The 57,208-nt window shown below is 60.5% G+C and carries 53 protein-coding genes, 3 tRNA genes and 1 riboswitch (2 of these 57 cut by a window edge); of the genes, 47 read left to right on the top strand and 9 right to left on the bottom strand.

Annotated features, from left to right (window positions below):
- The 3 genes from GGR20_RS01385 to GGR20_RS01375 all read left to right on the top strand — a co-directional run.
- Nucleotides 1-189, top strand: partial view of an SUF system Fe-S cluster assembly protein gene (locus GGR20_RS01385; RefSeq protein WP_183309445.1) — the end only. The gene continues 207 nt to the left of window position 1, outside the view; 189 of the gene's 396 nt are visible here — the last part of the coding sequence; its start codon lies off the left edge, out of view; its stop codon occupies nt 187-189.
- A 51-nt stretch (nt 190-240) separates the two neighbouring features.
- Complete coding sequence (locus GGR20_RS01380) at nt 241-621, top strand: HesB/IscA family protein (protein ID WP_183309444.1); 381 nt, start codon at nt 241-243, stop codon at nt 619-621.
- Between the two features lie 109 nt (nt 622-730).
- Nucleotides 731-2,041: a 3-phosphoshikimate 1-carboxyvinyltransferase gene (locus GGR20_RS01375; RefSeq protein ID WP_183309443.1), complete on the top strand. Its 1,311-nt coding sequence runs from the start codon at nt 731-733 to the stop codon at nt 2,039-2,041.
- On the opposite strand, the gene GGR20_RS19050 is transcribed toward GGR20_RS01375, so the two are convergent.
- From GGR20_RS19050 to parE, 3 genes are all read right to left on the bottom strand, one after another.
- Nucleotides 2,015-3,082, bottom strand: coding sequence for a diguanylate cyclase (locus GGR20_RS19050; protein ID WP_183309442.1), 1,068 nt, complete (start codon nt 3,080-3,082; stop codon nt 2,015-2,017). The two genes, GGR20_RS01375 and GGR20_RS19050, sit on opposite strands and share 27 nt — an antisense overlap.
- A gap of 143 nt (nt 3,083-3,225) precedes the next feature.
- On the bottom strand, nt 3,226-4,638 hold the full coding sequence (locus GGR20_RS01365; RefSeq protein ID WP_183309441.1) for a DEAD/DEAH box helicase: 1,413 nt from the start codon (nt 4,636-4,638) through the stop codon (nt 3,226-3,228).
- A 332-nt stretch (nt 4,639-4,970) separates the two neighbouring features.
- A complete protein-coding gene (parE, locus tag GGR20_RS01360; protein WP_183309440.1) occupies nt 4,971-6,989 on the bottom strand; it encodes a DNA topoisomerase IV subunit B in 2,019 nt (672 codons plus the stop codon).
- Between the two features lie 275 nt (nt 6,990-7,264).
- On the opposite strand from parE, the gene GGR20_RS01355 reads away from it, so the two are divergent.
- Entirely contained in the window at nt 7,265-7,435 is a 171-nt protein-coding gene (locus GGR20_RS01355) for a hypothetical protein (RefSeq protein ID WP_183309439.1), read from the top strand.
- A gap of 273 nt (nt 7,436-7,708) precedes the next feature.
- Entirely contained in the window at nt 7,709-9,220 is a 1,512-nt protein-coding gene (locus GGR20_RS01350) for an ABC-F family ATP-binding cassette domain-containing protein (protein WP_183309438.1), read from the top strand.
- A 44-nt stretch (nt 9,221-9,264) separates the two neighbouring features.
- Here the strand turns inward: GGR20_RS01350 and GGR20_RS18540 are convergent, their stop codons facing one another.
- The 3 genes from GGR20_RS18540 to GGR20_RS01335 form a co-directional block, all read right to left on the bottom strand.
- Complete coding sequence (locus GGR20_RS18540; protein ID WP_183310029.1) at nt 9,265-9,567, bottom strand: PRC-barrel domain-containing protein; 303 nt, start codon at nt 9,565-9,567, stop codon at nt 9,265-9,267.
- Between the two features lie 402 nt (nt 9,568-9,969).
- On the bottom strand, nt 9,970-11,349 hold the full coding sequence (tig, locus tag GGR20_RS01340; protein WP_183309437.1) for a trigger factor: 1,380 nt from the start codon (nt 11,347-11,349) through the stop codon (nt 9,970-9,972).
- 46 nt (nt 11,350-11,395) lie between these two features.
- A tRNA-Leu gene (locus GGR20_RS01335) sits at nt 11,396-11,480 on the bottom strand.
- 316 nt (nt 11,481-11,796) lie between these two features.
- On the opposite strand from GGR20_RS01335, the gene GGR20_RS01330 reads away from it, so the two are divergent.
- The gene (locus tag GGR20_RS01330; RefSeq protein ID WP_067452386.1) at nt 11,797-12,135 is read left to right on the top strand and encodes a P-II family nitrogen regulator; all 339 of its coding nucleotides are present in this window, start codon (nt 11,797-11,799) and stop codon (nt 12,133-12,135) included.
- Between the two features lie 70 nt (nt 12,136-12,205).
- Entirely contained in the window at nt 12,206-13,615 is a 1,410-nt protein-coding gene (gene glnA / locus GGR20_RS01325) for a type I glutamate--ammonia ligase (protein ID WP_183309436.1), read from the top strand.
- 85 nt (nt 13,616-13,700) lie between these two features.
- Here glnA and GGR20_RS01320 read toward each other — a convergent pair whose 3' ends face one another.
- Nucleotides 13,701-14,351 carry a PilZ domain-containing protein gene (locus tag GGR20_RS01320; protein ID WP_183309435.1) on the bottom strand — a complete coding sequence of 217 codons (651 nt, stop codon included), beginning with the start codon at nt 14,349-14,351 and terminating at the stop codon, nt 13,701-13,703.
- 344 nt (nt 14,352-14,695) lie between these two features.
- On the opposite strand from GGR20_RS01320, the gene GGR20_RS01315 reads away from it, so the two are divergent.
- From GGR20_RS01315 to GGR20_RS01160, 32 genes are all read left to right on the top strand, one after another.
- Nucleotides 14,696-16,171 carry an NAD(P)H-hydrate dehydratase gene (locus GGR20_RS01315; protein ID WP_246349354.1) on the top strand — a complete coding sequence of 492 codons (1,476 nt, stop codon included), beginning with the start codon at nt 14,696-14,698 and terminating at the stop codon, nt 16,169-16,171.
- Between the two features lie 156 nt (nt 16,172-16,327).
- Nucleotides 16,328-17,527 (top strand): Tet(A)/Tet(B)/Tet(C) family tetracycline efflux MFS transporter, encoded by a 1,200-nt coding sequence (gene tet, locus GGR20_RS01310; protein WP_183309434.1) that lies wholly within the window; start codon nt 16,328-16,330, stop codon nt 17,525-17,527.
- A 201-nt stretch (nt 17,528-17,728) separates the two neighbouring features.
- Nucleotides 17,729-18,001, top strand: a complete 273-nt coding sequence (locus GGR20_RS01305; protein WP_046104301.1) for an HU family DNA-binding protein — start codon at nt 17,729-17,731, stop codon at nt 17,999-18,001.
- Nucleotides 18,002-18,136: 135 nt separating this feature from the next.
- Nucleotides 18,137-18,212 (top strand) — tRNA-Val (locus GGR20_RS01300).
- Between the two features lie 271 nt (nt 18,213-18,483).
- A tRNA-Asp gene (locus GGR20_RS01295) sits at nt 18,484-18,560 on the top strand.
- A 399-nt stretch (nt 18,561-18,959) separates the two neighbouring features.
- Nucleotides 18,960-19,172, top strand: coding sequence for a hypervirulence associated TUDOR domain-containing protein (locus GGR20_RS01290; protein ID WP_183309433.1), 213 nt, complete (start codon nt 18,960-18,962; stop codon nt 19,170-19,172).
- Complete coding sequence (locus GGR20_RS01285; protein ID WP_183309432.1) at nt 19,169-19,702, top strand: DUF488 domain-containing protein; 534 nt, start codon at nt 19,169-19,171, stop codon at nt 19,700-19,702. The genes GGR20_RS01290 and GGR20_RS01285 overlap by 4 nt, the downstream gene beginning before the upstream one ends.
- Nucleotides 19,703-19,839: 137 nt before the next feature.
- A riboswitch (TPP riboswitch) is annotated at nt 19,840-19,952 on the top strand.
- On the top strand, nt 19,943-20,551 hold the full coding sequence (locus GGR20_RS01280; protein WP_183309431.1) for a YkoF family thiamine/hydroxymethylpyrimidine-binding protein: 609 nt from the start codon (nt 19,943-19,945) through the stop codon (nt 20,549-20,551). Its footprint overlaps the riboswitch before it by 10 nt.
- A gap of 15 nt (nt 20,552-20,566) precedes the next feature.
- Nucleotides 20,567-21,364 carry an ABC transporter permease gene (locus tag GGR20_RS01275; protein WP_183309430.1) on the top strand — a complete coding sequence of 266 codons (798 nt, stop codon included), beginning with the start codon at nt 20,567-20,569 and terminating at the stop codon, nt 21,362-21,364.
- Nucleotides 21,361-22,110 (top strand): ABC transporter ATP-binding protein, encoded by a 750-nt coding sequence (locus GGR20_RS01270; RefSeq protein WP_183309429.1) that lies wholly within the window; start codon nt 21,361-21,363, stop codon nt 22,108-22,110. Before GGR20_RS01275 ends, GGR20_RS01270 begins: the two co-directional genes overlap by 4 nt.
- A 4-nt stretch (nt 22,111-22,114) precedes the next feature.
- Complete coding sequence (locus GGR20_RS01265; protein ID WP_183309428.1) at nt 22,115-23,122, top strand: ABC transporter substrate-binding protein; 1,008 nt, start codon at nt 22,115-22,117, stop codon at nt 23,120-23,122.
- Complete coding sequence (locus GGR20_RS01260; RefSeq protein ID WP_183309427.1) at nt 23,119-24,450, top strand: LLM class flavin-dependent oxidoreductase; 1,332 nt, start codon at nt 23,119-23,121, stop codon at nt 24,448-24,450. The genes GGR20_RS01265 and GGR20_RS01260 overlap by 4 nt, the downstream gene beginning before the upstream one ends.
- Nucleotides 24,451-24,582: 132 nt before the next feature.
- Nucleotides 24,583-25,329 (top strand): peptide-methionine (S)-S-oxide reductase MsrA, encoded by a 747-nt coding sequence (gene msrA / locus GGR20_RS01255; protein WP_183309426.1) that lies wholly within the window; start codon nt 24,583-24,585, stop codon nt 25,327-25,329.
- 224 nt (nt 25,330-25,553) lie between these two features.
- Entirely contained in the window at nt 25,554-26,105 is a 552-nt protein-coding gene (locus GGR20_RS01250; protein ID WP_183309425.1) for an outer membrane protein, read from the top strand.
- A gap of 316 nt (nt 26,106-26,421) precedes the next feature.
- Nucleotides 26,422-27,018: an outer membrane protein gene (locus tag GGR20_RS01245; protein WP_183309424.1), complete on the top strand. Its 597-nt coding sequence runs from the start codon at nt 26,422-26,424 to the stop codon at nt 27,016-27,018.
- Between the two features lie 418 nt (nt 27,019-27,436).
- Complete coding sequence (locus GGR20_RS01240; RefSeq protein WP_183309423.1) at nt 27,437-27,802, top strand: NADH-quinone oxidoreductase subunit A; 366 nt, start codon at nt 27,437-27,439, stop codon at nt 27,800-27,802.
- Nucleotides 27,793-28,374, top strand: coding sequence for a NuoB/complex I 20 kDa subunit family protein (locus GGR20_RS01235; RefSeq protein WP_183309422.1), 582 nt, complete (start codon nt 27,793-27,795; stop codon nt 28,372-28,374). Before GGR20_RS01240 ends, GGR20_RS01235 begins: the two co-directional genes overlap by 10 nt.
- Nucleotides 28,375-28,383: 9 nt before the next feature.
- Nucleotides 28,384-29,013: an NADH-quinone oxidoreductase subunit C gene (locus tag GGR20_RS01230; protein WP_183309421.1), complete on the top strand. Its 630-nt coding sequence runs from the start codon at nt 28,384-28,386 to the stop codon at nt 29,011-29,013.
- Nucleotides 29,013-30,203, top strand: coding sequence for an NADH-quinone oxidoreductase subunit D (locus GGR20_RS01225; protein WP_183309420.1), 1,191 nt, complete (start codon nt 29,013-29,015; stop codon nt 30,201-30,203). Before GGR20_RS01230 ends, GGR20_RS01225 begins: the two co-directional genes overlap by 1 nt.
- On the top strand, nt 30,203-31,519 hold the full coding sequence (gene nuoE / locus GGR20_RS01220) for an NADH-quinone oxidoreductase subunit NuoE (protein ID WP_183309419.1): 1,317 nt from the start codon (nt 30,203-30,205) through the stop codon (nt 31,517-31,519). The genes GGR20_RS01225 and nuoE overlap by 1 nt, the downstream gene beginning before the upstream one ends.
- Nucleotides 31,520-31,723 (top strand): hypothetical protein, encoded by a 204-nt coding sequence (locus tag GGR20_RS01215; RefSeq protein ID WP_183309418.1) that lies wholly within the window; start codon nt 31,520-31,522, stop codon nt 31,721-31,723. It begins immediately after the preceding gene.
- A gap of 2 nt (nt 31,724-31,725) precedes the next feature.
- Complete coding sequence (gene nuoF / locus GGR20_RS01210) at nt 31,726-33,033, top strand: NADH-quinone oxidoreductase subunit NuoF (protein WP_183309417.1); 1,308 nt, start codon at nt 31,726-31,728, stop codon at nt 33,031-33,033.
- A gap of 4 nt (nt 33,034-33,037) precedes the next feature.
- A complete protein-coding gene (gene nuoG, locus GGR20_RS01205; protein WP_183309416.1) occupies nt 33,038-35,140 on the top strand; it encodes an NADH-quinone oxidoreductase subunit NuoG in 2,103 nt (700 codons plus the stop codon).
- A 9-nt stretch (nt 35,141-35,149) separates the two neighbouring features.
- Nucleotides 35,150-36,247, top strand: a complete 1,098-nt coding sequence (gene nuoH, locus GGR20_RS01200; protein WP_183309415.1) for an NADH-quinone oxidoreductase subunit NuoH — start codon at nt 35,150-35,152, stop codon at nt 36,245-36,247.
- On the top strand, nt 36,247-36,735 hold the full coding sequence (gene nuoI, locus GGR20_RS01195) for an NADH-quinone oxidoreductase subunit NuoI (RefSeq protein ID WP_183309414.1): 489 nt from the start codon (nt 36,247-36,249) through the stop codon (nt 36,733-36,735). Before nuoH ends, nuoI begins: the two co-directional genes overlap by 1 nt.
- Before the next feature lie 11 nt (nt 36,736-36,746).
- Entirely contained in the window at nt 36,747-37,355 is a 609-nt protein-coding gene (locus tag GGR20_RS01190; RefSeq protein ID WP_183309413.1) for an NADH-quinone oxidoreductase subunit J, read from the top strand.
- Nucleotides 37,356-37,370: 15 nt separating this feature from the next.
- The gene (gene nuoK / locus GGR20_RS01185; protein ID WP_183310027.1) at nt 37,371-37,679 is read left to right on the top strand and encodes an NADH-quinone oxidoreductase subunit NuoK; all 309 of its coding nucleotides are present in this window, start codon (nt 37,371-37,373) and stop codon (nt 37,677-37,679) included.
- A gap of 10 nt (nt 37,680-37,689) precedes the next feature.
- The gene (gene nuoL / locus GGR20_RS01180) at nt 37,690-39,798 is read left to right on the top strand and encodes an NADH-quinone oxidoreductase subunit L (protein ID WP_183309412.1); all 2,109 of its coding nucleotides are present in this window, start codon (nt 37,690-37,692) and stop codon (nt 39,796-39,798) included.
- Nucleotides 39,798-41,381 carry an NADH-quinone oxidoreductase subunit M gene (locus GGR20_RS01175; protein ID WP_183309411.1) on the top strand — a complete coding sequence of 528 codons (1,584 nt, stop codon included), beginning with the start codon at nt 39,798-39,800 and terminating at the stop codon, nt 41,379-41,381. Before nuoL ends, GGR20_RS01175 begins: the two co-directional genes overlap by 1 nt.
- A gap of 9 nt (nt 41,382-41,390) precedes the next feature.
- Nucleotides 41,391-42,836, top strand: coding sequence for an NADH-quinone oxidoreductase subunit NuoN (gene nuoN, locus GGR20_RS01170; RefSeq protein WP_183309410.1), 1,446 nt, complete (start codon nt 41,391-41,393; stop codon nt 42,834-42,836).
- Nucleotides 42,837-43,667: a biotin--[acetyl-CoA-carboxylase] ligase gene (locus GGR20_RS01165; RefSeq protein WP_183309409.1), complete on the top strand. Its 831-nt coding sequence runs from the start codon at nt 42,837-42,839 to the stop codon at nt 43,665-43,667.
- A gap of 73 nt (nt 43,668-43,740) precedes the next feature.
- Nucleotides 43,741-45,414: a ribonuclease J gene (locus tag GGR20_RS01160; RefSeq protein ID WP_183309408.1), complete on the top strand. Its 1,674-nt coding sequence runs from the start codon at nt 43,741-43,743 to the stop codon at nt 45,412-45,414.
- A gap of 7 nt (nt 45,415-45,421) precedes the next feature.
- On the opposite strand, the gene GGR20_RS18890 is transcribed toward GGR20_RS01160, so the two are convergent.
- Nucleotides 45,422-45,550, bottom strand: a complete 129-nt coding sequence (locus GGR20_RS18890; protein WP_276511858.1) for a hypothetical protein — start codon at nt 45,548-45,550, stop codon at nt 45,422-45,424.
- Between the two features lie 219 nt (nt 45,551-45,769).
- Between GGR20_RS18890 and GGR20_RS01155 the strand changes: the two genes are divergently transcribed.
- Nucleotides 45,770-46,021, top strand: coding sequence for a DUF1467 family protein (locus tag GGR20_RS01155; protein ID WP_183309407.1), 252 nt, complete (start codon nt 45,770-45,772; stop codon nt 46,019-46,021).
- 73 nt (nt 46,022-46,094) lie between these two features.
- On the opposite strand, the gene GGR20_RS01150 is transcribed toward GGR20_RS01155, so the two are convergent.
- Entirely contained in the window at nt 46,095-46,412 is a 318-nt protein-coding gene (locus GGR20_RS01150) for an MmcQ/YjbR family DNA-binding protein (protein WP_183309406.1), read from the bottom strand.
- A 350-nt stretch (nt 46,413-46,762) separates the two neighbouring features.
- Here GGR20_RS01150 and proS point away from each other — a divergent pair, with 350 nt between their 5' ends.
- From proS to pyrH, 7 genes are all read left to right on the top strand, one after another.
- Nucleotides 46,763-48,112, top strand: coding sequence for a proline--tRNA ligase (proS, locus tag GGR20_RS01145; RefSeq protein WP_183309405.1), 1,350 nt, complete (start codon nt 46,763-46,765; stop codon nt 48,110-48,112).
- Between the two features lie 14 nt (nt 48,113-48,126).
- Nucleotides 48,127-49,482, top strand: coding sequence for an ABC transporter permease (locus GGR20_RS01140; protein ID WP_183310026.1), 1,356 nt, complete (start codon nt 48,127-48,129; stop codon nt 49,480-49,482).
- Entirely contained in the window at nt 49,475-50,161 is a 687-nt protein-coding gene (locus tag GGR20_RS01135; RefSeq protein ID WP_183309404.1) for an ABC transporter ATP-binding protein, read from the top strand. Before GGR20_RS01140 ends, GGR20_RS01135 begins: the two co-directional genes overlap by 8 nt.
- Before the next feature lie 784 nt (nt 50,162-50,945).
- A complete protein-coding gene (dnaE, locus tag GGR20_RS01130) occupies nt 50,946-54,401 on the top strand; it encodes a DNA polymerase III subunit alpha (RefSeq protein WP_183309403.1) in 3,456 nt (1,151 codons plus the stop codon).
- Nucleotides 54,402-54,736: 335 nt separating this feature from the next.
- On the top strand, nt 54,737-55,510 hold the full coding sequence (gene rpsB / locus GGR20_RS01125) for a 30S ribosomal protein S2 (protein ID WP_183309402.1): 774 nt from the start codon (nt 54,737-54,739) through the stop codon (nt 55,508-55,510).
- A 106-nt stretch (nt 55,511-55,616) separates the two neighbouring features.
- On the top strand, nt 55,617-56,543 hold the full coding sequence (tsf, locus tag GGR20_RS01120) for a translation elongation factor Ts (RefSeq protein ID WP_183309401.1): 927 nt from the start codon (nt 55,617-55,619) through the stop codon (nt 56,541-56,543).
- A 198-nt stretch (nt 56,544-56,741) separates the two neighbouring features.
- A protein-coding gene (gene pyrH / locus GGR20_RS01115) for a UMP kinase (protein WP_183309400.1) crosses the window boundary here: on the top strand, nt 56,742-57,208 show its 5' portion. 253 nt of this gene lie beyond the right edge of the window; 467 of the gene's 720 nt are visible here — the first part of the coding sequence; it begins with the start codon at nt 56,742-56,744; its stop codon lies beyond the right edge, outside the window.

Raw genomic sequence — 57,208 nt, 5'->3', positions numbered from 1 at the left:
AATTTGACGATCGATATGACGCTGACGGCACCCGGTTGTCCCGTGGCCGGTGAAATGCCAGGCTGGGTTGAAAATGCCGCTCGCGGTGTCGAAGGGATCCAGGATGTCACCGTGAACATGGTGTTCGATCCGCCTTGGGACGCCTCACGTATGAGCGAGGAAGCGCAAGTAGCGTTGAACTGGTGGTAATTTCCCGCGTTTCGTCCTATATATCGTGAAACGCCGATGAAAGTTTAGGCCATGTCATTCCAGATCATGTCGCTGACAGATGCAGCCGCCGAGCGCATCACCGAGATCATCGAAGATTCCGATAGGCCGGTCGTTGGCTTGCGTGTCGGCATCAAGAATGCTGGCTGCGCCGGTGTCTCCTATACCATGGAATATGTCGAGACCCCGATTGCCGGCGACGACCATGTGCAGGATAAAGGCGTCAATGTCTGGGTCGACCCCAAGGCGACCATGTACCTTCTCGGCACTGTGATGGATTTTGAAGCGGGCAAGATGGGCTCGAGCTTCACCTTCAACAATCCCAACCAGACCGGCGCCTGCGGCTGCGGTGAGAGCGTTACCCTGGCCCCGGCCGACCTGAAAGCGCTCGCCGAGGCACGAACGAGCGTCTGATTTTCTGGCAGAGCCCAAGTGCAACGATGGGCTGACTCAAGGGCGCGGTGCAGCGAACCGCATCTCTCCAGTTGCACATGCCTCTCATGTGAGGCATTGATCCGGCATCATGCAAAACGCTCTTCCGCCTGCTCTGGCCATCACTCCTCCCAACCGTTCACTGTCCGGTCGTGTTTCCCCTCCCGGCAGCAAATCGATCACCAATCGGGTGCTGTTGCTGGCCGCTCTGGCTGAAGGCACCAGCCGGCTGACAGGGGCGCTCAAAAGCAAGGATACGGAGCTGATGGCCCGCGCCTTGCGCGAGATGGGCGTGCAGGTTGAAGAGCCGGATGCGACCACCTTCCAGGTCACCAGCACGGGCCGGTTGGCAGCCCCCAATGCCCCGCTGTTGTTGGGCAATGCCGGAACCGCGACTCGCTTTCTGGCGGCCGCCGTTGCGACAATTGACGGGACGGTCATTGTGGATGGCGATGAAGACATGCGCCTTCGTCCCATCAAGCCGCTCGTGGATGCCCTCAATACTTTGGGGATCGACGCTGCAAGCCCGACTGGTTGCCCGCCAGTGACCATTCACGGCAAGGGCTCGTTCGGTCATGGCCGTGTGGAAATCGATGCCTCGCTCTCCAGCCAGTATGTGTCGGCGCTGTTGATGGCCGCGCCCCGCGGCGATGGACCTATCGAAGTCGCCCTGGCTGGTAAGGATATCGGCGCCCGAGGCTATGTCGACCTGACATTGAACGCCATGCGAGCCTTTGGAGCTCAGGTTGAGGATCAAGCGGACGGCTCCTGGCTGGTGCAGCCAACCGGCTATCGCGCCACGGACTTCCATATCGAACCTGACGCCTCGGCCGCCACCTATCTCTGGGGCATCGAGGCCCTGACCGGCGGTAAGATCGATCTTGGTATTGCCGCTGACGCGTTCTCGCAGCCCGACGCGGCGGCGCAGGCGATCCTTGCGCAATTCCCGAATATGCCCGACGTTATCGATGGTTCTCAGATGCAGGACGCGGTGCCGACTATCGCCGTCGTTGCCGCATTCAACAACCATCCGGTGCGCTTCGTCGGTATCGCAAATTTGCGGGTCAAGGAAACCGACCGTATCCGCGCCGTCGCCAATGAGCTCAACCGCATTTTACCTGGCCTAGCCACCGAAGACGGCGACGACTTGATAGTCGCCGCAGATCCCGATCTGGCCTCCAAGCTCAGCGGCCGGAACGCGCGGATAAAGATCGAGACCTATCACGACCACCGCATCGCCATGAGCTTCGCGCTGGCCGGGTTGCTCGTGCCCAATATTGTCATTCTGGACCCAGCGTGTACCGGCAAGACCTACCCCGAATACTGGCAAATGCTCGCGGACTTGGGTGTGGAACTGACGCCCGCTGGGGGGCGATCAGGCAGCCGAGGTTTTCCGCTCTGAGGCGTCGTCTATCTCGACCAATTCGGTCTCGCTGACAACTCTGTTACGACCGGCCCGCTTCGCCGCGTAGAGGCACCGATCGGCCCGCTCGATCAGGGACATGGCGTTATCATTGGGCGCGAACACCGCAACGCCAAACGAGGCTGTAATTCGTCCGAGCTTCTCATTGGTCGAACGCTTGAGCAATTCCTTGGCCTGAATGGCCTTGCGGATATTTTCTGCGATGATGACAGCGCCATCAAGATCCGTGGAGGGCAGGACAGCCACGAACTCCTCGCCGCCATAGCGGGCGGCCAGGTCCTTGCCCTTGATATTGGACTTCAAGGTCATCGCTACCAGGCGCAACACCTGGTCTCCGGTCTGATGCCCGTAGGTGTCGTTGAAATTTTTGAAGTGGTCGATATCCAGCAGCATCAGGCAAAGCGGCGTGCCGCCATCCGCAGCCACCGCGATGGCGTCGGCCAATCCCTCATCGAAGCTCTTGCGATTGGCGATCTTGGTCAGCGGATCCAGCATGGATTCGCGCCGCACATCGTCCAGGTCACGCTGCAGCGCCGCGATATCATCTCGCGAAGCCTCCAGCTTGGTCTCAAGCTGCCGGTTCGTATCCTGCATTCGGCGCGTCTCGGATAGCAACCGCAGCGCCAGCGCTTTCATGCTTTCCGCGTCAAGCTCACGCTCGAGATCGCCGCTGGCCGACTGTAGCGAGCCGGAATAGGCGTTGGCGGTGGTCATCGCGCTGTCGATGGCCTCGTGAACAGCCTCAATCCGGGCATGCATGCGCTCGGAGACGCTCGACATGCGATCATTGACGTCGGATTTAAGAAACTCGTTGTAGAGCGTCTCCGCCAGGTCCGAAGATGGAACCATGCCACTGCGGAAGATCGCATTGATGCGATTATTCAGCGAGGGATTCACGCCAGTCGCATAGGTATAGAGCAGCTCATAGAATTGCGGATAAGGCGGAATTCCGCTGCGTTTGAGCAAGTCAAACGCCGCATTGGCATATCCCAGCGTCCGCGTAAATTCTTGATCCGACACTACTCACCCCGCGCACCGTTGCGCCCCGACCGTATCGATCTACTTTAGTTGAGTCGCGGCCAATAAATACAGCCTTGAGTCCCGGTCTAACAAGCTCCAGTGGGCAATATTGCTGCCCATTGAGGTATATATTGCGCTGTTTACTACGAAACTCGCGCTGACCGCAGTAGAAAAGCCGGGATCGGACCCGCGTCGCCGAAGGGTGTATCGTCCGGAGGCGTCTCCATTTTTTTAGGCGCAGCCTTCCTGGCGTTCTTTGGCGCGGGCTTTGCCGTGTCCTTAGGCTCAGCGGGCGCTTCGACCGCAGCAGGGGGCCGGGTCCGGGTCTCTGCCTTTGGCTTGGCAGCGGCCCTTCCGCGTCGGCCACGGCTGGGTTTGTCCGCATCCGGCTTGGACGCATCACTCTCCGCTGCGTCCGGTTTCGGCTTGTCGCCTTCCAGCCAATCGATTGGCTTCTGGATCAGCTTGAGTATGGCATCGAGATGCTTGCTGTCGGATGGGCCAACAAGAGTATAGGCAACGCCGGAACGGCCAGCACGGCCAGTACGGCCGATGCGGTGCACATAGTCTTCGGCATGCACCGGCACATCGAAATTGAACACGTGGCTGACAGCGGGAATATCCAGGCCGCGGGCTGCCACATCGCTGGCCACCAACAAGGTGAGCTTGTTGGTTTTGAACGCATCCAGCGTTTCCGTGCGGCTTTTTTGGTCCATATCCCCGTGCAGTGCCCCGGCGGAATGTCCATGACGCTGCAATGAGCGGGCCAATGTCGCCACGTCACGCTTGCGATTGCAGAAGATGATGGCGTTTGTCAGCCCCACCGATGCATCAATGCGCGCCCTGAGGGCAGCGCGCTTCTCGTCGGGCTTGGACCCCACCCTGACCAGCTTCTGGTCGATGGTGTCTGCAGTGGACGCGGCACGCGACACTTGAACGTGCACCGGATCCTTGAGGAACTTCTTCGTCAACCGCTCAATCTGGTTATCCATCGTGGCCGAGAACAACATCGTTTGGCGACGCGGAGGTAGCCGCGACACAATCTTCTCAATGTCGTCGATGAAACCCATGTCGAGCATGCGATCGGCTTCGTCGATGACCAGGATTTCGACCCCGGTCAGCAGGATTTTACCGCGTTCGAACTGGTCCAGCAGACGCCCGGGCGTTGCGATCAGCACATCCACGCCGCGATCGAGCTTCTTGTTCTGCTCCTCGAAAGATACCCCGCCGATAATCAGCGCCATGTTGAGGCGATGGTTCTTGCCGTACTTTTCGAAATTGTCAGCGACCTGTGCGGCCAGTTCGCGCGTCGGCTCAAGAATGAGCGTCCGTGGCATGCGCGCGCGGGCGCGCCCCTTTTCCAGCAGCGTCAGCATGGGTAGCACAAAAGATGCCGTCTTGCCGGTGCCGGTCTGGGCAATGCCGATCAGATCCTTCTTTTCCAGAAGGTGCGGTATGGCCTGTGCCTGAATTTCGGTTGGCTTGTCATAGCCTGCTACGGCTACCGCATCGGTAACCTTGCTCGAAAGGCCCAGTCCAGAAAAGTCGTCGGTCAAAGTTGGTCGTTCCACTCAGCGGTCTGTCCGATGCCTGTCCGGACCGAAGGGTTCGGGCCGGTGCGCCGGTCATTGGAATTGCGCAAGTTCTGCCCTTGGGGCGCGCGTCCCTTGCATGAGAGCGGATGGGCTATGAAATACTGTTGCGCATCCGCGTAGTGACATTGCAGCGGCAAATCCATCGCGCCGGGGTCAATATCGCGCTGATAGAACACCAATCTGGCCCATATAGTCGGGTCCAATGGAATTGCCCAGCGGCGCGGACCATAGCGCAAACCCCTTGACTGTCAACGGTCATAGGACATTCACACTGCAACGCGGTTAAGGCGGCCTCAGACGTCCAGGTCAGTCACGAAGGCGGCATTCTCCTGGATGAACTCGAAACGAGCCTCGGGCCTGGTCCCCATCAGGCGGTCAACAGTGTTGCGCGTCACGTCACGATCATCGAGAATTTTCACCTGCAGCAGGGTACGTGACTTTGGCGACATTGTTGTTTCGCGCAGATGCGCAAACGGCATTTCGCCCAGACCCTTGAAACGGGTCGTGTCGATCTTGCCTTTGCCGTTGAACTCGCTGGCCAATAATTCGGCCCGATGCGCGTCATCTCGCGCATAGAGGGTCTTACCGCCTTGGCTCATGCGATAGAGCGGGGGCAGGGCGAGATAGACGTGCCCGTTCTCGATCAGGCGCGGCATTTCCTGGAAGAAGAAGGTGATCAGCAGGGACGCAATGTGCGCCCCGTCGACATCCGCGTCGGTCATGATGATGATCTTGTCATAGCGCAGATCATCTTCGGTATAGCGGTCACGCGTGCCACAGCCCAAGGCCTGGACCAGATCGGCAATCAATTGGTTGGCCGCTAGCTTCTCGCGGCTGGCGCCTGCGACGTTCAGGATCTTGCCGCGTAGCGGCAGCACGGCCTGATTGGTCCGATTGCGAGCCTGTTTGGCCGAGCCACCTGCGGAATCGCCTTCGACGATGAACAGTTCCGCGCCCTGCGCTGCGTTTTGAGTACAGTCGGCCAGCTTGCCGGGTAGGCGCAGCTTGCGCGTGGCGCTGGCCCGGTCGATTTCTTTTTCCTTGCGCCGGCGCAGTCGTTCCTCGGCACGCTCCAACGCCCAATCGAGCAGCTTGCCCGCTTGTTGCGGCGAGGCCGCCAGCCAATGATCGAACGCATCACGCAGGGCGTTGTCGACAATCCGAGTCGCTTCGCCCGAGGCCAGCTTGTCCTTGGTCTGGCCCACGAATTCCGGTTCGCGCACAAAAACCGACAGCATGGCCGCGCAACTGGTCAACACGTCCTCGGCAGTCAGATTGGCCGCGCCCTTGTTCTTGGTCAATTCGGCGTAATTCTTGAGGCCACGCAACAGCGCCATTCGCAGGCCCGCCTCATGCGCGCCGCCATCGGGAGTCGGTACGGTGTTGCAGTAGGACTGCACGCCGCCATCGCCAATGGTCCAGGCAATAGCCCATTCCACCGAGCCATGGCTGCCGGGCCTGCCGCTGCGCCCGGCAAAAATATCCTCGGTGATCCGCGTCTCGCCTTCAATGCGCGCGGTCATGTAGTCCTTCAGGCCATCGGGATAGTGGAACACCGATTTGGCCGGCACCTCGTCGCTGGCAAGGGACTCGTCGCAGCTCCAGCGCAGTTCGACCCCGCCGAACAGATAGGCCTTGGCCCGCGTCATGCGGAAAATGCGGCCAGCCGAGAAATGCGCCGTCGGTCCAAAAATCTCCGGATCGGGATGGAACCGCGTGGTCGTGCCGCGCCGGTTCTGTACCCGCCCGACATTGACCACATCCTCCACCACCAGGCCGCGCGAAAACTGGATTCGGTACAATTGCTGGTCGCGCGCCACTTCGACGACCATGTCGTCGGACAGCGCATTGACCACCGAAACACCCACACCATGCAGGCCGCCGGAAGTTTCGTAAGCCTTGCTGTCGAACTTGCCGCCGGCATGCAGGACTGTATGGACGATTTCCAACGTTGAGCGCGCGGGGAATTTGGGGTGTTTCTCCACCGGGATACCGCGGCCATTATCGGTAACCGTGATGTATCCGTCTGCGCCCAAATGCACTTCGATCCGGGTGGCGTGACCGGCAATGGCCTCGTCCATCGAGTTGTCGATCACCTCTGCAAACAGATGGTGATAGGCATTGATATCGGTGCCCCCGATATACATGCCGGGACGGCGGCGGACCGGTTCGAGACCTTCAAGGATTTCGATGTCCGAGGCGCCGTAATCCGCGGGCGGCTCCGCGCCGGAACGAACGGCCGGCTTGGCCGGCTTCGTTTCCTTTGGCGTTTCCGGATTGGGAGCGGCGCTTCCGAAGAGATCTGGCGACATGCACTTTCCGTAAGGTTCGTGCCCGAATCGGGCAAGTCCAACTTCTAGCATATAGCAAGCATTTCCGCGGGTCTGGCCGTCCAGTCAATTCCCACAGCCAAGGTGATCATGAGCCGTCAAGCGGAACGGATGTGAACGTTTGCCCTGCGCGAAATATGAACAGTTTCGTCCCAAGATAGGGCGTCGGGTTTACCCCTCGTTTGCTTCTTGAAAGCACTTTCTTAAGTGCGCGCTGATAGACAAGTGGACATACGGTTTTTGTCTGGAGTTGCCGTATGCGAACCGAACAGCCGGGTATTGCGTATCAATCGGTCAAGGTCGGTTCTGCGTCTCTCGGATATTGGCCGATAGCCGGATTAGATAGTATTGCGTACCGGCTGGCCAGTTTCCGCATTTCGCGCTTCGGCGCCCTGGCGGGCGTCAGCCTGCTCTTCTATCTTGCCTGACCTGACTTGCGTTGCCTCGGCAACGCGGTTAGGTATTTCTTGTTGTTCATTCAAACGGGGGAGGCTGCAGGTGATCTTGTTTCAGACGCATCGCACGCGTGGTCCCGTTTGTGCCCTGTGGCAGACGCTGCAGGGCTGACCAGACTAGGTCCGGACGCGAATACCCGTTCCCATTCCTCTGGTTTGCCCTTTTTGGCGGCCTGGTTGCGACCAGGACACCGATCTAAAGGCATTTGGCGCCTTTTGCTGGCGCCGCACCAGTGAGCGATCTTCATGGGCAATATCAATCTCCGCAATGCCGGCCATAGGGCAGGCGATATTCTTTTCTCAAACTTGACGCTGACGATTGGTGAGCAGGACCGCGTCGGTCTGGTCGCTCCCAATGGCCGAGGCAAGACTACGCTGCTGCGCGCCCTGGCGGGCCAGGCCGAACTCAGCGACGGCGAGGTGACGCGCTCGCGCGGCTTGACCATCGGCTATATGCCCCAGGAAGTGCCCGATACCGCATTGCACCTGACGGCAATGGATTTCGTGGGAACAGCACTCGACCCCGAGACCCTGGCGAGTGAGAGCTGGCGCATTGACGTGGTCATGGAAGAGCTCTCAATTCCCCAGGAACTGCGCGATAGGCCGCTGCAGGAGCTCAGTGGCGGCTGGCAGCGCATGGCTCTGATTGCCCGGGCCTGGGTTACCCAGCCCGACGCCTTGCTGCTGGATGAGCCCACCAACCATCTCGATCTCGGCCGAATTCTCATGCTAGAAGAATGGCTGTCCTACGCGGCCCGCAATATTCCTCTTGTTATCGCCAGCCACGATCGCGCTTTTCTCGACAAGACCACGAACCGCACCCTGTTTCTCAGGCCCAGCGAGCAGGTCTATCTGCCCTTGAGTTATTCTGCGGCGCGCGCCGAGCTCGACCAGATCGACGCGGCGGCGGCCGCCCAGCGCGATCGCAATCTCAAGCAGGCTGCGCAACTGCGCAAGCAGGCGGCCAAGCTCACCAATATCGGCATAAATTCCGGCAGCGATCTGCTCACCGTCAAATCCAGGCAATTGCGGGATCGCGCCGAAAAAATCGAGACACAGGTGCAAGAGGCGCACAAAGACCGTACGGGGCTCGTCAAACTGGGCAATTCGGGCGCTGAGGCGCGCGTAATGATGGCATTCGAAAATGTCGCCATCGCCACGCCCGACGACCAGCCACTCTTTTCCATCGACAAGCTCCACATTTTCCAGGGGGATCGAATTGTCCTGCTCGGGCGCAATGGCACGGGAAAGTCCCAGTTTATGCGGGTTGTCACCGAGGCTCTCTCGGGACAGGTACCGCAGGGGTTACGGATCAGCCCGCAACTGACTCCGGGCTATATGGACCAGGCCCTGGGCTGGCTGCCACTCGACCCGTCGCCGCTCGATTACCTCTTGCATCGTTTTGATGAGGGCGACCGGCGGATCATTGCCTTGCTGGCCGGAGCAGGGTTTCCGCCCGATCGGCAATCCAAACCGATCCGCACCCTGTCACTGGGCCAGCGGGCGCGGTTGGCGCTTCTTGCCCTGCGACTGGAACGTCCCAATTGCTATCTGCTCGACGAGCCGACCAACCACCTCGATATTCCGGGTCAAGAGCAGCTTGAGGCCGACATAACAGAGCAGGGGGCCACCACAATCCTGGTGACCCACGACCGAGCGTTCCTCAAGGCCATCAGCACGCGCTTCCTGCTCATTGACCGGAGAAAACTGGTCGAGGTCAATGATCCCGAGGACTTCTTCGCCCAGATGGAAGTTTAGTAGCATCTGACCGGGTGAGCGCGCGCGCGGCGTCCCACACCCGGTCAATTATCGTGGTGGTGTTCCGGCATTTGCTCGAGATCGTGCTTGGTCCAGGCCGTGATGGCATGCACATGACCGTTGTCATCGCGCATGAAATCGAGTGAGGCCATATTCAGCGAAACATGACGAGCGCCCAATCCGAGAAAGCCACCGACATCGACGATGACCTGCGCGCTCGGGCCGCTGCCATGCAGATGTGAGACCTTGCCGATCTCCTCATTGCCCTGCCCATATACCGTCGCACCTTTCAGATTCTCCTGCACCAGCTCATGCTCTAGCAGGCGAGGGTGGCGCCCGTGGCCGATAACCGGGGCATTGTGCCCGGCGGTGTCACTTCGACCCGTTTGCAGGTTTGGATGATGCCGTTCGAGCCGCTCGAGGGTCGCACCGACCCTTTCCGCCACGCTCGGATCATAGTCATGGTCGGGACTCGTCCGTTCGTAATCCCGCAATTGCTCGGTGGTAATTCCCGCCTCGGCTGCGAACTGGTCAGGGTCCATGCCCAGTGACAATCGGCGGTTGTGGTCACCCTTGGGTTGGCGGTCGGCTTCGGCTGTGTAGTGGTTCATTGTCAATGTCTCCTCTGTTCAAGGAGAAGTGGGCAAGTGCCGATTTGGTTCATGGGCATTGCCGCCGGGCCGATCAAATCGTCGACAAACAAAAAGGCCGCCCGGAGGCGGCCTCTTCAAGTCTTGTAAGCAGAAACCCTAGTGGTGGTGCTCTTCCGGAACCTCGTCCTCATCGGCCTGGATCAGCTTGGCGAGTTCGTCGCGGCTCATCGGCTTGTCGGTGACTTCACCCAACTCGATGATGTGGTCGACGACCTTGTTTTCAAAGATCGGCGCACGCAGGCTGGCGAGGGCCTGCGGGTTCTTGCGGTAGTAGTCGTAAACCTGCTGTTCTTGGCCCGGGAAGCGGCGCACTTCGGCGATCAGCGCCTGCTGGTGCTCCTCGTCGCTCACCTGCACCTCGCTCGTATTGCCGATCTCGGCAACGACCAGGCCCAGGCGCACACGGCGTTCGGCGATCCGGCGGTACTGTTCCTTGGCGGCCTCCTCGGTCGTGCCTTCGTCTTCGAAGGACCGGCCGTGGTGTTCGATCTCATGCACAACGCGCTGCCAGATGGTGTTGAACTCGGCGTCCACAAGCTGGGCCGGAACCTCGAACTTGTGGCCTTCGTCCAGCGCATCCAGAACCTGGCGTTTCATGTGCTGGCGGGCCATCGAATTGAGCGCGTTTTCCATCTGGTCGCGAACGGCCTTGCGCAGCGCGGCCACGTCTTCCAGACCCAGACGCTTGGCGAACTCGTCGTCTAGTTCGCCTTCGTTCGGGCCGTCGACGTGAAGAATGGTGACTGCAAATACCGCTTCTTTACCGGCCAACTCTTCGTTCTGGTAATCCTTCGGGAAGGTCACCTTTACGTCGCCGCTTTGGCCCTTCTTCATGCCCACGAGCTGCTCTTCGAAGCCGGGGATGAATTCGCCAGAACCAACAGTCAGGTGCGCGTGGTCGGACGAGCCACCCTCGAATTCTTCGCCGTCGATCTTGCCCACAAAGCTCAGGCCCAGCCGGTCGCCTTCGGCAACAACGGCATCTTCGCCCTTGTCGGTATAGCCACGGTTCTGCGCAAAAACGCGCTGAACCTCTGCGTCGACTTCCTCCTCGGAAACTTCGACCACGGGCTTGTTGAGCTTGACGCCCTTGATGTCCATCAGCTTGACGGGCGGCAGGACCTCATATTCGACTTCGAATGCGAGGTCGGCCTTGCCATCGAGCACTTCATTGATGACGCTCTGATCGTCGGGCAGGTCGACCTTGGGCTGCGCAGCGGCGCGTTCTTCGCGCTTGTCGAGCGTGTCGGAAACTGTCGCATTGATCGCGTCGGTCATCACTTCGGACATCGCCGAACGGCCATACACCTTCTTGAGGTGTGAGGTGGGCACCTTGCCGGGACGGAAGCCCTTGATATTGGCCTGGCCCTTGAGCTCTTCGAGCTTGACGTCCAGGCGCGAATTGAGATCCGCGGCCGGGATTGTGACGCTCAGCTTGCGCTTCAGGCCTTCGTTGAGGGTTTCTGTTACCTGCATTGGGGTCTGATCCCGTATTGATTAATCGTGTTGGCCGAAGGCCATATGGTGCGGGTGAGAGGACTCGAACCTCCACGCCTTGCGGCGCTGGAACCTAAATCCAGTGCGTCTACCAGTTCCGCCACACCCGCAGGGTCCCCGTCGGCCGGGTTGGCGATGCATCTATATGAAGAGTGTAAGCCAGTCAAAGCTTGATTGGCGCGCGGTCGCGCTACCGGACCGCCCATTTGTGCGGCAATTGCAGATTTGCGTTCTGCAGATAATGAGCAGAAAGTGGTCATTCCGCCCAATCTTTAGGCATGCACACGAGCGCAGTCTGTGGGGTTGGTACGCTCGATGCTGATCAAGGTACTGAATTAATTATGCTTCTTGGTCGATTGATGTGCTGGCACAGCCCATGCATACGATGTGGCCGGTAACCGCCGAAAACGGCCTGTGGAGGCAAGAGTGAAAAAAATCGAGGCTATCGTAAAGCCATTCAAGCTCGACGAAGTCAAAGAAGCGCTGCAGGAAGTTGGTCTGCAGGGCATCACCGTGACCGAGGCCAAGGGTTTCGGGCGCCAGAAAGGGCATACAGAGCTCTATCGAGGCGCTGAATATGTGGTGGATTTTCTGCCCAAGGTGAAAGTCGAAGTCGTTTGTCCCGATGATCTGGCCGAAAAGGCCATTGAGGCGATCCGCGTGGCTGCGCAGACCGGCCGCATCGGTGACGGCAAGATCTTTGTCTATTCCATCGAGCAGGCCATCCGTATTCGTACCGGCGAATTCGGCGACGACGCGCTCTGAGACCCTCCCTCTCAGGCGCTTTGCGCCAAACTCAACAACAAGCATTCCGCATTTGACAGGGGAAGACCTAATGACCACCGGAAGCGATATTGTTCAGCGTATCAAGGACGAGAACATCAAATACCTCGATGTGCGCTTCACCGACCTGCGCGGTAAGCTCCAGCACGTCACCATGGACGCCTCGGTGGTGGACGCCGACATGTTCGAAGAAGGTGTGATGTTTGACGGCTCCTCGATTGCGGGCTGGAAGGCCATCAACGAGTCCGACATGGTGCTGATGCCCGATCCGGACTCCGCCTATATGGATCCGTTCTTTGCCGCGCCGACTCTCGCGGTTAACTGCGACATTCTCGAGCCGGCCACCTACCAGCCCTACAACCGCGACCCGCGCAGCATCGCCAAGAAGGCAGAGGCCCTGGTCAAGTCGTCCGGTATCGGCGACTCTGTGGTGTTCGGTCCCGAGCCAGAGTTCTTTCTGTTCGATGACGTGAAGTACTCCAACTCGACCTATAATGTCGGGTTCTCCGTCGATCACTCGGAACTGCCGATCAACAGCAATGCCGATTATGAAGGCGGCAATAACGGCCACCATATTGGCCTCAAGAAGGGCTATTTTCCGGTGCCGCCGCTGGACAGCGCCCAGGACATGCGCGGCGAGATGCTCGAGGCCATGGGCTCGATGGGCGTCATCATCGAAAAGCACCACCACGAAGTGGCCTCGGCCCAGCATGAACTCGGCCTCAAGTTCAAGCCGATGATCGCCTCCGCCGACGACGTGCTGATCTACAAGTACGCTGTTCAGCAGGTCGCCAATGCCTATGGCAAGACTGCGACCTTCATGCCCAAGCCCGTCTATGGCGATAACGGCTCGGGCATGCACTGCCACCAGTCGATCTGGAAGGACGGCAAGCCGCTCTTCGCCGGTGACCAGTATGCCGGCCTGTCGATGGAATGCCTCTACTACATCGGCGGCGTCATCAAGCACGCCAAGGCCATCAATGCCTTCACCAACCCGACCACCAACTCCTACAAGCGTCTGGTTCCCGGCTTTGAAGCCCCTGTGTTGCTGGCCTACTCGGCCCGCAACCGTTCCGCCTCTTGCCGTATCCCCTTCGGTCAGTCGCCGAAGTCCAAGCGCGTCGAAGTGCGCTTCCCCGATCCGATGGCCAACCCCTATCTGGCGTTCACCGCGTTGCTGATGGCGGGTCTGGACGGTATCAAGAACAAGATCCACCCCGGCGACCCGATGGACAAGGATCTCTATGAGCTGCCCAAGGAAGAGCTCAAGGAAATCCCGACCGTTTCCGGCTCGCTGCGTGAGGCCCTGGAGAGTCTCTCGGCTGACCGCGACTTCCTCAAGGTGGGTGGCGTCATGGATGACGACTTCATCGATAGCTATATCGACCTCAAGATGCAGGAAGTGGTCAAGTTCGAGCACACCCCGCATCCGGTCGAATATGAGATGTACTACTCCGCCTGAGGCGATCAGATATCAATACAGGGAAGGGGCCTTTTGGGGCCCCTTTCTTTTTGGCCTCTGCGAAGCCGCTTGCTGTCGAAACGCGTCAGACCGCCTTGAACGTCCTTCGCATCACCTCGCGCCATTCATCCGGCGCTTCCAGAAGCCCCTCCAGATGATCGGCGTTTTGCGGCTCGAAGAAGCGTACCGCAAAGCCGAAATCGAACTGGCGCACCACTTCGCCGGTGACCTGGCCCACGGTGACGATCTCCCCAACCTCGGGTTGAAAGGCCGCTGACACGGCTGCACCTGAGATTGAGTAGTCGACAATCAGGCAGGGCTGGGACCAATTGTCCGGACGGGCGATTACGGTGCGTGGATTGCTGGGCATGATACGTTGCGCCGCACGTCGATCAGTCTCTGCCGTCCAGATTTTGTCACTGAAACTGGTGATGCGGGCATTGAGGCTCTCTCGGCCTCCGGCATCGTGCTCGATGCTGATTTCGAATCCGTCGTCGAATTGACGGCTCACTCGGCCGGTCAAGGTTCCGAAGGAGTTGAAGCTGGTTGTAACCTGCTCGCTCAGTTGCGGAATGACGGGGGCCGTAATCCGCATATTGTCGCTGCCAATCATGCGCAGTCGGCACGCGAACAGGTTGATCCCGGGAAGGGTTTTCTGCTCCCCGATAACATAGCGCCCTGCCACGCTAGTGATGCCGTGCAGGGCTATTGTCGGGCGTTCCAGAACTTCGGGCAAGTTCAACCTCCGTTTGGTGGTCGAATGAGCATGCATCAGTCGTGTCACCGCAGTATTGCAGTGCTTGATCGCATCTTATCGAACTCGGTGACGATCAGTATACGCTGTTAGGTGGGCGCCTTAGCTGGTTTGATCGGGTGTCCGAGCTCGTCGAACCCCTGGGGCTGGATAAACTGGACGGCGAACACCTGGCAGGGGGCATAGCCACCCGCTAGCGCCCAAATGAACCGGAGGCACTCCTTAAGGAGTTTTCCCCAATCGATGGTCAATCGGCGCATCTGATGTAAATTCGTTCCTGATCTGATGTTTCCGATCGTTCACATTCCCCAGTTTCGGTCATCCGAATGTCCATACAGCACCTCAATTCCCTACTGACGCCCGCAGAAATGGCTCAAGCCGACCGTCTGGCGGTGCAGTCCGGCGTCGCCTCCCTGGACCTGATGGAACAAGCCGGCCGGGCCGTCTGCGATACGATCGTCGCCAATTTTCCGGTCTGCCCGGTGCTGGTGTTGTGCGGGCCTGGCAATAATGGCGGCGATGGCTTTGTCGTCGCACGACTGCTGCAGGAAATGGGTTGGCCGGTGCGTCTCTGGTGTGTCGTGGACCAGAGGCGGCTGCACGGAGATGCTGCAGAGATGGCGGCCCGCTGGACGGGCCCACGCGAAACAGGCCCGCTATCGCTTGAGGGTGCTACCCTTGTCGTGGACGCTTTGCTCGGTGCTGGCGTCGACCGGGACATCACTGGGCCGCTCGGCGCGGTCATAGAGGCCGTGAACCAATCCGCGCTGCCTGTTGTCAGCATCGACGTGCCCAGCGGCGTCGATGGAGCCACGGGGGCAGTCAGGGGCGTCGCAATCAACGCCCGTTCAACCGTAACCTTCTTTCGACGCAAGCCTGGTCACCTCCTGATGCCGGGTCGCGATCTGTGTGGCCATCTCACTCTTGCCGACATCGGCATACCCGCCAGTGTCCTTGATACCATCCGGCCACAGGCCTGGCGCAATTCGGCCGGTCAGTGGGCGCTCCCGAGCCCGGCCAGCGATGGCCACAAGTTTGATCGCGGACATGTTGTGGTCCTGTCTGGCGGTCCCTTGCAGACAGGCGCTGCGCGTCTTGCTGCGATGGGCGCCTTCAGGATCGGTGCGGGGCTTGTTACGCTTTGTGGCACTGAGGAGGCCCTCAGGATCCACGCAGCGAACGTCACGGCCATCATGCTTCGACCGGCGCCAACCGCAGGCGAGCTGGGGGACATACTGGCTGACGAGCGAAATAATGCCTGTGTCATCGGCCCGGCGGCCGGTATCGGACCGGCAACCAGAGAGAATGTTGAGGCTGCACTGGCTGCAACAGCAGCCCTTGTGCTGGATGCTGATGCCCTGACCAGCTTTGCAGATCAGCCCGAGCAGCTATTCAGCCTGATCCGGAAACGAACTGCGCCTGTCGTGTTGACCCCTCATGAGGGCGAATTCGGGCGCCTTTTCCCTGATTTGGCGGGCGACAAGCTCGCTCGGTCGCGCAGCGCGGCCAGTCAGTCGGGCGCCTTTGTCATCCTGAAAGGGCGTGACACCGTCATCGCCGCGCCGGATGGCCGTGCGGCGATCAACGACAATGCGCCATATTGGCTTGGAACCGCCGGGGCAGGGGACGTCCTGGCGGGTATCGTTGCAGGACTGCTCGCTCAGGGTATGGCCGGGTTTGACGCGGCCAGCGCAGCCGTGTGGCTGCACGCCGAATCGGCCAATCAATTTGGCGGTCCGGGCATGTTGAGCGAGGATCTGCCACCTTTGCTGCCCAAGATACTCGCCACACACTCATCATAGAAAGTGGGTCGGCTTCCTGCCATGCCGTGTCACGGCGTCAGGCCATTGCCGTTGCTGCCGACAGCCGGTTTGACTACATCAGCTTGATCAACCGGGCTGGACCTCAACTGGGCTTGCGGTCCTATCCAGTGCGGCGCGTATGTCTGGAGCTGCCCTATGAACAAGGCGCTGATCGTTATCCTCGCCGCAGTCATGCTCGATGCCGTGGGTATCGGGCTGATCTTCCCCATTCTGCCAGCCCTGTTACGCGATGTGGGCCACACCACTGACATCGCCACGCTTTTGGGCGTGATGCTGGCGCTCTATTCGGCCTGCCAGTTCCTGTTCTCGCCCATCCTCGGTGTGTTGAGCGACCGATTCGGTCGACGGCCGGTCCTGTTGGTATCGTTGGCAGGTGCGGCCATCGACTATCTGGTCATGGCCTTTGCTCCGGAGCTCTGGTTGCTGGTGATCGGTCGCGCCATTGCTGGCATCACCAGCGCCAATATGGCGGTAGCGACCGCCTACATCACCGATATTTCGACTGAAGAGCAAAGGGCCCGGCGATTCGGCCTGTTCCACGCCATGTTCGGAATCGGCTTTATTATCGGTCCGGTGCTTGGCGGCATTCTCGGCGACATCTGGCTGCGCTCGCCCTTCCTGACTGCCGCGCTGCTCAACGGCGCCAATTTTGCCCTGGCATTGTTTCTTTTGCCCGAATCCCGCCCCGGCCACAAAGGCACACGCTTCACAAGGGGCACGCTGAACCCGTTCAAGCCCCTGGCCTGGGCGCTGACGTTCAAAGCGCTTATCCCGCTCATGGCGATCTATCTCATCATGAATCTGGTCGGCACAGTCTATGGCACTATCTGGGCCATCTTCGGCGAGGATGTCTTCGCCTGGAACGGCATGATGATCGGCCTCTCACTAGGGGCATATGGTCTGTTACACGCCATCGCGCAGGCCTTCCTCACCGGCCCCGCTGTAGCGCGACTGGGTGAACGATGGGCCTTGTTGCTGGGCATGGCCTGTGAGATCGCCGCCATGCTGGTCATGTCCCTGTCCGGGCAAGGCTGGCTGGTCTTTGTTATCATGCCCATCTTCGCTCTCGGCGGCATCGGCATGCCGGCCCTGCAATCTTTATTGACCCGGCAAGTCGATTCGGAACGGCAGGGCCAGCTACAGGGCGTTCTGGCCAGCCTTGTAAGCCTCGCTTCGGTGTTCGGACCGCTCTTCTTTTCCATGAGCTATCATGGCCTGCGTCCGAGCTGGCCAGGCGCAATTTGGCTGGTCGCAATCTGCGTTTATCTCCTGGCAGTACCGTTGATGACGCGCGTTCGACGCACCCCGACTGTGCAATCGGTACGCCGCAGTTAGGCAAAACGGGGACAATCCCCGGAATACGGGGCTTTTCGCCCATTGCGGGCTTGCGGGGGCGTTTTTTCCGGTTCATTAACAGCTTTGCACCGTCGGGCAGCCGAAAACCCCCGGATTTCCTTGCGCCAAGCGCAGAATCACAAAAGGTTGTCGGCGTTTTCGTTCGCCAGAGACGGCGGGCATTCACTGTGAGGAAACGCTATGAACAAAAACGATCTGGTTGGCGTCGTTGCCGACAAGGCTACGATCACCAAAGCACAGGCCGCCGAAGCGGTTGACGCAGTGTTCGAAGCCATTACCGCTGCTCTCAAGGGCGGCGACGAAGTTCGTCTGGTCGGCTTCGGCACTTTTGCCGTCTCCCAGCGTAAGGCTTCGACCGGCCGCAATCCGGCCACTGGCGCCGAGATTCAGATTCCGGCTTCGAACCAGGCTAAGTTCAAGCCCGGTAAGGGTCTCAAGGACGCCATCAACTAAGATTGCGTTCTGCCGGACTTTGGCAACCGGCCCCGCGCGATTTCGCCGGGGCCGTTTTTATTCCTGCAAATGTTAGTTGACGGGCAGGGACTAGCGCCCTAATCAGGGCGCCACTCAGTCGGCTCAGGCCGCTGCGGGCGATTAGCTCAGTTGGTAGAGCGCTTCGTTTACACCGAAGATGTCGGCGGTTCGAGCCCGTCATCGCCCACCATTTTCCAATCATGTGCAGAGTTAGGCCGGTCAGCTCGGCCCATCCGTGGGGCCCGTGCGTAGGGTACATCCCTGAACATGCCCCCTCGCGGCGCTGTGCTGATCCACTGCATCAGCTTTTTGGCTCTATCCCTTGATCTAAAAAAGTTATCCACAGCCTCTGCAGGCAAATGCGCATTTTGTGCGACAGAATGCGGGCAGGGCGCTTGACTTCACAATGGGCGCCCAGTACATGGACGCCACGTTGCGCGAACGACTTGTTCGCAAGCGCTGCGGGAGTAGCTCAGTTGGTTAGAGCGCCGGCCTGTCACGCCGGAGGTCGCGGGTTCGAGCCCCGTCTCTCGCGCCACCCTTTTCCTAGGGTTTGCGCGTTTCTCTCCTCACAGTTTCGACTTCTGGTTTGACCGAGTTTCAATATTTGAACATCGGCTGTTGATCTGGACTGCGCCGGGACTGCCGGAGGCTCTGGCTCCCGATTGGGATTCGAACCTGGTGAGCTAGGCAACGAACAAGTTTTCTCCCGAGAGTTTAGTTTCTTCCAAAGTGCGAACCCGAGCGGTGCGCGTGGTGCTGGAGCATGGCGGGACGTATCCGTCGCGCTGGGCGCCCGTGGTTTCGGTTTCCCGGCAGATCGCCTGTTCAGCCCCATGCGCTGAACGAGACAAGCCGAACCTTGCTGAGCGGGTATCTAGCAGTGCGTACGGAACCTCTTGTTCAGTCTCATGTTGGCTGAACAAAGGAGCTAATCATGGCAAAATACTCAGTCGGTGATCATGTAAGCTGGAATTCAGAAGCTGGGCGCGTCAGCGGTCATATCGTGAAAATTCACGCGTCAGATTTCGATTTTAAGGGCCATCGTCATCGCGCTTCCGAGCAAGACCCGCAATATTTGATTGAGAGCGATAAGACCGATCATGTTGCGGCGCACAAAGAAGGCGCATTGACCAAGCTCAAGTCATGAGCGCTGGTTTCGCCACCATCGGGCACTCGAACAGGTCGCCGGAGACTGTCATCGACATGTTGCGCGAGGCTGAGATCCGCTTGCTCGTCGACGTGCGCTCATTTCCGAAGTCACGTAGTAATCCTGACTTCAATGTTGACCTGTTCCCGCAGGTGTTGGCCCGGCATCAAATTGACTATAGGCACATGTTGGCACTTGGTGGACGTCGTCCGAAACAGCCAGACGTTGATGAAAGCCTGAACGCGTTTTGGCGGGTGCAGAGCTTTCACAACTATGCAGACTACGCCTTGTGCGCGGATTTTCGCGACGCCTTCCGTCGGCTCGTGGAACTGGGACAAGACCGTTCGCTGGCGATCATGTGCTCAGAGGCCGTTTGGTGGCGCTGCCATCGCAGGATAATCACGGATTACCTGCTTTTACATGGCTACGAGGTGCGCCATTTGATGGCACCGGGCCGCATGGACGACGCACGACCGACTGAGGTTGCTCGCTTGCGAGAAGATGGAGCGGTAGTCTACCCGGCAGCCTAGCATGACCAGGCATGGAAGCCGCTGGAATGGACGGATTACCGAGATCAGATGCGCACTTCTTGCGCCGCGCGTAGAGCGAATTGGCACCCCACAGGTTAAGCGGGCTTGCATTCTGCGGCCGGCGGCGATTATGGTGAACTCATCCACAGGGGTGCTCCGTAGGTCGGGGCTGAGATGAGGGCAGGAAGCCTTCGGACCCTAAAAGCTGATCTGGGTAATTCCAGCGGAGCGAGGCGGGCGATGTTTTCAGGCGCACAGATTTCCCTTTATCCAATGACCGACGATTTCGTCGGCGTCATCACGAGCGCACTGCGCGCGCTCACGCCTTACCGCGACCGATTGCGTGTCGAGACTGATGATGTCTCGACCCTCCTCGTTGGTCCGCCCGAAGTAATGTTCCCCGCCATGCGGGATTTGTTCAGCGCCGCCGCCCGTACCGGTGTGCATTGCACGCTCTCGGCAGCGATATCGCGCGGCTGCCCAGGCGAACCCGATGATGCCATCTGCGCATCATCCCATTTCGAGGGGCCGATGGCGCCGCTCGCGCAACGACAGGCCGCAGCGCTTTCAGCTGTCGCGAATGCCCCGAAGCTGGATGTGCCCTTGGTGGCCCAGCTTTCGCTCTACGTCATGGGCCAGGGCAACCACATGGACGAAATCTACGGCTGCGTCGAATTCCTCAAGCAGTCCGGCACCTTTGAAACGTCCAAGCATTTCGCCACCAAGCTCAGGGGCGACAGCGGCGCCCTGTTCGCGACCCTGGAGCAGGCCTTCTGCAGCTTCGGTCCACCCGAAGGACATGTCACCATCGATTTGACGGTTTCGGCCAACAGTCCCAGCGCCAGCTGAACGGAAGGTCGATCCATGTCCGACGCCTCTGCCCCACGGCGCGTCCTTGCGCGCCTGCTCAACCATGTTGGCCCGCCTGTCGCCGCGGTAGCGGCGCTGTTTGCCGGCTGGGAAGCCTATGTTCAACTCTCGGGCATTTCCGCCACGACCTTGCCCGCCCCATCGCGCATCCTCTTTCAGGCATGGGAGCAGCGCGACGCCTTGGCGCGCCACAGCATGGCCACCGTGCAAGCCACCGCCTTCGGCTTTGCCGCTTCGCTGAGCGCAGCCTTCCTGTTCTCGGTCCTTATCGATTTTTTCCGGCCGCTGCGGCGAGCGCTCTTCCCCGTCTTCATCATCACCCAGACCTTGCCCCTGGTGGCCATCGCCCCGCTGGTCGTGTTGTGGTTCGGTTTCGGGCTGACGCCGAAAATCGTGCTGGTGGCGCTCGTTACCTTTTTTCCCATGCTGGTGGCTCTGGCTCAGGGCTATGAGTCGACCGACCGCAATATCGCGGCCCTGCTGGCTTCCATGGGCGCCTCTCGCGGGCGCATCTTCGTCATGGCCCGCCTGCCTTCGGCTTTGCCCTATTTCTTTGCAGGTCTGCGCATTTCGATCACCTATGCCGTGGTCGGCGCGATCTTTGCCGAATATGCCGGCGCCGCCCGGGGTCTGGGCATCTATATCCTCAATGCCAAGAACAACTTCCGGCCCGATCTGGTGCTCGCGGCGGTGTTTGTCAGCGCGACGCTGACCTTGTTGCTGTTTGGAGCGACCGTGCTGCTGCAACGCGCCGCCATGCCCTGGGCCCGGCTGTCGGAGAGGCGGCCATGAGCCCGCTGCGTCTGGAGTTGGTCAATCTGCGCAAGCGGTTCGGCGCCACCGAAGTTCTCGACGATATCAGCCTCACTGTCCCGCGAGGCGAGTTTGTCTCGATTCTGGGCCCCTCGGGCGCCGGCAAGTCCACCATCTTGCAGCTGCTGACGGGTGCCACGGCGCCTGATGCCGGCGAGATGCTGATGGACGGCCAGCCGCTAGCGCGGGACCGGCACTGCTTTGCCTTCATGCCGCAAGGCGATGCGCTCATGCCATGGCGCCGGATGCTCGACAATGCCACGCTGGGGCTTGAGGTTCAGGGGGTGGGCCGTAAGGCCGCACGCGCCCGCGTTGCGCCGCTCTTCGCCGAATTCGGGCTCGCCGGTTTTGAACACCACTATCCCGCCCAGTTGTCGGGCGGCATGCGTCAGCGCGCCGCCTTGCTGCGCACCGTGGTGCAGCAGCGCCCGATGCTGTTGCTCGATGAGCCCTTTGGAGCGCTCGATGCGCTGACCCGCGCCCAGATGCAGCGTTGGCTCGCGACCATGTGGACCCGACACCGCTGGACGGTCCTCCTCATCACCCATGACGTGCGCGAAGCCGTGCTGCTGTCGGACCGCATCTACGTGCTGACATCCCGCCCGGCCCGTGTCGCCCATCAATTCCATCTCCCGTTCGAACATCCACGCCAAGGCGTGGGATCGCCGGCCCTTGGCGCGATCGAGGCGGACATCCTGCAGACCCTGCTAAACCCGAAGGACTAAACCCATGTCTATTTTCCGCAAGATCCTGGCACTCGGTGTTGCCGCCAGCCTCGCCGTGACGCCCGCTATCGCTCAGGCGGTTCCGGTGACCGTCGCCCTCGACTGGACGCCCAATACCAACCATATCGGCCTGTATGTGGCGCAGGCCAAGGGCTTCTACGAAGAGGCGGGCCTTGCGGTTGAAATCCTGCCCTATACCGATACCTCGGCCGGCGCCCTCGTGGCCAATAGGGTTGCCGATTTCGGCATCCTGGGCTCTATCGGCCTCTTCACCCAGCGTGCGGCGGGTGCCGATCTGGTTGCGACCTATGCTTTGGTACAGACCGAAACCGGACGCCTCGTCTTCCGGGCCGACCGCGACGATATCGAGACCCCAAGCGATCTCGACGGCAAGATCTATGGCGGCTTCGGCAGCGCCTGGGAATCGGCCCTGATCGGCACCATCATCCGCCATGATGGCGGCACGGGTGAATTCGAAACCATCACCCTGGGCACCTCGGCCTATGAAGCGCTCGCCAATGGTGCCGTCGACTTCACTCTGGAGGTCTATACCTGGGAGGGCGTCAAGGCCGAGCGCGACGGCCCGGCGCAGCGCGCTTTCCGCTATGCCGATTTTGGTGTGCCCGACCAGCACACCAACTTCATCGGCACCAGCGCCGCCTATCTCGCCGCCAATGCCGATACGGCCCGGGCCTTCATCACGGCCAGCCAGGCGGGCTATGACTATGCCGTCGCTCATCCCGACGAAGCGACCGATATCCTGGTTGCCGCAAATGCTGACGTTCTGCTCGATCGCGACTTCGTCCGCGCCTCCCTTCAGGCCTTGATCGACGGGCACTATCTCAAGGGCGAAAACGGTGCCGTCGGCACTATCGACCGGGCCAAGATGGAAGCCATGGCCTCATTCCTGTTCGACGCCGGCATCCTAAAAGATGGCGATGGCGTTGCCCTAGCCAGCCCGCCCGATGTCGCCAGCGCATTTACCAACGCCTACCTGGCCACCACGCCATGAGGGCAAGCCGGCAGCGCATGGGGCTCAATGCCGTGATATTCGGCCTGGGCAGCCATGAGGCGGGCTGGCGCATGCCCGAGAGCAATCCTCTTGCCGCGACAGATCCTGGCTATTGGCTGGAACTGGCGCGGCGGGCGGAAGAAGGCGGCTTCGATGCCCTGTTCCTGGGGGACGTGCTCGCCCTCCAGCAGAGTGCCGACCGGCATATGTCCGACGCCATGGACCCACTCGTCATTCTCTCTGCTATGGCGGCGGTCACCAGCCGCATCGGGCTGATCGGAACGGCCTCGACGAGCTTTGACCATCCGTTCCATCTCGCCCGACGCTTTGACTCGCTCGACCACATAAGCAAGGGCCGGGCGGGGTGGAACATCGTCACCTCCTCCAATCCGCTCGAGGCCTACAATTTCGGGCTCGACGCGATGCCTGACCACGCCGAGCGCTACGCCCGAGCCGCGGACGTTACAGATGCCACAATTGCCCTATGGAACTCGTGGGAAGCGGATGCCCGCATTGCCGACAAGCCATCAGGCCGGTATCTCGACCCCGCGAAGGTTCAGCCTATAAACCACGACGGTGCTTTTGTGCGCAGCCGCGGTCCGCTCAACGTACCGCGCTCGCCGCAAGGCCGTCCAATCCTTGCGCAAGCCGGTGCGTCCGAAGCGGGCCGCGACTTCGCCGCCCGCTATGCCGATATGGTTTTTACCGTGCAGTCCGACTTGGCCGACGCCCAGGCCTTCTACCGGGACATGAAGGCGCGCGCCGTCCAGCATGGCCGCCGGCCCGACAGCCCTCTGATCTACCCCGGCATCGTCCCTGTCGCCGCGCCCACTCGGCAGCAGGCCGAGCACCGCCTGGCGCAAATGAATAGCTTTATGGTCATCGAGCATGTCCTGGCCAAGCTCTCTGAATTCCTCGGAACAGATCTCTCCAAGGCAGATCTCGATGCGCTATTGCCCGACACGATCGGCGCCGATGCGGCACAGATCCAATCAAGCCAGAGCCGCGTCGCCGTTCTGGTCAATATCGCCCGCAAAGACGACCTGACACTGCGGCAGCTCCTCATGCGCCTCGCCAGCGGGCGCGGGCATTTGCTCGCGATTGGAACGGGCGCAGATATTGCAGCCACAATGCAGCTATGGTTCGAAAATGGCGCAGCGGACGGCTTCAACGTCATGGCCCCCGTCATGCCAGCCGACCTGCAGAGCTTTGTCGATTTCGTCATCCCCGCGCTCGTCGCAAGGGGACTGTTTGCTGTAGACCATCACCCGACCCTCCGCCAACGCCTTGGCTTGTCCTCGTCCGATGGCTCGGCTGGCTCCATTTGAGCTGAGCAATGCGCCCCGGATCGCTCTTCATGGGGTGCCATTCATCATATAGTCGTGAGCCGGATGATCCGGCGTAACTTCAGGCGCATGATGACCGTACTTGCTGGCAAAGGTTCAGCATGAGGATTCAAGATGCCCGAAAGCCGGTCACCACATTTCGCATTTGCAGATCGCCTGCCGCGCCGCCGCCTGCTGGCTGGCCTGGCCGCATTGTCTGCACTCGCCTTGCCGTTTGCCGGACTGCCGGCGCAAGCGCAGGAAGAGCCCGTCGTGATTCCGGCCCCGGCGCAGGATCTTGAGGAAGCGGGTAATACCGCGATCGCGATCTTCGCCGGTGGCTGCTTCTGGGGCGTCCAGGGCGTGTTCCAGCGGGTCAAGGGCGTCACCAATGCAGTGTCGGGCTATTCCGGGGGCGAGGCGGCCACCGCTACCTATGACAGGACCAATCGCGGTGACACTGGCCATGCCGAAACCGTCGAGATTACCTACGACCCGCAGGTCGTCAGTTTCGGCGAATTGATGCACGTCTATTTCTCGGTCGCGCACAACGCCACACAACTGAACTTTCAGGGTCCGGATCGCGGCACGCAATATCGCTCGACCATCTTCACGATGAACCCCGATCAGCGCCGCGTGGCCGAAGCCTATATCGACCAGCTGGATGCGACCGGTCTGTTCGAGGGGCCGATCGTAACCACCCTTGAACCCTTCGAGGCCTTCTATCCGGCCGAGCAGTACCATCAGGATTTCCTGACGCTCAATCCGGACTGGCCCTATATCGTGGTCCACGATCTACCCAAGATCGCGGCCCTTGAAGAGCTTTTTCCCGACAAGTTCCGCTCCGAACCGGTGCTTGTAGGGATGCTGCCGGCGAGCTGATGGCTGAGTGTGGCCTCGCGGTCACACCGATTAATTGCCTTGCCCTGGCCGTCAGATCGTCGCGTTTGGCCCCAAAAGGCCTGCAAAACTAGGCGTGCGGCGACCCGCGAATGGTTGCAAGGGCAGCCAAAACCGCGGTCGTCGTCGCGGAAAACCATCCCGGAACTCCCATTTAATGGGGGCGTTTCGGCTGCAACAGATGGCTCAGTACAAGGATGACAGCAATGCGGATCGCAGCAACTATTGCCCTCGCGGCCCTCGCCACCACAGTTCCCGCCGGTGCTGCCATGGCTGCCGACCTTATTACCGTGCCGACCTCCACCCAGGCCGAATTGCCTATGGTTGATGCTGCGGGATTCGATTGGAGCGGTTTTTATGCCGGCGTGCATGGCACCGCGCAGAACGGTTCGACTAGCGGCACACAATATGGTCTCGGTATTCAGGCCGGTGTGAACGCCCAGTTCGATTTCTATCTGCTGGGCGCCGAAGTGGCGGTCAGCGGTCTGTTGGAGAACGGAACAGTCGGCGAAACGACCTACGGTCAGGTCCTTGGTCGTGCCGGCCTGGTTGTCTCCGACAACGTGGCTGTCTATGCAGCTGGCGGCTACGGCATCGACATGGGCCCTCCCGGTGAGGAGGACGCCCTCCTTGGTGGTGGCGTTGAACTGGCGGTCACCGATGACATTTCGGTGCGTGCCCAATATCTGCATGGCTTTCCTGTTCAGGGCGGCAATGACAAGAATCAGTTCACTCTGGGCGCCAGCTACCACTTCTAGTGCGCACCTGGCGGTTGCTCGATCGGCCTCGCATGCGTGCATGCGGGGCCGATTGTGTTCTTGGCGAAATTGTGTCAGCTAAATGGCAGGAGAGGTTCCGGCGCCACAATTGCCTGCGCGAAGCGCGCGGGCAGGGGGCAGAACATGGCAATTGTATCAAATTGAACCAATTCCGGTGTGTTCGTGCAACACCTGCCCGGAAATGGTCACCGAATCTTATCCGCGCTAGCAAATTTGCTGTTGCGCTCTCTTGCCAGTCACGCGCCTGTCAGGCATCTATCGGTCGACTACGGTTAACTCTATGGGAGTGCAAGACATGTTTGTACGTTCTTTGGCCATTGGCGTTTCCGCCGCGGCTCTCATGGTTGGTGGCGCTCAGGCTGCTGACCTCATCATCCCGACCACTCCGGAGCCGATCTACGCTCCGGCCGGTTTCGACTGGGAAGGCCTCTATGTCGGTGCCCGTCTCGGCGGTCTCTTCACTGGTGACCAGGCCGGCGCCAATAACTACGCCGGTCTTCCGGACGCCACCACCTATGGTGTCGTTGGTGCTGCCGTCGGTGTGAATTTCATCCCGATGGATCCGGTCCTGCTCGGTGTTGAAGTCACTGCAGACTACCTGTGGAACACCGCTGCTGCTCCGACAAGCTCGGCTGAGTTCTTCGCGAATCTCCGTGCCGGTGCCGTTGTCACCGACAATGCGCTGATCTACGCACTGGGTGGTGTGGGCTTCAACAACACTGCTGGCACCTCGACTGGTGTCTACCAGCTCGGTGGTGGTGTTGAGTTCGCCGTCAATGACGTTGTCACCGTCCGCGGTGAAGTAGTCGGCCAGGGTGACTTTACCGGTGGCGCAAACGACACGTTCTTCGAGTCGGCTAAGGCCACCGTCGGCGTATTCTACCACTTCTAAGTTTGTAGTGCTTCGGGGCGGCATCCGTCCCGGGGCGCGCAATCTTGCAGCCCATCGCGGCGGACCGATTCTTTCGGTCCGCCGTTTTGGTTTTCAGGCGCCTGAATCGTTTCGCCGGTCTGGCAGCTCAATCTACGATGAGCAGATCAGCGCAGAAGCTGACTCGATAGCAGCGTGCTAGTGGACGCGCGTTTAGAGCAATTCCTTTGCTCTGATGGGCTCACGGCGGGGCATGAGGCGCGAAAAATCGCCTCTTAGTTATATGAATGTTTTGATCATATTTTCTTTCCCTTGAAACGATTGGGGGGAAGGTCTAAGCCGTTGCCCATCACCGGCGCTTCGGCCTGTTTGCCCCAATTGCATTGCGGCCCGCGCGCTTCTCGGTCCCCTCTGGCCGGTTTGAACTTTAGGCTGCCGCATGACTGAATTGCTCAGCAATTACCTGCCCATCGTCATCTTCATCGCCTTGTCCGCTCTTATTGGCGGCGCCCTTTTGGTGGCGCCTTTCCTGGTTGCGGTGAAGCGTCCCGATCCGGAGAAGGTTTCGGCCTTCGAAGCTGGCTTCGAAGCCTTCGGCGATGCCCGCATGAAGGTCGATGTTCGATTCTACCTCGTGGCGATTCTCTTCATCATCTTTGATCTTGAAGTGGCTTTCCTCTTTCCGTGGGCAGTCGCATTCCGGGACGTGGGCTGGTTTGGGTTCTGGTCCATGATGATCTTCCTGGCCGTGCTGACCATCGGCTTTATCTATGAATGGCGTAAGGGAGCTCTGGAATGGGATTGAGCCCGTCCAGTTCGACACTGGTTACCCCCCAGCCCACGGGCGCGATCGATCCGGCAACCGGCAAGCCCGTTGGTGCGGATGATCCGTTCTTTGCTGGCGTAAACAATGAGTTGGCCGACAAGGGCTTTCTTGTGACCACTGTGTCGCAACTCATCACCTGGGCCCGTACCGGCTCGCTGATGTGGATGCAGACCGGTCTGGCCTGCTGCGCCGTGGAAATGATGCAGATGTCGATGCCGCGCTACGACATCGAACGATTCGGAACTGCACCGCGTGCTTCGCCGCGTCAGTCCGACGTTTTGATTGTTGCCGGTACACTGACCAACAAGATGGCGCCCGCTCTGCGCAAGGTCTATGACCAGATGCCCGAGCCGCGCTACGTCATCTCCATGGGCAGTTGCGCCAATGGCGGCGGCTACTACCACTATTCCTATTCCGTCGTGCGCGGCTGTGATCGGGTTCTGCCGGTGGACATTTATGTCCCGGGCTGTCCGCCGACGGCAGAAGCACTTCTTTACGGCATTCTCCTTCTGCAGAAGAAGATTCGCCGCGACGGTACGATCGAACGATAGGGCAGGGGCATGGACGAAACTGTTGTCGAGCCGATTGCTGTCGACCCGCTGGTGACGCTTGGCGAGCATGTCGCTTCGTCCCTGGGTGATGCCGTCCAGGGTTTTGAGGTGGCCTTTGGTGACCTGACCGTCACTGTGGCGCGTGATTCCATCGTCAATGTGGCGACGTTCCTGCGCGATGATCCGAAATGCCGCTTCATCAGCTTTGTCGACGTTTGCGGCGCGGACTATCCTGCGCGCGTGTCTCGCTTTGAAGTGGTCTATCACTTCCTGAGCCCGCATCTGAATCACCGCATCCGGGTCAAGCTGGAAGCCGATGATGCGACCCCCGTCCCCTCGATTTGTGGCGTCTTTGCGGGTGCCAACTGGTTCGAGCGCGAGGTCTATGACCTCTATGGCGTCTTGTTCTCCGGCCATCCCGATCTGCGTCGTATCCTCACGGACTACGGCTTTGATGGACACCCGCTGCGCAAGGATTTCCCGCTGACCGGCTTTGTCGAGGTTCGCTACGACGAAGAACGCAAGCGTGTCGTGTATGAGCCGGTGACCCTGGCCCAGGAATTCCGCACGTTCGATTATTTGTCGCCTTGGGAAGGTACGGACTACGTGCTGCCAGGCGACGAGAAGGCGAAGAACTGATGTCTGAAGTCGACGTTCGCAACTTCACGCTGAACTTTGGCCCCGTGCACCCCTCGGCGCACGGCGTGCTGCGCATGATCCTCGAGCTCGATGGCGAGCTGGTGGAGCGCGTTGATCCGCATGTTGGACTGTTGCATCGCGGCACTGAAAAGCTGATCGAGCACAAGACCTATTTGCAGGCTGTGCCCTATTTCGACCGGCTCGATTACGTGGCACCGATGAACCAGGAGCATGCCTTTGCCCTGGCCGTCGAGCGCATGCTCGAGCTTGAAGTGCCGCGTCGTGGCCAGCTCATCCGCGTGCTCTACGCCGAGATCGGCCGCCTCCTGGCACACCTGATGAACGTAACCACCCAGGCCATGGACATTGGGGCGCTGACCCCGCCGCTTTGGGGTTTCGAGCAGCGCGAAAAACTCATGGTCTTCTATGAGCGCGCTTCTGGCGCCCGCATGCATGCGGCCTATTTCCGTCCCGGTGGCGTCCACCAGGATCTGCCGCAGGCGTTGATCGACGACATCGCCGTGTTCTGCGACGAATTCCCGGCCGCTCTCAAAGATATCGACACCCTGCTGACCGGCAATCGCATCTTCAAGCAGCGCAATGTTGATATCGGCGTTGTGCCGCTCGAAGAGGCTTGGGGTCGCGGCTTCTCTGGTGTCATGGTGCGCGCCTCCGGCGCTGCCTGGGATCTGCGCAAGAGCCAGCCCTATGACGCCTATGCCGAAATGGAATTCGACATTCCGGTCGGCTCCAATGGGGATTGCTATGATCGTTACCTGATCCGCATGGAAGAAATGCGTCAGGCCAATGAGATCATGAAGCAGTGCATTGCCAAGTTGAATGCGCCAGACGGCAAGGGCCCCGTTTCTTCGACTGACGGCAAGGTCGTGCCACCCAGCCGCGGTGAAATGAAGCAGTCCATGGAGGCGCTCATCCACCACTTCAAGCTCTACACCGAAGGGTTCAAGGTGCCGGCTGGCGAGATCTACGCCGCCGTCGAAGCCCCCAAGGGTGAGTTTGGCGTCTATCTGGTGTCCGACGGCACCAACAAACCCTACCGCTGCCACATCCGTGCGCCGGGCTTTGCCCATCTCAGTGCCATGGACTATCTCTGCCGCAAGCACATGCTGGCAGACGTGACCGCGATCCTGGGGTCGATTGATATTGTGTTCGGAGAGGTGGATCGCTGATGTCTACGCGACGCCTTGCAGAAGAGTCGGTGCAACCGGCAAATTTTGCGTTCAACGCTGAAAATCAGGCCTGGGCCGAAAAGCGCATTGCGCTTTATCCGGCTGGCCGTCAGCAGTCTGCCGTCATCCCGCTGCTCATGCGTGCGCAGGATCAGGATGGCTGGGTCACCCGTGCGACCATCGAAAAGGTCGCCGAGATGCTGGATATGCCCTATATCCGCGTGCTCGAAGTGGCGACTTTTTACACCCAGTTCCAGCTCCAGCCGGTGGGCAAGAACGCCCACATCCAGGTCTGTGGCACCACCCCCTGCATGCTGCGTGGGGCCGAAGGGCTGATCGAGGTTTGTAAGAGCAAGATCCATCCTGAGCCGCACCATCTCAACGAAGATGGGACCATGAGCTGGGAAGAGGTCGAGTGCCTCGGCGCCTGCGTGAACGCGCCCATGGTGATGATTTATCACGATGTGTACGAAGACCTGACGCCCGAGCGTATGGAAGAAATCGTGGATGCCTTCGCCGCCGGCAAGGGTGACACCATCGCACCCGGGCCGCAGATCGACCGCATGACATCTGCTGCCATCGGCGGCCGCACGACCCTGCTCGAGCAACCTACCGCCGAGCGCGAAAAATTCGTGCCGCCCCCGACGCCCGAGGCTGAAGCCGCTCCGGCTACTGCGCCTGCTGCCAAGACTGAACCTGATACCGCCGCAAAGCCCAAGGACGTTGCCGCTGAAAACGCTCCGGCGATCAAGGGCACGCCGGAAAAGGCCAAGGTCAGCCAGGCCAAGGCAGAAGCCGAGCGTAAATCAGCCGACGCCTCCGCCAAGGCCACCGGCAAGCCGAATACTGCAATGCGCGAAGGCGCCACCGGGGCTGAATCTCACGCCGAAGGCGTTGACGACGGCAAGGCGGTCGGCAAGGCACACGCCACGCCGCCAGGCATTGGCGGCACGTCGGCGCAGGTCGATGAAGATAAGCCAGTGGTCAAAGCACCGGCAGCTAACCCCAAGGAAGTGACGCCGACCGTAGAGAAGGGTGGCGAACTGACGCCCTTGTTCGAACGTCCGGACGGTCCGGCCGACAATCTGAAGCTAATCTCGGGCGTTGGCCCGGTCATCGAGCGCAAGCTCAATGCCCTGGGCATTACCCGCTACGACCAGATTGCCGGGCTCGAGAAGGCCGACATTAGCCGTGTCGACGAACTCCTGAACTTCAAGGGCCGAATTGAGCGGGACGACTGGCTCAGGCAGGCCAAGGCGCTGGCCGAGGGCGGCGCCGAGGAATATCGCAAGGTATTCGGGAAGGACCCGCGCTAAATGACCATTGGTGGTATCGATTTTCGGGCTCTGACCATCGCGGACTACGCTGTAGGCGTGGTCTATGCGGTGCTGGGCACGTTTATCGTCACCGGCTTTGAAATGGTTCTCAATATTTCATTGCCCAGCTTCGTGGCTGCGGCAGTGGGGGCAGCGATCGGTGTCGCTGCCTGGTTTATCTTTTTGTTGAAGCGGAAAAGCTGATCATGCTCGCTGACAAAGATCGCATTTTCACCAATCTCTACGGCCACCACGACTGGCGGCTGGACGGCGCGCGCGAGCGCGGCTCATGGGTTGGGACCAAGGAATTCATCGATTCCGGACGCGACTGGATCACCAATGAAGTGAAATCGTCCGGCCTGCGTGGCCGTGGCGGGGCTGGCTTTCCGACGGGTCTGAAATGGTCGTTCATGCCCAAGCAGTCCGATGGCCGCCCGCATTACCTCCTGGTCAATGCCGACGAGTCTGAACCCGGCACCTGCAAGGACCGTGAAATCCTGCGCCACGATCCGCACCATCTGATCGAAGGTTGCCTCTTGGCCTGCCGCGCCATGGATGCGCACCTGGCCTTTATCTATGTGCGCGGCGAGTTCGTCCGCGAACGCCAGCGCCTGGAAGAAGCGGTTCAGGAAGCCTACGACGCCAAGCTGATCGGCAAGGACAACGTCCATGGCTGGGATTTGGATATTATCATCCATCACGGCGCCGGCGCTTACATCTGCGGCGAAGAAACCGCGCTGATGGAAAGTCTGGAAGGCAAGAAGGGCCAGCCGCGCCTCAAGCCGCCGTTCCCGGCCGGTATGGGCGTCTATGGCAACCCGACCACCGTCAACAATGTCGAGTCCATTGCCGTTGTGCCCGAAATCCTGCGCCGCTCGGGTGCCTGGTTCTCCTCCATCGGCCGCCCCAACAATGTCGGCACCAAGCTGTTCATGGTCTCGGGCCATGTGAATAAGCCGGCCACCTTCGAGGAAGCCCTGGGCGAGAGCTTCAAGGACATCATCGAAAAGCATTGCGGCGGCATTCGCGGCGGTTGGGACAATCTGCTCGCGGTCATCCCGGGCGGCGCCTCGTGCCCGGTCGTGCGCGGTGAGGACATGATGGACGCCGTCATGGATTTTGACGGCATGCGGGAGAAGAAGTCGAGCTTCGGCACCGGCGGCATGATCGTCATGGACAAGTCCACCGATATCATCAAGGCCATCTGGCGCATCTCGGCGTTCTTCAAGCATGAAAGCTGCGGCCAGTGCACGCCGTGCCGCGAAGGCACAGGTTGGATGATGCGCGTCATGGAACGCATGGTTCAAGGTCGCGCCCAGAAGCGCGAGATCGACATGCTGTTCGAGGTGACCAAGCAGATCGAAGGTCACACCATCTGCGCCCTGGGCGATGCGGCCGCCTGGCCGATCCAGGGCCTGATCCGCAATTTCCGCCCCACCATCGAGGCGCGGATCGAGCAATACACCTATTCATCCACCAGCGACGGCGCTGTTCCGTCGATCGCGGCGGAGTAAGATCATGGCAAATCTCAAAGTCGACGGGCAGCTCATCGAGGTTCCCGACCATTACACCCTGATGCAGGCCGCCGAGGCTGCGGGCGCCGAAATTCCGCGCTTCTGCTATCACGAGCGCCTGTCGGTCGCCGGCAATTGCCGCATGTGCCTGGTCGAAGTGAAGGGCGGTCCCCCGAAGCCCCAGGCTTCTTGCGCCATGTCGGTCAAGGATCTTCGTCCCGGCCCGAATGGCGAAGCGCCCGAAATGTTCACCAACACGCCCATGGTCAAGAAGGCCCGTGAAGGCGTGATGGAATTCCTGCTCATCAACCATCCGCTCGATTGCCCGATCTGCGATCAGGGCGGCGAGTGTGATCTGCAGGATCAGGCCATGGCCTATGGCGTCTCTGGCTCGCGTTTCGCTGAGAACAAGCGCGCCGTCGAAGACAAATATATGGGCCCGCTGATCAAGACGGCGATGAACCGCTGCATTCACTGCACGCGCTGCGTCCGCTTTACCACCGAGGTCGCCGGCATCTCCGAACTGGGTCTTTTGGGTCGCGGTGAAGATGCCGAGATCACGCCTTACCTCGAGCGCGCTCTGACCAGCGAGCTGCAGGGCAATGTCATCGACCTCTGCCCGGTTGGTGCTCTGACCTCCAAGCCCTACGCGTTCAACGCCCGTCCCTGGGAACTGACCAAGACCGAATCCATCGACGTTATGGATGCAGTCGGCTCGGCCATCCGCGTCGATAGCCGTGGCCGCGAAGTCATGCGTGTTCTGCCGCGCATCAACGAGGCCATCAACGAAGAATGGATCTCGGACAAGACCCGCTTCGTCTGGGATGGCCTCAAGAGCCAGCGCCTGGACCGTCCCTACGTGCGCAAGTCTGGCAAACTGCAGGCTGCAACCTGGGAAGATGCGCTCGCCGCCGTTGCCAGCAAGGTCAAGAAGGCCGGCAACAAGGTCGGTGCCATCGCCGGTGATCTCGCAGCAGTCGAGGAAATGTATGCCCTCAAGGGCCTGCTGGCCTCGATCGGCTCCGGCATGACCGACGTGCGCCCTGCCATGTCCGGTATCGATCCGTCCATGCCGCGCTCAGCCTATCTGTTTAACCCGACCATCGCCGGGATCGAGCAGGCCGATGCCATCGTCATCATAGGTGCCAACCCGCGCAAGGAAGCGTCGCTGATCAATGCGCGCATCCGCAAGACCTGGCGCGCCACTAATCTGCCGATCGCCGTCATCGGCGAACAGGCCGACCTGACCTATGGCTACGAATATCTGGGTTCGGGCTTTGAAACCCTGGCTGATCTTGCCGCCGGTAACGGCGCCTTTGCCGAGACGCTCAAGAACGCCAAGCGCCCCCTGATCATCGTGGGTGAAGGCGCTGTCTCGCATGCCGATCTCGGCAAGCAGGCTGGTCGTGACACCATTGCACTCGCAGCCAAGCTCGCCACCGGTGCCAATGTCGACGGCGACTGGAACGGCTTTGCGCTTCTGCACAATGCGGCCAGCCGCGTTGGTGGCCTCGATATCGGCTTCGTGCCGCATGACGGCGGCGTCTGCTCGGCCGACCAGATCGGCCTCGCCGGCAAGGGCGAGCTCGATGTGCTGTTCCTGCTTGGCGCCGACGAATACGACATGTCGGCCATGGGCAAGGCCTTCGTGGTCTATATCGGCTCGCATGGCGACAATGGGGCTCACCGCGCCGACGTCATCCTGCCGGCCGCAACCTATACCGAGAAGTCGGGCACCTATGTGAACACTGAGGGCCGCGTGCAGGTTACCACTCGCTCCGTGTTCCCACCGGGCGACGCCAAGGAAGATTGGGCGATCATCCGTGCGCTCTCCGGCGCCATCGGCAAACCGCTGGCTTTCAACTCGTTGGCCCAGCTCCGCGCCGCGCTCTATGCGGAATTCCCGCATCTGGCGCGCATCGACGAAATCGCGCCCGGCTCGGCCGCCGAAGTCGCCAAGCTCGGCAAGGCCACCATCAAGACCAAGTCGGCGCCCTTCGTGTCGCCGGTCACAGACTTCTATCTCAGCAATCCGATTGCCCGCGCCTCGGCGACGATGGCCGAATGCGCCCAGATGGCCGCCGGTCTCAAGCAGGCTGCGGAGTAGGGGAGCACAATGGACTTTTTTCTCTCCGCCCTCGATTACCTGCTGGGCATCCCTTTTCTCGGATGGGGCGAGCACATCGGCTTCGTCTACAAGGCGCTCGCACTGCTGGTTGGCCTGTTGATCTTCACCGCCTTCATTCTGCTGGCTGACCGCAAGGTGTGGGCTGCCGTGCAGATGCGCCGTGGTCCCAACGTTGTCGGCCCCTTCGGTTTGCTGCAATCCTTTGCTGATCTGATCAAGTTTGGCGTCAAGGAAGCGGTCATTCCCGCCGGCGCCGACAAGGTGCTGTTCCTGTTGGCGCCCTTGATTACGGCAACACTGGCGCTTGCTGGCTGGGCCGTGGTGCCGGTGGACAATGGCTGGGCCATGGCCAACATCAATATCGGCATTTTGTACTTGCTCGGCATTTCCTCGCTCGGCGTATATGGCGTTATCATCGGTGGCTGGGCGTCCAACTCGAAATACCCCTTCTTTGGTGCGCTGCGTGCTGCGGCGCAGATGGTGTCCTACGAAGTCTCGATCGGCCTCGTCATCATTACCGTGTTGCTCTGCGTAGGGTCTCTGAACCTCAACGACATCGTCATCGCCCAATCCGAAATGGGCCTTGCACATGCCTTGGGCGTGCCATGGCTCTCGTTCCTCAACTGGTTCTGGCTGCCGCTCTTCCCGATGTTCGTGGTGTTCTACATCTCGGCCCTGGCTGAAACCAACCGCCCGCCTTTCGACATGGTTGAAGGCGAATCCGAGCTGGTTGCCGGGTTTATGACCGAGTACTCCTCGACACCCTACCTGCTGTTCATGCTGGGTGAGTACATCGCCATCCTGCTCATGTGTGCCATGACCACCATCCTGTTCCTGGGTGGCTGGGCCGCACCGATCGAGCTGCCGCCCTTTACCTGGATTCCGGGCGTCATCTGGTTCTTCATCAAGGTAGCTCTCGTCTTCTTAATGTTTGCCATGGCAAAGGCCATCGTGCCCCGCTATCGCTACGACCAACTCATGCGGATCGGTTGGAAGCTGTTCCTTCCGCTCTCCCTGATCATGGTCGTGATCGTCGCTTTCGTTCTCCAGCTTACGGGCTGGGGCTGGCACGGGGGAATTGCCTGATGCGCGCCGGACAACTGATCAACAAGCTGCTCCTCACCGAATTCGTCTCGGCCTTCTTCCTGGCCATGCGCTATTTCTTCGGAGCCAAGCCGACCATCAACTATCCCTTCGAAAAGGGCGCCGTGTCGCCGCGATTCCGGGGTGAACATGCCTTGCGTCGTTACCCCAATGGAGAAGAGCGCTGCATTGCCTGCAAGCTGTGCGAGGCCATCTGCCCGGCCCAGGCCATCACCATCGAGGCCGGCCCGCGCCAGAATGACGGCACCCGCCGCACCGTGCGCTACGACATCGACATGGTGAAGTGCATCTATTGCGGCTTCTGCCAGGAAGCCTGCCCGGTCGATGCCATCGTCGAAGGTCCGAACTTCGAATTCGCCACAGAAACGCGTGAGGAACTCTACTTCTCCAAGGAGAAGCTCCTTGCCAACGGTGACCGGTGGGAGCGCGAGATCGCTGCCAATCTGGCCGCCGACGCGCCTTATCGCTGAGAGGGAAGAGCATGACCCTTCCGCTGTTCTTCTTCTACGTCTTCTCCGCCATTACCGTGGCATCGGCTTTCATGGTCATCTCCGCGCGCAATCCCGTGCATGCGGTGCTGTTCCTGATCCTGGCCTTCTTCAACGCAGCAGGCCTGTTCATGCTGGCCGGGGCCGAGTTCCTCGCTCTGCTGCTGATCGTGGTCTATGTTGGCGCCGTGGCCGTGCTGTTCCTTTTCGTCGTGATGATGATCGACGTGGATTTCGCCGAGCTGAAATCCGGACTGCTGTCTTATGCGCCAATCGGCATGGTGGTTGGCGCCATCCTGTTCCTTGAACTTCTGCTGGTGGCCGGCAGCTTCGTGGTCGCGCCCGAAGTAGTGGGCGCAGGAGGCCTGCCGATCCTGGCCACGGTAGACAATACCAAGGCACTCGGATTGGTACTTTACACACGCTACGTCTTCCTGTTCCAGGGCGCTGCGGCAGTCCTGCTGGTCGCCATGATCGGCGCCATCGTGCTGACGCTGCGGCACCGGACGGGCATCAAGCGGCAGAGCACCGCCTCGCAATTGGGCCGCAATCCCAGCGAGACGGTACGCAATGTCAAAGTCAAAAGCGGTCAGGGGCTATAGGGGGTTACTATGGGTCTGGAAATCGGGCTCGGTCATTACCTGACCGTAGCAGCAATCCTGTTCACGCTCGGCGTGTTCGGCATTTTCATCAACCGCAAGAACGTCATCGTCATCCTGATGTCGGTGGAGCTTATCCTGCTGGCGGTGAATCTCAACCTGGTGGCCTTCAGCGCGCATCTCAATGATCTTCAGGGTCAGGTCTTTGCGCTGATGATCCTCACCGTGGCTGCCGCCGAGGCCGCCATTGGTCTGGCGATCCTCGTTATCTTCTACCGCAACCGCGGCTCCATCGCGGTTGAAGACGTCAATATGATGAAGGGCTAAGAGCACCGCTATGATCATTCAGGCGATTGTTTTCCTGCCCCTCATCGGGGCGCTTGTGGCCGGGTTGCTCGGCCGCTCCATTGGCCATCGGCCTTCCGAATTCATCACCACTGGCCTGCTGCTTATCGCAGCGGTGCTGAGCTGGTTCGTGTTCATCCCTGTTGCCTTTGGTGACGGCTTGGTCGGTGCCGTGGGCGATGGCCACGCGGCCGTGGTCAAGGTCGAAGTGATGCGCTGGATCCAGGTCGGCGACATGGACCTGCGCTGGATCCTGCGTGTCGACACGCTGACCGCCATCATGCTGGTCGTGGTCAATACCGTGTCCGCGCTCGTGCACGTCTATTCCATCGGCTACATGGAAGAAGATCCGCATCGCTCGCGCTTCTTCGCCTATCTCTCGCTCTTCACTTTCGCCATGCTGATGCTGGTGACCGCCGACAACTTCCTGCAGATGTTCTTCGGCTGGGAAGGCGTGGGTCTGGCCTCCTATCTGCTGATCGGCTTCTGGTACACCAAGCCCTCCGCTACGGCGGCGGCGATGAAGGCCTTCATCGTCAACCGCGTTGGCGACTTCGGCTTCGCCCTGGGCATTTTCGGTGCCTTCCTGGTGCTTGGCCATATCGACTTCGACGGTGCCTTCCACGCCGCCGACGAATTCGCTGCCACTGGTCTTCCGGTGATCCAGTTCCTCTCCTGGCAACTCGACGCCATGACCGTGATCTGCCTGCTGCTGTTCATGGGCGCTATGGGCAAGTCGGCGCAGTTCCTGCTGCACACCTGGCTTCCGGACGCCATGGAAGGCCCGACCCCGGTGTCGGCGCTGATCCACGCTGCCACCATGGTGACGGCCGGTGTGTTCATGGTAGCGCGCCTGTCGCCGCTGTTCGAAACCTCTCCGGTTGCGCTGACGGTGGTCATTGTCATCGGTGCCATCACCGCCTTCTTCGCGGCAACTGTTGGCCTCGTGCAGAACGACATCAAGCGCGTCATTGCCTATTCGACCTGTTCGCAGCTCGGCTACATGTTCGTGGCGCTTGGGGTAGGGGCCTATTCGGCTGGTATCTTCCACCTGTTCACCCACGCTTTCTTCAAGGCTCTGCTGTTCCTCGGCGCCGGCTCGGTTATCCATGCCATGCACCATGAGCAGGACATGCGGAACATGGGTGGCCTGCGCAAGAAAATCCCCATCACCTACGCGATGATGATGATCGGCACGCTGGCCCTGACTGGCGTTGGCATCCCGGGCACCAATTTCGGTTTTGCCGGGTTCTTCTCAAAAGACGCCATCATCGAAAGCGCCTATGCCTTTGGCGGCAATGTCGGCTCCTTCGCGTTCTGGCTTCTGGTCGTGGCCGCGCTGTTCACCAGCTTCTATTCCTGGCGCCTGGTGCACCTGACCTTCCACGGCTCGCCGCGCGACGCGCAGCACCATGGCGAAGGTCCGCACCCCGATCCGGCCCATGCTGCCCTTGAAAGCCATGACGAGCCGATCGACGACAGCAATGCCGACGATCACGGCGACCATAGTCACCATGGTTCGGCCTACGATCACGCCCATGAGTCACCCAATGTCATGCTGGTACCACTTTATGTGCTGGCCGTTGGTGCAGTGTTGGCAGGCGTGGTGTTCTACGGCATGTTCTTCCACGAGGTGGAACACATCGAACACTTCTTCGCCGGCTCGATCTATGTCGACCACCAGATCATCGACGACGCCCATCACGTCCCGACCTGGGTCAAGTGGAGCGCCACCATCGCCATGATCATTGGCTTCGTCTCGGCTTGGTATATGTATATCCGCCGCCCGGACGTACCCGGCAGGCTCGCCGCGACCAATCCGGGGCTCTACAAGTTCCTGCTCAACAAGTGGTACTTCGACGAGCTCTACAACACGATCTTCGTCAAGCCTGCGCTCTGGATCGGCAACGCCGTCTGGAAGGGCTTTGATGACTGGCTGGTCGACGGCAAGATTGCCGAGGGCCTTGGCCGTCGCGTCCAGAACGTCACCAGCTGGGTCGTCAAGCTCCAGTCCGGCTATCTCTATCACTATGCCTTCGCCATGCTCATCGGCATTGCGGCGCTGTTGACCTGGGCCATCGCGGCCGGGGGACTGATCTGATGACCTTTGAGAACTCTATCCTCACGCTCCTGACCTGGCTGCCGGTTCTCGGCGCAGTAATCCTGCTGTTCGCGCCCAAGACCGCGCTGAACGCCATTCGCTGGATCGCACTGGGCACCACTCTGGTTGTCTTTGTGTTGTCGCTGGCCCTCTGGCAGGCCTTCGACGCGTCCAGCGCCGGCTTCCAGTTCGTGGTCAACATGCCCTGGATCGGCGATTCCATCGGCTACCGCGTCGGTGTCGACGGTATCTCCGTGCTCTTTGTAGTGCTGACCGCGCTGCTCATGCCCGCCGCCGTGCTGGCGAGCTGGGACGTCGAGACACGCGTTAAGGAATACATGATCGTGTTCCTGGTGCTCGAAACGCTGATGATCGGCGTTTTCACCACGCTCGATCTGGCCATGTTCTACGTCTTCTTCGAAGGCACCTTGCTGCCGATGTTCCTCATCATCGGCATCTGGGGTGGCGCGGCCCGCATTCAGGCGGCCTACAAGTTCTTCTTCTATACCTTCATTGGCTCGGTTCTAATGCTGCTTGCCATGATGGGCATGTATTGGGACGCTGGCACCACGGACATCATCCGCCTGTTGGGCCATGATTTCCCGGTCGGCATGCAGACCTGGCTCTGGTTGGCCTTCTTTGCCTCGCTGGCGGTGAAGATGCCGATGTGGCCCTTCCACCGCTGGTTGCCCGAAGCCCACGTGCAGGCGCCGACGGCCGGTTCGGTGATCCTGGCTGCGATCCTGCTCAAGCTCGGCGGCTACGGCTTCCTGCGCTTTTCGCTGCCCATGTTCCCCGATGCCTCGGCGCAGTTTGCCAACTTTGTCTTCCTGCTCTCGGTCGCTGCCATCATTCTGACCTCGCTGGTCGCCCTGGTGCAGACCGACATCAAGAAGCTGATCGCCTATTCGTCAGTGGCCCATATGGGTTTCGTGACCATGGGCATCTTTGCCGGCAATGCCTTGGGTATCCAGGGCGCTATGTTCCAAATGATCAGCCACGGCATCGTGTCAGGCGCGCTCTTCCTGTGTGTTGGCGTCATTTACGACCGCATGCACACCCGCGAGATCTCCGCTTATGGCGGCCTTGTCGACCGCATGCCGCAATATGCCTTTGCCTTCATGGTCTTCACCATGGCCAATGTCGGCCTGCCGGGCACGTCGGGCTTCGTCGGTGAATTCCTCACCATGATCGGCGTCTTCCAGGTCAACACCTGGGTGGCTTTCGGTGCTGCCTTCGGCGTGATCTTCTCGGCCGGTTATGCCCTCTGGCTTTATCGCCGGGTGGTCTTTGGTGCGCTCACCAAGGATAGCCTGAAGGGCATCCTCGACCTCAACCTGCGCGAAAAAGTGGTGCTCTATCCGCTCATCGTGCTGACCGTGGTCTTCGGCTTCTATCCGGCCCCGATCCTCGACACGACCGCAGCCGCGGTCGACAATCTGGTTGCGCAATATTCGGCTGCAAACGGCCTCGATCCGGCCGTGGCCCAGGCTGATGCTCGCGCCCCCCTTGAATATGTCGCGCCTGCCGAAGGCGCGCTTCAGCCGGCCGACGACCACGCGGCCGCGCCCGCTGCGCATTAGGAGACTGACGTGAACTCTGACGTTACCGATTTCGCGAGCCTGGCTCCTGCCTATCCCGAAGTGCTCATGGCACTGGGCATTCTTGTCCTGTTGCTGCTCGGCGTGGTGATCAACAAGGAGCGCTCCGCGCTCGTGGCTTGGCTCACCGTGGGCCTGCTGGCTGCTACTGGCCTGCTGGTCATGTTGCAGCCTGCCGATGGGGTCATCTTCAATGGCCTGTTCATCGCCGACAGCTTCGGTCGGTTCATGAAAGTACTGGTCATCGGCGGTGCCGGCCTGGCCCTGATCCTTGCCATGTCCAATGCTGAGGAAAACGGCGTCCACAAATACGAGTATTCCGTGCTGGCCTTGCTCGCCACGCTCGGCATGATGGTTATGGTGTCTGCCAACGACCTGATGAGCCTCTACGTCGGCCTCGAGCTGCAGTCGCTCTCGCTCTATGTCATGGCCGCCATCAAGCGCGATGACCCTCGGGCTTCGGAAGCTGGCCTGAAGTACTTCGTGCTCGGTGCGCTGTCTTCTGGTCTGCTGCTTTATGGCGCTTCCCTGATCTATGGCTTCACCGGCCACACCAATCTGGGCGAGATCGTCATTGCCATCGCCAATGAAGGGCGCTCGATTGGCCTGATCTTTGGCGTGGTCTTCCTGCTTGCCGGCGTTGCCTTCAAGATTTCGGCCGTGCCGTTCCATATGTGGACACCCGACGTCTATGAAGGCGCTCCCACCCCGGTCACCGCTTTCTTCGCCATGGCCCCCAAGGTGGCGGCTATGACGCTGATGATCCGTCTGGTGATGGATACTTTCGCGCCCATCACTTCGGATTGGCAGCAGATCGTCATCTTCCTTTCGATCGCCTCCATGGTCCTGGCCGCCTTTGCCGCCATCGGTCAGCAATCGCTCAAGCGCCTGATTGCCTACTCGTCGATCGGCCATGTTGGCTTCGCTCTGGTGGGCCTCTCCTCTGGCACCCAGGTCGGCGTTGAAGGCGTGGCGATCTACATGGCCATCTATGTGGCGATGACTGTGGGCCTGTTCGCCTGCCTGCTCTCGTTCCGTACCGATACCGGTTATGTCGAAACCATCGACGATCTGGCCGGCGCCGCGCAGACCCGGCCTTTCGTGGCGGCCATCATGGCCATTCTGATGTTCTCGCTGATCGGCCTGCCGCCGCTTGCCGGGTTCTTCGCCAAGTGGCACGTCTTCCTGGCCGCCATCGAAGCCAACCTCTATGTGCTTTCGGTAATTGGCGTGCTCGCTTCGGCCGTCAGCGCCTTCTACTATCTGCGCGTGGTCAAGGTGATGTTCTTCGACGCACCGATCAAGCAGTTCGCTGCTGTTCCCGGAGAACTCAACATCCTCATGGCGGCCTCGGGCTTCTTGGTCGTCACCTACTACTTCACGGTCGGCAATCCGCTCGCATCCTGGGCGCACACCGCGGCCGGAAGCCTGTTCTAGGTGGCGAGCTTTACGCTTGGTGGCAAAGCCCGCGATGCCGGATACCGGCTTGCGGGCTTTGACACCATCGGCTCCACCAATAGCGAAGCGCTCGCTGCGGCGGCCGCAGGCGATCCTGGCGGCATCTGGTTCACGGCCCTGCAACAAACGGCGGGGCGCGGTCGGCGGGGCAGGGAGTGGCACAGCCCTCACGGCAACCTGGCGGCCAGCCTTCTGATCGTGCCCGATGGCTCGCCCGACACCATCGCCACACTGGGCTTTGTGGCCGGTGTTGCGCTCAATGCCGGCCTCTCGGCCATTTTGCCGGGCGGCATGGTTCGCATCGGCATCGATGGGGCCGACGGCGCTGATGGCCGCTCGCGCATTGCGCTCAAATGGCCCAATGACGTGCTGGCGGACGGCGCCAAGCTGGCGGGTATCCTGCTCGAAACCACCAAAGCCGCAGATGGGCGTCAGGCCGTCATAGTCGGCATTGGCGTCAATGTAGTTGCAGCGCCTCAAGGGGTGCCCTATCCAGCAACCTCGCTGCGGACCTTGGGCGTTGAACGCTCGGCCGAAGATGTGTTCGAGGCTCTGTCCGACGCCTGGGTTGACGCTTTCAGCCTCTGGAACGATGGCCAGGGCGTTGGGGCGGTGCTCGCCCGCTGGCGTGGCGCCGCCGCCGGCATTGGCGCGCCGGTGGCGATCAGTCAGGACGGCGTAACACGCCGGGGCATTTTTGAAACCATCGACTCCTCGGGTCGGTTGATCATTCGCGACGACGATGGCGCGCGGCATCCGATCACGGCGGGCGATGTGCATTTTGGGGCAACGGCCAGCGCCCGAAGCTGACCACAACATAAAGGGCAGGGCGGCCGGCGACCTCGAGATCGTCCGGCGTTCTCCCAGACAAGGAAAAATACCCATGGCTAAGAACCAAAGGGATGAACTCGTCTTTGTGCCGCTTGGCGGCGTTGGCGAAATCGGCATGAACATGGCGGCCTATGGCTTCGGACCGGCGCATCGTCGCAAATGGATCGTGGTCGATTGCGGGGTCAGCTTCGGTGGCCCTGATCTGCCTGGCATCGAACTGATCATGGCCAATCCCGAATTTCTCGAGGAAAACGCCGACGACGTCCTGGCTCTGATTCTCACGCATAGCCACGAAGATCACTACGGTGCGGTACTCGACCTCTGGCCGGTCTTTGACAAGCCGGTCTATGCGACCCCGTTTACCGCCGCCATGCTGGCCGCCAAGCGGGCGGGAGACGGTATCGTCGAGAATGTCGATGTCACCATCATGCAGCCGGGCAAGCCGTTCGAAGTCGGTCCCTTCACCATCGAGCCTATCAATGTGGCGCACTCGATCCCGGAATCGAACGCCATCCTGATCACCACGCCGATTGGTCGCGCCCTGCACACGGGCGATTGGAAGCTCGATCCGACCCCGGTTATCAGCGCACCAACCAATTTTGATCGCCTCAAGAAGATCGGCGAGGACACCTCCTCACCGCTGGCTTTGATCTGCGACTCCACCAACGCAACCAAGGAAGGCGAAAGCCCAAGCGAACAGGAAGTCGGCGACAATCTCGCCAAGCTGATCGCCGATGCACCGCACCGCGTCGCCGTCACGACCTTCGCCTCGAATGTCGGACGCGTGGTGTCCATCGTTCGGGCCGCCCATAAGGCCGGTCGTGAGGTGGTTCTTTCAGGTCGCTCGTTGCACCGGATCATGGGCATTGCCCGTGAGTTGGGCATGCTTGAGGGCCTGCCAACTTTGCACGACCAGGATGCCTTCAAGTCCATCCCGCGCGACAAGTGCGTGCTGATCTGCACCGGCAGCCAGGGCGAGGCCCGCGCGGCCATTGCCCGTATCGCCCGTGGTGACCACCCGGTGATCGACCTCAATGCTGGCGACCGCATGATCTTTTCGTCCTGGGCCATCCCGGGCAACGAGCGCGAAGTCATCGACATTCAGAACCTGCTGATCGACAAGGGTGTCGAACTCATCACCGCCAATGACGCGCTTGTCCACGTGACCGGCCACCCTCGGCGCGGCGAGTTGCAGAAGCTCTACTCCTGGGTCAAGCCCGAAGTGCTGGTGCCGGTTCATGGCGAGTCCGTGCATTTGCAGGCCCATGCCAAACTGGGCCGGGAAGAGGGCATTCCCAATGTCTGTGAAGCTCGCAATGGCGATATGGTCCGGCTCTTCCCCGAGCCTATGGCCTACCCGGCCGAAGTGCGCACCGGCGAACTCTATCTCGATGGTCTGGTGCTCTGCACCCCCGAGGAAAGCGGCGTGAAGGGCCGCCGCCGCCTGTCCTTTGGCGGCATGGTCATCGTCAGCCTCTGCGTCAATGGCGGTGGTCAGGTTGTCTCTGGCCCCGATCTGGTCGTCGAGGGGCTGCCCGAAACCGACGATGAATCGGTTACCGACCTCATCGAAGACACCATCACCGGTGTCATCAAGTCGATGCCCGCCAAGCGCCGCAGCGACACCGAAGTGCTCAACTCAGCGCTGTTCAAGGCCATCCGCAACGAGGTCAACGCCTTCTGGGGCCGCAAGCCCAACGTCTCGGTCTTCGTGCATCGGGTTTAGTCGGCCGCTACTCCAGAGGAATAGCCGCATCGGAGATGTACTCGTTTCGATACTCGCTGCGCAGGCTGGTCTGCGCCAGGGCAGCGAGTACCGCCTCGTCTTCTGACGCATAGATACCATTGGTCTGCCCTGACACGGTGTCTCTGACAGTCCATCCTTTGGGACAGGGTTGGTGAATGAAGCGAAAGATGTATCGTTGGGCGGGCTGGCTCATGCCTTCAGCAATGATTGTTGGCCCGTTTGCGTTCGCCGCCTTCGCACCATCTGCTTGACGATGGTTAATGCAACTTGAACGACCCCGGTTGCGACATGCTGACGGCTTCCCACCGACCCAAAATCCGCGTTAGGTAGCCCTATGCAAATCGGATCGATCATCGCCGTTTATTTCGTTGTCTGGTGGCTCACCTTTGTGGCGGTTATGCCCATCGGCAGTCACAGCCATCACGAAACCGGCGCAGAAATTGTCGCCGGCTCTGATCCCGGGGCCCCAATTGCGCCCCGCCTGATCACTAAAGCGCTGATCACCACTGCCCTGGCCGCTGTGCTCACTGCGCTCCTGCTGTGGGGCATCAGCAACGAAACTCTACAAGCCTACTGGAATCGCTGATCCGTACCTCTCCCTGCCGGACGGGCCCGTAGAAATGGGTGGGCGGTTTTCATCGCCCCCTTGTCAAATCCGGTCAGCGTTTCTTTGCTACCGCGTGGGTATGCGCCAACTCCAGTGCCGCCACGATGTCCGCCTCATTGGCTGACGCCAACGTCATGGTCGTCCAGCCTTGGCGCCCCCAGCCATTGTCGATGACCCGGAATATCTCCGGCGCGACCATGCACTTCAATTCCTGCTCCTCTGGCGCGAATTTGATATTGGCGCTTCGGCCATCGGCTGCCAGGGTCGCAAATGTGCGATTCACCTTGAAGGCGACCTTGTCAAAATGCGGCGCGGAGATCGCGCCTGGCAGGCTCAAAGCAATTCGCGTGAATGTTGCGGAATCGGTCATAACAATTTGTTCCTCAAACAAAAAAGCAGGGCACGAGGCCCTGCTTGAATGAGTTTGTTCGACAATACGTTGGTCTTAGGCGCGCTACGAAGCGGCTGCCAACGCTCCTCCCTTGACGTTGTCGACGTCCGGCGGTTTGGGCCACCTTTGTTTTATTGGGGCGGACCCTAACAACAGAAAATCGCTCTGCCAAGTACATTCTGCATAGCTTGCATGCTTGCATCGAATGGACGGTTGCGATTTGAGTGTGCATCAGCAAATCCTGCGAGTCGACCTGAGCATGTTCCGGAAAAGTGGTCGCCGGTTTTCCGACAAGGACATGCTAAAAAAGAACATCAGTCGGAGTTCCAATGCGCTTTTCCCGCTACTTTATGCCGGTGCTTCGTGATGTGCCCAAGGAAGCCGAGATCGTTTCGCACCGCCTGATGTTGCGCGCCGGCATGATCCGCCAGCAGGCCTCAGGCCTCTATTCCTGGCTGCCCATGGGCTACAAGGTGCTGATGAAGGTGCAGAAGATCATCGAGGAGGAGCAGAACCGCTCCGGCGCGGTGGAACTTTTGATGCCCACCATTCAGTCCGCCGATCTTTGGCGCGAATCCGGCCGTTACGAAGCGTATGGCAAGGAGATGCTGCGCATCGAGGACCGGCACGAGCGCGAATTCCTCTATGGTCCCACCAATGAGGAGATGATCACCGACATCTTCCGCAGCTATGTGAAGTCCTACAAGGACCTGCCGCTCAATCTCTACCACATCCAGTGGAAGTTCCGCGACGAGGTGCGCCCGCGCTTTGGCACCATGCGCTCGCGCGAATTCCTGATGAAGGATGCCTATAGCTTCGACCTCACCAAGGAAGATGCGGTCAAGGCCTATGAGCGCATGTTCGTGGCCTATCTGCGCACCTATGCCCGCATGGGCCTGACCGCCATTCCGATGCGCGCCGATACCGGCCCCATTGGCGGCGATCTCAGCCACGAATGGATCATTCTTGCCGAAACCGGCGAGAGCCAGGTCTTCTGTCACCGCGACCTGCTCGACAAGCCCATTCCCGGCAAGGACACCGATTTCATGGGTGACCTCACGCCCATCTTCAATGACTGGACCTCGCTCTACGCCGCTACTGAGGAGATGGTCGACGAGGCCGAATACGAAGCCGCTGTCCCCGAGGACAAGCGCGTCTCCGCCCGCGGCATCGAAGTGGGCCACATCTTCTATTTCGGCACCAAATATTCCGAGCCGATGAAGGCCAGCGTCACCGGCCAGGACGGCAAGGAAACCGTCGTGCATATGGGCTCCTACGGCATCGGCCTGACCCGCGTCGTACCCGCCATCATCGAAGCCAGCCACGACGAAAACGGTATCGTCTGGCCGGTCTCGGTTGCCCCCTTCGAGGCGGTTTTGATCAATCTCAAGGCAGGCGATACCGATACCGATGCCGCATGCGACAAGCTCTATGCCGAGCTCACAGCAGCCGGCATCGACATGCTCTATGACGACCGCGACCAACCCGCGGGCTCTAAATTCGCCACAGCCGACCTCGTCGGCATCCCCTATCAACTGATCCTCGGGCCGCGCGGCCTTAAATCGGGCGAAGTTGAAATCAAGCATCGCAAGACCGGCGAGCGCGAATCGCTGCCGCTCACCGAGGCGGTCGCTCGCCTTAAAGGCCTGATCGAACCCCAGCGGATGACCGACATTTGACCGACAGCGCGCCAATGCCGAGGGGAGGGCGGGCGACCCGTCCCTTCGCCCGTTTCGAATGGTTGATAGCTGGGCGCTATCTGCGCGCCCGCCGCAAGGAAGCCTTCATCTCGGTCATTGCCAGCCTCACCATGGTGGGTGTCGCCATAGGCGTGGCGACACTCATTGTCGTCATGTCGGTAATGAACGGTTTCCGCGGCGAGCTGCTCGACAAGATACTGGGCCTCAACGGTCACTTCACCGCCCATCCCATCGAAAGCCAGTTCACCGACTACAAGGAAACCGTCGCGGCCCTGGAACAGGTCGATGGTGTGTCTTTTGCCGTCTATTTCGTTGAAGGCCAGGTACTGGCCTCCGGCCGCGGCTCATCCACTGGCGTTTCCGTCCGTGGCATGGATGAAGAGAACCTCAAAAAGCTCGATCTGCTCTACAATTCGGCAGAGCAGGGCGGTTTCGACCAGTGGGACGACAGCAGGGGCGTGGCCATCGGCTATCGTCTGGCCCAGACGCTTGGCGTCGGAATTGGCGACCAGGTGCAGATTATCAATCCCGATGGCGCGATGACGCCCTTCGGCTCGACCCCGCAGATCCGCTCCTACCCCGTCAACGCCATCTACAATCTGGGCATGGTCGAGTTCGACAGCTTCTTCATGTATATGCCTCTCGAGGCTGCGCAGGATTATTTCCGCATGGTCGATGAGGTGCTCAAGCCCGGCATGGAGCGGCTTGATCCGCTGGCCAGCGACGCCGAAATCGACGCTGCCTATGAGCGCGTCCCTCGCGCCACGGCCGTCGAAGTGTTCATCGACGATCCCGATGAAGTGGCCCTGATGCGTCAGCGCCTGCAATCGGCGCCCGGCGTGCGCCCGCTGGTCCTGACCGACTGGCAGCAGCGTAACGAAACCTTCTTCTCGGCCCTGCAGGTCGAACGGGTGGTGATGTTCACCATCCTGTCCATGATCATCCTCGTGGCCGCGTTCAACATCATTTCCAGCCTCATCATGCTGGTGAAGGACAAGAGCGCCGATATCGCCGTGTTGCGCACCGTGGGTGCCACACGCGGCGCCATCATGCGCATCTTTTCCATCACCGGCACAGCCATCGGCGTCATCGGCACACTGGTGGGAACTGTCATCGGCCTCATCGTTGCGGCCAATGCCGAGACCTTGCGCGCCTCGATTTCCAACCTGCTCGGGGTGACGCTCTTCCCGCCTGAAGTCTTCTTCTTGTCCTCGCTCCCCAGCCGCACCGATCCCATGGAGGTCACCGTAGTGGTCTGCATGGCCCTGGGATTGAGCTTCCTGGCCACGCTCTATCCCGCCTGGCGCGCCGCGCAATATGACCCGGTCGAGGCCCTGCGTTATGAGTAAGCCCCATCTCAAGCTCTCCGGCGTCCATCGCCATTATGGCGAAGGCGACATGTTGGTGCGCGTACTTGAAGCCGCCGATCTGACGGTTGAAAGCGGCGAACTGGTCGCTCTGGTCGCGCCGTCCGGCGCCGGCAAGTCAACGCTGCTACATCTTTGTGGCCTGCTCGAATCCCCCCAAGGGGGAGAGATTGAGATTATCGGTCAGTCCACCAGTCGCTTGGGCGATCGCGCTCGCACCCAGCTCCGGCGTTCGACCGTCGGCTATGTCTATCAGTTCCACCATTTGCTGCCTGAATTCACCGCCCTCGAGAATGTGGCCCTGCCGCAGCTCATCGCCGGTCAGGACCAGAACAAGGCCGAAGCCAGGGCCATGGAACTGCTCGAACTGCTCGGCGTGGCACCTCGCGCGGCCCATCGCCCGGCCGAACTGTCCGGTGGTGAACAGCAGCGCATCGCCATTGCCCGCGCCGCCGCCAATCATCCTCGCGTCATCCTCGCCGACGAACCCACTGGCAATCTTGATCCTGAAACCAGCGACCTGGTGTTTGAAGCCCTCAAGGATCTGATCAAGAACGAAGGCGCTGCCGCCCTCATCGCCACCCACAATCACGACCTCGCCCGCCGCGCCGACCGCATCGTCACGCTCAAGGGTGGTTTGGTGGTTCCTCACACGCTTTGAGCCGTCCCGGAGGGCTGGGCGCACCGGGGGCGCGGCCGGAGGCGAGAACGCTATGAGCGTTTGGCGCGAAAGGCACGAAGACAAGGCATGCTCGATCCAACCTCCTCCCGCTATCAGCGGGATGTGGCATTGCGTTCGCATATTCCACCCCGCCGGACGTCACCCTCGGGCCTGAGCTTCTAAATCAGTAATCCCCGCCTCCAAATCCTCCCGTATCCTCCTTCCATCCCGTCACACACGCGGCCCCGACGCAGGGCCGGGCGGGGAGGCCGGGAAGAGGGGCGCCTCTTTACGCGGGTAGAAGCTCGGCAGCCGGACCTGCAACAACGGTACCGCCTGAATCCGGACCCGTGGAAAATCCGTGTTTCCGTGACGAACGGCCAGTGGCTCGTCTACTTAGTTTCGGAAGGGCCACTGGCCGTTCGTTACCGTGCAACCGATAGCCGAGAGGCGAGGCGGCGCTTTGGGACGTCCCGAATCTTAACACCCGCCCAAGCTCTCCTAACGAAATCCTAACCAATAAACCGCTGTCCCCGGTTTCACCGCTGTTCCTGTCTGGACGAGAACAAACGGAGAATATAAAAGAACATTACAGAAACACGGGAGACCAAGATGCTCGATTTTGTCAAAGACCTCGCCGCTTTCGTTACCCTTGGCGCCTTCACCATCGGCTCGCTCACCTGGATGGATATCATCACCCATCTCGTGTGATCCGCTGTGGATTGAAGCAACGGTGGTTTGACCCGGGCAATGTGCTGCCGCAGGGTCAAATCAGGAGATCCATATGCGCGGCCCTGGCTTCATTCACCTTCACGTACACTCTGCCTTTTCGCTGCTAGAAGGCGCTTTGCAGCTTGAGACCATACTCAAGCTCGCAGCCGAAGACGCGCAACCGGCGCTTGGCATCGCCGACACCAACAATCTCTTCGGTGCACTCGAATTTTCGGAGAAGGCCACCAAAAAAGGCATTCAGCCTCTGATCGGAGTTGAACTCGCCGTCGATTTCGCCGCCGCCGAAGAACGGGTCAGCGAACGTGGCCATACGGCCTGGGCAGGCAAATCCAGCATCGTTCTGATGGCCCAGTCAGAAGTGGGGTTTTCCAACCTCTCGCAACTGGTCTCTCGCGCCTATCTTGAAGGCGAGGACGGGATGGCCCGGGCGAGTCTGGATTGGATGACGCGCGAAAGCCTTTCGGGCCTCATCTGTCTGTCCGGCGGTCCCGAAGGCGGCATCGATATGGCCTTCGCCAACGGACAGGACGCCAATGCGACCCGCCGACTGGATCGGCTGGCTGATCTGTTTGGCGACCGCTTCTATATCGAACTGCAGCGCCACGGCCGGCCCGCTGAGGCGACGGTCGAGCCGCGCCTGGTCGACTACGCCTATCGCAAGGGCATCCCGCTGGTCGCGACCAACGAACCCTATTTCAAGACCGAAAAAGAACATGAGGCGCATGATGCGCTGCTGGCCATCGCCGGCAGTTCCGTGCTCGCCCAGACCGAGCGACGCAAGCTCAACGACCAGTATTATTTCAAGACCCGCGCGGAGATGGTCGAGCTGTTCTCCGACTTGCCCGAGGCCCTCGATTCGACCGTTGAGATCGCCAGGCGCGTAGCTTTCCGTCCGCGTACCCGCGGCCCCATCCTGCCCAAATTTGCCGCGGGTTCGCACGCCACTGAAGACGAAGTGGTTGCCGCCGAAGCTGCCGCGCTGCGCAAGATCGCTGTCGAGGGACTCGATAAGCGCCTGGAAACCGTTGGCCTGGCACCCGGCAAGGAAGAAAGGGAATATCGCGAGCGGCTCGATTTCGAGCTGGGCATCATCGAGAATATGAAGTTCCCCGGCTACTTCCTGATCGTGGCGGACTTCATCCAGTGGGCCAAGGCCCAGAATATTCCGGTCGGGCCTGGCCGTGGTTCGGGTGCCGGCTCTCTGGTCGCCTATGCCACCACCATCACCGACCTCGATCCGCTTCGCTACAATCTGCTGTTCGAGCGCTTCCTCAATCCGGAACGCGTCTCGATGCCGGACTTCGATATCGACTTCTGCCAGGACCGGCGCGAGGAAGTCATCGATTACGTGCAGGACAAGTACGGCTCGAGCCAGGTCGCCCAGATCATCACCTTCGGAACGCTGCAGGCCCGCGCTGTGCTGCGCGACGTCGGGCGTGTGCTGCAGATGCCCTATGGTCAGGTGGATCGCATTTGCAAGCTCGTGCCCGCCAATCCGGCTGATCCCTGGTCCGTCGAACGCACCATGAACGAGGTGCCACAGTTCAAGCAGATGGCCGATGAGGACGAGACGGTCGGTCAATTGGTGGAGATTGCCAAGGCTCTCGAAGGCCTGTTCCGCCATGCTTCGACCCACGCCGCCGGTATTGTTATCGGCGACCGGCCCCTGCAGGAACTGCTTCCGCTCTACCGCGACCCGCGCTCCGACATGCCGGTCACCCAGTACAACCTAAAATGGGTTGAGCCGGCGGGCCTGGTCAAGTTCGACTTCCTCGGTCTCAAGACCCTGACTACCATCCGCTACGCGGTGGATATGGTGAAGCAGCGGGGGATCGAGCTCGACATCGACGCCATCGATATTGAGGACGCGGCCACCTACAAGCTGTACGCACGTGGCGACACCTACGGCATCTTCCAGTTTGAATCGGCGGGCATGCGTCGCGCCTTGATGGATCTCAAGCCCGACCGTATCGAAGACCTGATCGCTATGAACGCGCTCTATCGGCCCGGCCCGATGGACAATATCCCCAGCTTCATCAGCCGCAAGCACGGCACAGAAGATGTGGCTTACCCCCATCCCGCGCTGTCCGAAGTGTTGGACGAGACCTACGGCATCATCGTCTATCAGGAGCAGGTGATGCAGATCGCCCAGCTGCTCTCTGGCTACTCGCTCGGCGAAGCCGACATGCTGCGCCGCGCCATGGGCAAGAAGATCAAGGCGGAGATGGACAACCAGCGCATCCGCTTCCGCGAGGGCGCAGGTCCCAACGGCGTGAGCGCCGAGTTGGCGGACGAGATCTTCGACCTGTTGGCCAAGTTCGCCAATTACGGCTTCAACAAGAGCCACGCTGCGGCCTATGCCTGGGTCAGCTACCAGACCGCCTATCTCAAGGAGCATTTCCCGCACGAATTCTATGCGGCCTCCATGACCCTCGATATGGCCCAGACCGACAAGCTCTCCGACTTCCGGCGCGAGGCCGGCAAGAAGGGCATTGAGGTCGTTCCGCCCTGCGTCAACCAGTCCGAGGTATTGTTCGCGGTCAAGGACGACCGGGTCCATTATGGCCTTTCGGCGGTCAAGGGCGTCGGCAGGGCCATGGCCGAGCACATTGTCGAAGTGCGGGGTGATCAGCCTTTCAAGGATTTGGGGGACTTTGCCCGACGTGTCGATCCGCGCGTGCTCAACAAGCGCACGCTCGAAACCCTGGTCAATGCCGGCGCATTCGACTCTCTGGCGCCGCGGCGCGAGGTGGCATTTGCGGCCGTCGAGTCAGTCATCGGAACTGCTCAGGCCTTGACCGCCGACCGCTCCAGCGGTCAGGTCTCGCTGTTCGGCGGCGTGGAGGAAGAGCCATTCCGCCTGCCGACCGGGGTCGCTGTCTGGAATTCAACCGAGCGCGCCGATCGTGAGTTGGCAGCTATCGGTTTCCACCTCTCGGCCCATCCCCTCGATGCCTACGCCGACATGTTCGAAAAGCTCCGCGTGCAGCGCTGGAGCGACTTTGAACGGGCGGTGAAAGATGGGGCCGGGGCAGGGCGTCTGGCCGGGACGATTTCATCGCGTAACGACAGGCGTACGCGTAAAGGCACGCCGATGATGATCCTGACCCTGTCGGATCAAAGCGGCACCTATGAGTGCATCGCCTTCTCCGAGCAGATCAACGAGTTCGGCGCAATTCTGCAGCCGGGCAATTCGGTTATCCTGCAGGTCGGGGCCGATGAGCGCGCCGAAGGCATCAGCGTACGCTTGATGTCGGCTGAACCCATTGAAGGCATGGCCGAGCGTATCGACCGGCAATTGACCGTGTTCCTGGCCGATCCGCAGGCTCTGGGGCCGACCAGCGCGCAGCTCAAACGCGGCGGCAATGGCACGGTCAATTTCGTGGTGATCCGGGACGGGGGGGCGCGCGAATATGAAATCGAACTGCCCGGCAAATACAATGTCACCGCCGAAGTCGCCGGGGGCATCAAGGCTCTTGAGGGTGTAACGGACGTTCGCTTCGCCTAAACGAACGCGGGGGAGGCGAGCCTTTGGGGGCTCTTCCTCCCTCGCTCAGGGGCTCTCACCCTTGACCCCGCGTCTGGGCGCGGGTCTATGGTTAATTAATACCACAACAGCGCCGCTGGTTGCTTGAAATTGTCGTGAATGCCGCAGGCGCCCGTTTCTCGGCCATATCTGGGTTGCTTCCGGCACCACCTTGGCATATAGCAGCCACGCGTTCGGCATGGGTCGATCGTGATTTCACACACGGAGCAGGCTTTTCCCTTGCGGAAAATCCAACCGGTGGCGGGTTCCGCTGCAAGGCTTCGTGGAGGCATCAACCGGTAAAGGAGCAGCCCATCATGGCACTGCCAGAATTCTCCATGCGTCAGCTTCTCGAAGCAGGCGTGCACTTCGGTCACCAGAAGCATCGCTGGAATCCGAAGATGGAACGCTACATCTTCGGCGTTCGTAACGACATCCACATTCTCGATCTGAGCCAGACCGTGCCGGCCCTCAGCCGCGCTCTGCAGCTCGTGTCTGACACCGTGGCCGATGGCGGTCGCGTGCTGTTCGTCGGCACCAAGCGTCAGGCTGCCCCGCTGGTGGCTGATGCCGCCAAGCAATCCGCCCAGTATTTCGTCAACTCCCGCTGGCTCGGCGGCACGCTGACAAACTGGCAGACCATCTCCAACTCGATCGCTCGCCTGCGCGAGCTCGAGTCGATGAGCGAAGCCGATCTGGCCCTGCGTACCAAGAAGGAACGTCTGATGATGTCCCGCGAACAGGAGCGTCTCGAGCGCGACCTGGGCGGCATCAAGGACATGGGCAACCTGCCCAACCTCCTGTTCGTGATCGACACCAACAAGGAAGAGAACGCAATCAAGGAAGCCCGCCGCCTGGGCATTCCGGTCGTCGCCATCGTCGACACCAATTGCGATCCCGATATCGTTGACTATGCCATCCCCGGCAATGACGACGCCAGCCGCGCTCTCGAGCTCTATGTCTCGCTGATCTCGCGTGCCGCCATCGACGGCATCGGCCGCTCTTCGAGCGCCCTTGGCACCGATCTGGGTTCGGCTACCGAGGCACCTGCCGAGGATTTGCCGACCGAAGGCGACGCAACCGTCAACTAATCTTCGTGCAGGCGTGCCTTCCTGCGGGGAGGCACGCCCCGCCCGATTCCGGGCAAGTACCCACTCGAATAAGCCGCCCCGCGAGGGGCCGCCAAGAGGTGAACCCATGGAAATCACTGCTGCAATGGTCAAGCAGCTCCGCGACTCGACTGGTGTCGGGATGATGGACTGCAAGAAGGCCTTGGCTGAAACCAATGGCGACATGGATGCCGCCATTGACTGGCTGCGTACCCGTGGCCTGGCAAAGGCCGCCAAGAAGGCCGACCGCGTCGCTGCTGAAGGTCTTGTTGGCGTCGTCACTGCCGGCACCAAGGCCGCTGCCGTTGAAGTCAACTCCGAAACCGACTTCGTTGCCCGCAACGAGCAGTTCCAGAACATCGTCGAAACCGTGTCCAAGCTTGCGATCGATGCTGATAGCGACGTCGTCAAGCTCGGCGAAATGCCGTTCCCCGGCACCGGCCACTCGGTTTCGGCTGAGTTGACCGAAGCCATCGCCAAGATCGGCGAGAACATGAACCTGCGCCGCACCGAGACCGTTTCGGTCAATGATGGCGTGGTCGAAAGCTATGTTCACAACGCGGTCAAGCCCGGCATGGGCAAGATCGGTATCCTGGTCGCGCTCGAATCGACCGGCGACAAGGCGGCCCTGTCGGCTTTCGGCAAGCAGCTTGCCATGCACATCGCTGCCGCCCAGCCGCAGGCAATCTCGCCCGACGAGCTGGATCAGGAAGTTGTGGCCCGCGAGCGCGCCATCATCCTCGAGCAGGTCAAGGAAAGCGGCAAGCCCGCTGAGATCGCCGAGAAGATGGTTGAAGGCCGTATGCGCAAGTACTTCGAAGAAGTGACTCTGCTCAGCCAGGTCTTCGTGATCGACGGTGAGACCAAGGTCGGCGATGCGATCAAGAACGCCGAGAAGGACGCAGGCGCCCCGATCAAGCTCACCAAGTTCGTGCGCTACGCGCTGGGCGAAGGCATCGAGAAGGCCGAAAGCGACTTTGCCGCAGAAGTCGCGGCCACAGCTGGCACCAAGTAAGCCAGACCAATCTTGGGAATGGGCGTTTTCGCCCGTTCCCACGCTCTCCGGAGAAGTCGCTCTTCTGGATTGAGCTCTTCCACTTCAAATGAATTCAGCATGCGGCCTTGGCTTCATTTGCCGGGCAATTTGCCATAGGGTTTGCCGGGTCCGCCGGAATCGGTGGCCCGCTCATCAAAGATCAAGGGGTCCCCACCAATGTCATCCGCACATAAGCGCATCTTGCTCAAGGTTTCGGGTGAAGCGCTGGCGGGAGACAATTCGTTCGGCATCGAGCCACCATACCTGCAGCGCATTGCCGGCCAGATTGCCGACGTTGCGCGCTCCGGCGTCCAGGTCGCAATTGTGGTGGGCGGCGGCAATATTTTCCGTGGTATGGCCGGCGCCGCTGACGGCACGGACCGCGTAACTGCTGATCTGATGGGTATGCTGGGCACCATGATCAATGCCCTCGCCCTGTCCAATGCTATTATGCGCCAGGGCGTCATGTCCAAGCCGTTCAGCGCTGCAACCATGCCATCGGTTGCTGACACATTCACCGCTCGCGACGCGAAGCTGGCGCTTGAAGAAGGCTTCGTCGTTGTCCTGGGGGGTGGGACAGGGAACCCGTTCTTTACCACCGATACTGCTGCAACGCTGCGCGCCATCGAGCTGGAATGCGACGT

It is taken from the genome of Devosia subaequoris (genome assembly GCF_014197055.1).
GTDB classification, from domain to species: Bacteria; Pseudomonadota; Alphaproteobacteria; order Rhizobiales; family Devosiaceae; genus Devosia; species Devosia subaequoris.
Note: the sequence above shows the minus strand (reverse complement) of the source record. Positions and strands in the feature narration are given on the sequence as shown.

Excerpts from the sequence above, each read along its gene's own strand:
- glnA (WP_183309436.1), top strand. The coding sequence starts at position 12,206 with ATGACCACCGGAAGCGATATTGTTCAGCGTATCAAGGACGAGAACATC.
- GGR20_RS01305 (WP_046104301.1), top strand. The coding sequence starts at position 17,729 with ATGAACAAAAACGATCTGGTTGGCGTCGTTGCCGACAAGGCTACGATC.
- GGR20_RS01290 (WP_183309433.1), top strand. The coding sequence starts at position 18,960 with ATGGCAAAATACTCAGTCGGTGATCATGTAAGCTGGAATTCAGAAGCT.
- GGR20_RS01240 (WP_183309423.1), top strand. The coding sequence starts at position 27,437 with ATGACTGAATTGCTCAGCAATTACCTGCCCATCGTCATCTTCATCGCC.
- dnaE (WP_183309403.1), top strand. The coding sequence starts at position 50,946 with ATGCGCGGCCCTGGCTTCATTCACCTTCACGTACACTCTGCCTTTTCG.
- GGR20_RS01275 (WP_183309430.1), top strand. The coding sequence starts at position 20,567 with ATGTCCGACGCCTCTGCCCCACGGCGCGTCCTTGCGCGCCTGCTCAAC.
- GGR20_RS01280 (WP_183309431.1), top strand. The coding sequence starts at position 19,943 with ATGTTTTCAGGCGCACAGATTTCCCTTTATCCAATGACCGACGATTTC.
- GGR20_RS01260 (WP_183309427.1), top strand. The coding sequence starts at position 23,119 with ATGAGGGCAAGCCGGCAGCGCATGGGGCTCAATGCCGTGATATTCGGC.
- GGR20_RS01250 (WP_183309425.1), top strand. The coding sequence starts at position 25,554 with ATGCGGATCGCAGCAACTATTGCCCTCGCGGCCCTCGCCACCACAGTT.
- GGR20_RS01175 (WP_183309411.1), top strand. The coding sequence starts at position 39,798 with ATGACCTTTGAGAACTCTATCCTCACGCTCCTGACCTGGCTGCCGGTT.
- GGR20_RS01270 (WP_183309429.1), top strand. The coding sequence starts at position 21,361 with ATGAGCCCGCTGCGTCTGGAGTTGGTCAATCTGCGCAAGCGGTTCGGC.
- GGR20_RS01375 (WP_183309443.1), top strand. The coding sequence starts at position 731 with ATGCAAAACGCTCTTCCGCCTGCTCTGGCCATCACTCCTCCCAACCGT.
- proS (WP_183309405.1), top strand. The coding sequence starts at position 46,763 with ATGCGCTTTTCCCGCTACTTTATGCCGGTGCTTCGTGATGTGCCCAAG.
- GGR20_RS01160 (WP_183309408.1), top strand. The coding sequence starts at position 43,741 with ATGGCTAAGAACCAAAGGGATGAACTCGTCTTTGTGCCGCTTGGCGGC.
- msrA (WP_183309426.1), top strand. The coding sequence starts at position 24,583 with ATGCCCGAAAGCCGGTCACCACATTTCGCATTTGCAGATCGCCTGCCG.
- GGR20_RS01315 (WP_246349354.1), top strand. The coding sequence starts at position 14,696 with ATGTCCATACAGCACCTCAATTCCCTACTGACGCCCGCAGAAATGGCT.
- GGR20_RS01245 (WP_183309424.1), top strand. The coding sequence starts at position 26,422 with ATGTTTGTACGTTCTTTGGCCATTGGCGTTTCCGCCGCGGCTCTCATG.
- nuoF (WP_183309417.1), top strand. The coding sequence starts at position 31,726 with ATGCTCGCTGACAAAGATCGCATTTTCACCAATCTCTACGGCCACCAC.
- GGR20_RS01225 (WP_183309420.1), top strand. The coding sequence starts at position 29,013 with ATGTCTGAAGTCGACGTTCGCAACTTCACGCTGAACTTTGGCCCCGTG.
- tig (WP_183309437.1), bottom strand. The coding sequence starts at position 11,349 with ATGCAGGTAACAGAAACCCTCAACGAAGGCCTGAAGCGCAAGCTGAGC.
- tsf (WP_183309401.1), top strand. The coding sequence starts at position 55,617 with ATGGAAATCACTGCTGCAATGGTCAAGCAGCTCCGCGACTCGACTGGT.
- rpsB (WP_183309402.1), top strand. The coding sequence starts at position 54,737 with ATGGCACTGCCAGAATTCTCCATGCGTCAGCTTCTCGAAGCAGGCGTG.
- nuoG (WP_183309416.1), top strand. The coding sequence starts at position 33,038 with ATGGCAAATCTCAAAGTCGACGGGCAGCTCATCGAGGTTCCCGACCAT.
- parE (WP_183309440.1), bottom strand. The coding sequence starts at position 6,989 with ATGTCGCCAGATCTCTTCGGAAGCGCCGCTCCCAATCCGGAAACGCCA.
- nuoE (WP_183309419.1), top strand. The coding sequence starts at position 30,203 with ATGTCTACGCGACGCCTTGCAGAAGAGTCGGTGCAACCGGCAAATTTT.
- nuoL (WP_183309412.1), top strand. The coding sequence starts at position 37,690 with ATGATCATTCAGGCGATTGTTTTCCTGCCCCTCATCGGGGCGCTTGTG.
- GGR20_RS01215 (WP_183309418.1), top strand. The coding sequence starts at position 31,520 with ATGACCATTGGTGGTATCGATTTTCGGGCTCTGACCATCGCGGACTAC.
- GGR20_RS01350 (WP_183309438.1), top strand. The coding sequence starts at position 7,709 with ATGGGCAATATCAATCTCCGCAATGCCGGCCATAGGGCAGGCGATATT.
- GGR20_RS01230 (WP_183309421.1), top strand. The coding sequence starts at position 28,384 with ATGGACGAAACTGTTGTCGAGCCGATTGCTGTCGACCCGCTGGTGACG.
- GGR20_RS01285 (WP_183309432.1), top strand. The coding sequence starts at position 19,169 with ATGAGCGCTGGTTTCGCCACCATCGGGCACTCGAACAGGTCGCCGGAG.
- GGR20_RS01265 (WP_183309428.1), top strand. The coding sequence starts at position 22,115 with ATGTCTATTTTCCGCAAGATCCTGGCACTCGGTGTTGCCGCCAGCCTC.
- GGR20_RS01235 (WP_183309422.1), top strand. The coding sequence starts at position 27,793 with ATGGGATTGAGCCCGTCCAGTTCGACACTGGTTACCCCCCAGCCCACG.
- GGR20_RS01140 (WP_183310026.1), top strand. The coding sequence starts at position 48,127 with ATGCCGAGGGGAGGGCGGGCGACCCGTCCCTTCGCCCGTTTCGAATGG.
- GGR20_RS01155 (WP_183309407.1), top strand. The coding sequence starts at position 45,770 with ATGCAAATCGGATCGATCATCGCCGTTTATTTCGTTGTCTGGTGGCTC.
- nuoI (WP_183309414.1), top strand. The coding sequence starts at position 36,247 with ATGCGCGCCGGACAACTGATCAACAAGCTGCTCCTCACCGAATTCGTC.
- GGR20_RS01380 (WP_183309444.1), top strand. The coding sequence starts at position 241 with ATGTCATTCCAGATCATGTCGCTGACAGATGCAGCCGCCGAGCGCATC.
- tet (WP_183309434.1), top strand. The coding sequence starts at position 16,328 with ATGAACAAGGCGCTGATCGTTATCCTCGCCGCAGTCATGCTCGATGCC.
- nuoH (WP_183309415.1), top strand. The coding sequence starts at position 35,150 with ATGGACTTTTTTCTCTCCGCCCTCGATTACCTGCTGGGCATCCCTTTT.
- GGR20_RS01355 (WP_183309439.1), top strand. The coding sequence starts at position 7,265 with ATGCGAACCGAACAGCCGGGTATTGCGTATCAATCGGTCAAGGTCGGT.
- GGR20_RS01135 (WP_183309404.1), top strand. The coding sequence starts at position 49,475 with ATGAGTAAGCCCCATCTCAAGCTCTCCGGCGTCCATCGCCATTATGGC.
- GGR20_RS01150 (WP_183309406.1), bottom strand. The coding sequence starts at position 46,412 with ATGACCGATTCCGCAACATTCACGCGAATTGCTTTGAGCCTGCCAGGC.
- GGR20_RS01190 (WP_183309413.1), top strand. The coding sequence starts at position 36,747 with ATGACCCTTCCGCTGTTCTTCTTCTACGTCTTCTCCGCCATTACCGTG.